Source organism: Nocardia sp. NPDC055321 (genome assembly GCF_053645575.1).
In genome coordinates this window covers 57,027-114,697 of the sequence record NZ_JBSHMS010000003.1, presented here as the reverse complement: position 1 = coordinate 114,697, position 57,671 = coordinate 57,027, and the positions used below count along the sequence as shown (strand labels likewise).

Genomic DNA, 57,671 nt, shown 5'->3' with positions numbered 1-57,671 from the left:
GATCAGCAGGTCCGCGTCCAGATGGTCCGCGCCGATCACCGCGGCCACGTGCCCGACCGGGTAGCCGTGCGCCCGCAGTTCGTCCGTGGTCCGGTAGTCGGCGTCGTCACCGACGTGCCAGCTCCCGGTTCCGGCACTGCTGACCCGGACCCGATCGCCGAGTCCCGCGCGCTCGAGGTGCGCGGCGAAGATCTTCTCGGCCATCGGCGACCGGCAGATATTGCCCGTGCAGATCATCGACACATGCAGCTCGCCCACGACAGCCATTGTGTCCGGTAGCCCTCGAGCCCGGCCACGTAGGGTGTTCGCTGTGCCGGAGACCAGCGGTGTGGACTATTCGAGATTGCGGCATCACGGCGATGCCGAGGTACACGCGGGCATGGTGGACTTCGCGGTCAACGTGCAGGGCAGCGCCCCGCCGGACTGGTTGCGGGCGCGGCTCGCGGCACGCCTGGGCGAACTCGGCAGGTACCCGGGCGCGGGGGAGGAACTCGCCGCGCGGCGCGTGGTGGCCGCCCGGCACGACCGCCGTCCCGAGGAGGTGCTGTTGCTCGCGGGCGCGGCCGAGGGGTTCGCGCTGCTGCCCCGGCTCGGCGCGCACACGGCCGCTGTCATCCACCCGTCCTTCACCGAACCCGAGCTCGCGCTGCGCGAGGCAGGCGTCCCCGTCGAGCGCGTGGTGCTCGAACCGCCGTACGACCTCGACCCCGCGCTGGTTCCGGAGTCCGCGGATCTCGTGGTGATCGGCAACCCCACCAATCCCACCTCGGTCCTGCACCCGGCCGGCGCCCTGCTGGCCCTGCGCCGCCCCGGCCGGATCGTGGTCGTCGACGAGGCCTTCGCGGACGCGATCCCCGGTGAACCCGAATCCCTCTCCGGTCTGCGCGCCCCCGACGTGCTGGTGCTGCGCAGCCTCACCAAGACCTGGGCGCTGGCCGGCCTGCGCTGCGGCTACCTGCTCGGCGATCCCGCCCTGCTGGCCCGGCTGAGTCACGGCCGCCCGCACTGGCCGCTGGGCACACTGCAGTTGGAGGCCATCGCCGCCACGAGCACCCCCGCCGCGGTCGCCGAGTCACAGCGCCGGGCCCACGCCATCGCCGCCGACCGCGCCGCCATGATCCCGCGCCTGCGCGCACTCGGCATCGAGGTGCACGAGCCCGCGACCGGGCCGTTCCTGCTCATTCGTGTCCCCGACGCCGAACTGCTGCGAAAGCAGCTCGCGGACAAGGGAATCGCGGTGCGCCGCGGTGATACCTTCCCTGGATTGGAAACGGGATTCCTGCGGCTGGCGGTGCGCCCCGCCGCGGAGGTCGACGCGCTCGTCGCGGCCGTCCAGCAGGTCGGACTGTGAGAGTGACTGTGGCGGAGGAGGTTCGGTTGTGGTGACGGTGCGATTGGCCGATGTCATGGCGGCGCTGGACGCGGCGTATCCGCCGCGCCTGGCCGAATCGTGGGATTCGGTCGGCCTGGTGAGCGGGGATCCCGCCGACGCGGTGTCGCGGGTGCTGTTCGCCGTGGACGCCACCGCGGCGGTGGTGGATCAGGCCATCGCCTGGGGCGCGCAGGCGCTGGTCGTGCATCACCCGCTGCTGCTGCGCGGGGTCGACACGGTCGCGGCCAGCACCCCGAAGGGCGCGCTGGTGCACCGGCTGATTCGCGCGGGCTGCGCGCTGTTCACCGCGCACACCAACGCCGACTCCGCCGACCCGGGCGTCTCCGACGCGCTGGCCGCGGCCGTCGGTGTTCGGGTGACAGGTCCCCTGGAACCCAAACCGGTTGCCGCCCTGGACAAGTGGTCGGTAGCCGTCCCGCGTACGCACACCGAGGCCGTCCTCGCCGCGCTGTTCGCCGCGGGCGCGGGCGCCACCGGCAACTACGGTGACAGCGCGTGGCGGGCCCCGGGTCTCGGCCAATTCCGTCCACTGGACGGCGCGAATCCCGCGCTGGGAGCCATCGGCGAGCTCGAGATCGTCGAGGAGGATCGCGTCGAGGTCGTGGCCCCGCCGGCCAAGCGGGCCGCGGTCCTGGCCGCGCTGCTCGCCGCGCACCCGTACGAGGAACCCGCGTACGACGTCACCGAACGCGCGAAGCTCCCCTCCACGCTGGGTATCGGCCGCGTCGGCGAGCTCGCGGCCCCGGAAACCCTGCGCGAGTTCACCGCTCGCGTGCGCGCCGGACTGCCCGCCACCACCTGGGGCGTGCGCGCGGCCGGCGATCCGGACCGCCTGATCCGCACGGTCGCCGTCTGCGGCGGCGCGGGCGACTCGTTCCTGAACACCGTCGCGAAACTGGGCGTCGACGCCTACGTCACCTCCGACCTGCGCCACCACCCCGCCGACGAACACCTGCGCGCGGGCGGTCTCGCCCTGATCGACGCCGCCCACTGGGCCACCGAGTTCCCCTGGTGCGCACAGGCGGAAGGCGTCGTGCGCGCGGCGCTGCCGGGCGTGGAGACCAAGGTCTCCGACATCCGCACGGACCCATGGAGTTTGGGCGCGGCGGACTGCTGAGGGCTCGTGCGCCGAGCGCGCTGCCAGGCAGCTTCCGGCGCGGCTGCAGCGCTCGTGCCGCGCTGTCGCCGTCCCCGGGCAGGTCGCCGACCGCCACCACGGCGGGCTGACCGAGACCAAATCGGTTGCCGCGCTCGTGGTGCGCAGCTGTCGCTGTCCCCGGACAGGGCGCCGACCGCCACCGGGGAGGGCGAGCCGAGACACAGTCGTCCGGAGGTCGGCGATCGAACCGACGCCGAATCCTTTACGGCTGAGCGACTTCGATCGTCGGCTCGTGCGCCACGGGGAAGTTCACCGAGTTCGCGATGAAGCACTTCTCGTGGGCGACCGAGTGCAGCGCGACGGCCTTGTCCACCATGCTCGCGTCCCGCACGGTGACCTTCGGCCGCAGGGTGACCTGCTGGAAACGCACGTCGTCCATCACCCCGACCGCGGTGTCGTGATAGCTCGTCACCACCACACCCGCCTCCGCGCACAGGTGCAGGAACCAGAGCATGTGGCAGTCCGAGAGCGAGGCGACCAGCAGCTGCTCCGGATTCCAGCGGTCGGTGTCGCCCCGGAACTTCGGATCCGACGTGGCGAGAATCGGTGGCCGTCCCGCCGTGAGCAGTTCGTGATTGCGCGAGTAGGAGCGGTAACCGGTGGTCTCCCCGGACCATGTCACCTCGACCTCGTAAACGTGACCCATGCCTCGAACACTAGTCGCGGTCCGGCCGGAAACCACCGCTGTTTTCGAGTCCGGTCGCCGGTAGCCGCGCGGGGAATGCCCAGGCCGCGCCAGCCATGGGCGGCAGTAGCCCCGACGGCGGCTAAGGTGGGAGTCTTGATCCGTCCATAGCGTCCAGGAGACCTTCCGCGTTGAATGCCGAACCTTCGATCCAGTCCAAGCTGCTCGACCTCGCCGCCGTCGACGCCGAACTGACCCGGATCGAGCATCGCCGCAAGGTGCTGCCCGAGGAGCAGGAGGTGCGCGGGCTCGAGGCCGAGCGCACCGCGCGCAAGGACGAGGCGGTCAAGGTCGAGATCCTCATCGACGACCTCGACCGTGACAACCGCAAGCTGGAAGGCGAGATCGACGCGGTCAGCAAGCGCGAGGACCGCGACCGCGGCCTGCTGACCTCGGGATCGGTCGGCGCCAAGCAGCTCTCGGAGCTGCAGCACGAACTCACCAGCCTCGAACGCCGCCGCAAGGTCCTCGAGGACGAGCTGATCGACGTGATGGAGCGCCGCGAGGCCGCCTCCGCCGCGCACGATCACGCCGGCGCGAACCTGGACAAGGCGCAGGACGATCTGGTCGACGCCGAGCGCCGGCGCGACGACGCCCTCGCCGACCTGAACGTCGCACAGCAGCGCTGCGAATCCGATCGCGCTGCCCTGACCGGCGTCTTCCCGGCCGAGCTGCTCGCGATCTACGACAAGCAGCGCCTGGCCAACGGCGTCGGCGCGGCACTGCTGCAGGCCCGCCGCTGCGGCGCCTGCCGCATCGAGCTGGACCGCGGCGAGATCTCCCGCATCGCCCAGACCGCACCCGACGTGGTTGTGCGCTGCCCCGAATGCAGCGCGATCATGGTGCGCACCAAGCACTCCGGGCTCTGATCGGCGTGGACAAGGTGATCGTCGAGGCCGACGGCGGGTCGCGCGGCAACCCCGGTCCGGCCGGATACGGCGCGGTGGTGTTCGACTCGAACCGCGGCGTGCTCGCCGAGCGCAGGGAGTACCTCGGGATCGCCACCAACAACGTGGCCGAATACCGCGGTCTCATAGCGGGTTTGGAGGCCGCCGCCGAGCTGGGCGCGCGCGAGGTGTCGGTGCGGATGGACTCCAAACTGGTGGTCGAGCAGATGTCCGGGCGCTGGCAGGTCAAGCACGCGGCCATGATCCCGCTCGCGGACCGGGCCCGGCGCCTGGTCGCCGGATTCGACCGGGTGAGCTTCACCTGGATTCCGCGCAAGGAGAACTCGCACGCCGACCGGCTGGCCAACGAGGCCATGGACGACGCGCACATCGTCGACGAGGTCCGTGAGGCACTGGGCGCCGGTGCCGCGAACATCGGTGCGGCGACACGATCGGTGCAGCTCGCCGCTCCCGCGTCCGCCGACGCGGCGTCGGCCGCCGACGACGCGCTCGGTTCCGCCGAATCGCGTGAGCCCGCTCGAAACCCCCGCGCCGCACAGGATCCGGCTCCCGGTTGGTCCGGCGCGGTCGGGCGGCCGACGCGGCTGCTGCTGCTCCGGCACGGGCAGACCGAACTCTCGGTCGAGCGCCGCTACTCCGGCCGCGGCAATCCGCCGCTCACCGCGCTGGGCCGCGAACAGGCCGCCAACGCCGCGACGATGCTGGGGCGCAAGGGCGATATCGCCGCGATCGTGTGCTCCCCGCTGGGCCGCGCCCGCGAGACCGCCGAGGCCGCCGGCGCTGCGCTCGGGCTGCCCGTGCGGGTGCTGGACGGTTTGATCGAAACCGATTTCGGCGCGTGGGAGGGGCTCACCTTCCTCGAAGCCCGCGACCAGGATCCGGAGCTGCACGGGCGCTGGCTGGGCGACCCGTCGATCCCGCCGCCCGGCGGCGAGAGCTTCGACGCGGTGCGCGAACGGATCGAGGGCGTGCGCCGCGATCTCGTCGCGCTGTACCCGGGCGCGAATGTGCTTGTGGTCAGCCATGTCACGCCGATCAAGACGCTGCTGCAGCTCGCGCTCGGCGTCGGGCCGTCGCTGCTGTACCGGCTGCACCTCGATCTGGCGTCGCTGTCGATCGCCGAGTTCTACCCCGACGGCGGCTCCTCGGTCCGCCTGGTGAACGACACCTCGTACCTGTAGCGGGATCCGCCTGCCCCGCACCGGGTTCGGGAACACGATGTCCCGGATCCGGGCGGCGGCGCGCACCCGCGCCGCCGGCCGGTTCGTCCGGGGATCAGGGCCGCAGCACGGCCGTCAGGAACTCGATCTGATCGTGCACGGCCTTCTCGAACCATTCGTCGAAGTAGATCTCGAAATGCCCGATCGGGTATTGCTTGACCACAGCGTGTTTGGCGCGTCCCGCCGCTTTGAGCGTTGGTCCCGCCGGGGCGACGCTGTCGTTGTCGCACACGGCGAAGAACACCGGCGCCTTGATGTCCTTGGTGCGCCGGGCGGGCGCGTCGAACAGGGTCGACAATCCCACTCTCGCGGGAACTTTCGGTCTGTACTGCGTGCTTTCCTCCGCCAGCCTGCCGAATCCCTCCGGCACGTCGGCGGCGCTCATGAGTGCCGCCGAATGCTTCTTTCCGGCCAGCCGCGCGGTGATGGGCCGGCGAATGATCGGGCCGATCAGCAAATCGGTCAGCGCCAAAGTGCCGGTGCGCGTGAGACTGATCGGTCCCTTCGCCATCGCCGACGACCAGCCGCTGGTGAACGGGCACTGCGCGACAACGGCCGCGATGTAATGGTCGTCCGGGGCGACCGACAATGCGTGCCCGCCGCCGAAGGAACTGCCCCACAGCGCGATCCGGGTGGCATCGATACCCCGCAGCGTGCGCGCGTAGGCAATTGCGGCGTGCCAGTCCGCACGCTGACGGCCGATATGAATCAGCTGGCGCGGTTCCCCTCCGCTGGCGCCGAAATGTCGATAATCGAACGCCAGCACCGCCATTCCCGCCGCCGCGAAACGTCGCGCATACCTATCCAATCCCATTTCCCGGTCCGCCCCCAGCCCGTGCCCCATCACCACGAGTGCACGCGGCCGCGGCGGCCCATCCGGCAGATACAGCCATCCCGCACACTGCTCACCACCAGAAGGGAACCCCACCTCGACACGCTCCATGGCGGTCTACGGTACCTTGGTGCCCGCGGACGAGTCGGTTGGGCGGCCGCGGCGATGGGAACGGGCACCTGTGTGCCGCCGCCCGTCGTCGAGGAAAGTCCGGACTCCACAGGGCAGGGCGGTTGTTAACGGCAACCCGGGGTGACCCGCGGGACAGTGCCACAGAAAACAAACCGCCGGCGGCTCAGGTCGCCGGTAAGGGTGAAACGGTGCGGTAAGAGCGCACCAGCGCGCCGGGTGACCGGTGCGGCTAGGTAAACCCCGCCCGGAGCAAGGTCGAAGGCCGCACTCGCGAGAGTGCGGCTGCGCAGGTGTTCGAGGGCTGCTCGCCCGAGCTTGCGGGTTGACTGCTCGAGGCACCCGGCAACGGTGTGTCCAGATGGATGGTCGCCACCCGATGTGAATCGGGGACAGGATCCGGCTTACAGACCGGCTCGTCCGCGCCCGGCCCGGAAGCTCATTTCCGGGCGCGGGCTAATTTCGCCGCGGCGTATTCGGCCGGGCTTTTCCCGTCGTTCCCGGTGGGGCGGTCGCGTTACACGCGCGAACACCGTGCACCGGTCCGAAACGGCGATTGATACCCGATTGCTCTGATGCCGCGCGCGCTCGGGGGAATTCCGGGCGCTAATCCGCGGCCCGTCGCGTACCGAAAGAATTTCGGGCGCACGCCGACCCGAGCGGCGTGAGGTACACCGCTCGCGCCGTTCCGTGCACAATCCGCCGCGTTCGGTAAGAATGGCGACGCATGACATGGCATGCGTCGGCGCGGCACGGCGTGTCGTAGAGATGATCGCCGCCGGACTGGCATTGAACGTGATCGACGTCATAAAGTGTTGCGCGTTGGAAAGTTCCGTCGCGGTGGTGTGACGGTTCCCCAGACTCCTGACAACAACGAACGCCGGAAAGCAGGTCTCGTCTATATGCGAATTGCTCGCAAACTGGCAGCTGGTGCGCTCCTCGCCGCTGCCGCTTCCGTCTCGGTTGTGCTCGGTGCCGGTTCCGCGTCGGCGCTGGCGATCACGCCGCTCCCGGGTGGAGTGCAGGTGGATCTCAGCCCGTCGGACACCGCGTGGGTCGCGAACTCCCACATCGGGCAGGCCATCGCGGGCCTGCCGCATCCCTCGGCCGCCTCGTTCGGCCAGTCGCTCGATTCGGCGGCCGCGCTGTCGTCGACCTACCCGGGCGGCCGGGTCGTGTTCACCGTCTACGGGCCGTTCGATCAGTTGAACGGCACCATGCTGGCCCTGCAGTAGGGTCCGCACTCCCCGGTGGAACTGCATCAAAGGATCGTGTCGGCGCCGGTTGACTTCGGCGCCGTCCGAACCGAATTCGGATTGGCCTCGGACTACCCGTCCGAGGCTGTTTCGGAGGCGCGCGAGGCGGTGGACGCGTTCGCCGGACACCGCCTCGATCGCACCGACATACCCCTCGTCACCATCGATCCCCCCGGCGCCATGGATCTCGATCAGGCCCTGTGTCTCGAGCGCACGGCGACGGGATTCCTGCTCCACTACGCCATCGCCGATGTGGCCGCGTTCATCGCGCCCGGCGGGCTGCTCGCGCTCGAGTCTCTCGCGCGAGGACAGACTTTCTATCTTCCCGACGGCACGGTGCCGCTGCATCCGCGCGTGCTGTCCGAGGGCAGCGCGAGCCTGCTGCCCGATCAGGTGCGGGCCGCCGCGCTGTGGACCATCGAACTCGACGAGCGCGCCGAACCGGTCCGCGCCACGGTCGCCCGCGCGCTGGTGCGCTCGCGCGCCCGGCTGGACTACGCCGGGGTGCAGGCCGACGCCGACGCGGGCCGCCTGCATCCCTCGATCGCGGCGCTGCCCGAATTCGGCAGGCTGCGTATCGAATCCGGGCTGGCTCGCGGCGCGATCTCGCTGCGGCTGCCGTCGCAGAGCATCGTTCGCGTCGATGTCGAGGGGAACGGCCGGACGGCGGCCGGTGCGGACGCCGATGGCGTGCTCGGCGCCGGGGGGAGTGGCACGGTCGCCGCGAACGATGGTGGCGTCGTGAGTGCCGTCACCGACGGCGTCGGTTCGGCGGACGCCGACGGCGTGGCCGACGCCGCGACCGTGGACCACTGGCAGCTGGTGATCGAGCCGCGCACCGACGCCGACGACTGGAACGAGCAGGTCTCGCTGCTGACCGGCATCTCGGCCGCGCGAATCATGCTGGCGGCCGGGGACTCCGACCATCTGGGCCTGCTGCGCACCATGCCGCCGCCCGCGCCCGCCACGGTGGAATCCATGCGCCGCACGGCCGCCGCCGTCGGCGTGGACTGGCCCGCCGGCGAGCCGGTGGGCCGCATGCTGGCCCGCCTGGACCCCAACACCCCCGCCGCGCTGGTCCTGATGTCCGAGGCGACGACGCTGCTGCGCGGCGCGTCCTACACGGTGCTCAACGGCCAGACCCCGGAATCGGTGCGGCACAGCGCGATAGGCGCGCCCTACGCGCACGTCACCGCCCCCCTGCGCCGCCTTTCGGATCGCTACGCGACCGAGATCTGCCTGTCCCGCTGCGCCGGAACCCCCGTGCCCCAGTGGGTCCGGGACGGCCTGACCGCCGCCGCCGAGTCGATGCGCCGCTCCGACGCCGTCGCGAACAAACTGGAACGGGCCTGCGTGGACCTGACCGAGTCCACCCTCCTGGCTCCCCGCCTGAACACCGACTTCGACGCCGTCGTCCTGCGCGAGTCGACCCCCACCCGCCCCGCCGAGATCTTCGTGGCCACCCCGCCCGTCCTGGCCAAGTGCCTGGGCTCCCCGCCCGAAGGCGAGACGGTCCCCGTCCGCCTGGTCGAGGCCGACCCCCAAACCCGGACGGTGACCTTCACCTACCCGGCCGCACCCCCGCCACCGTGACCGACGTGGGGTTCCCACAGTGGCTGCGTCCACCCCCGGAGGGCTTCACGGCGCGCGATCTCGCAGTTCCCTGGCACGGCATCCCCGTGCCACGGAACGCGGTTCGGTGATCAAAGGGGGCGTTTGCGGAGGAACTTCGTGGTGGCGGGGTAGCTCTTCAGGGCCTCGGCGGCCGCCGATTGTTCTGCGGCGCAGAGGCGTTTGTAGGCGGCGGAGTCGGCGGCCTCGGCGTGGGTGCGCAGGGTCTGGAGGGCCTCGATCGCGTCGCGGTGGTCGCCGAGGACGGTCTGCAACTGCTTGGCGTGCTTGGCGAGGTCGGCGGCCGGGGCGCCCAGCACGTCGGTGGCGGCGTCGGCGGAGTAGCGCAAACGCTTGGCGGCCTTGCGGATATCGTGCAGCAGCTCGATGCGCTCCGCCTCCGGCAACCGGGCCCCGGTCTTCGCCTCGGCCCGCACCAGCCGCCGCAGCCGCCGGAAGTCCCCCCGCAGCACCTCGGCGAAGACCTTGTCGGCCCGCTTCCGCCCCACCTTCCCCTTGATCGCCTTCTTACTGGTCAACACCCCGAGCTGTTCCAGCAGCCGCCGATACCGCCGCCCGTCGAACGCCGCGACCGCCTCCTGCAGCGCCGCCGCGTACCGGGCCCGCTCCTCGGCCACGAGCCGCGCCCCGAAATCCCCCCGAGCCCCGCCCTTTCGACGAACGCCTGCCTTCTCGCCGACACCCTCGGTCGAGCCGTTGTCCGCGCGCTTCGCTGCTTCGCGGTCGTGACCGGGCTCAGCGGCCTTGCGAGCGCCGCGGGCCTTCCCGCCCTCGGCGGTCGGCTTCCGAACCTCGCCACTGGGCTTCGAAACCTTGCTACCGATGGCTTTCGCGGTTCCGCCGTTCTCGCTCTTGCCCGAAGCCTCGGACTTCGAACCCTTGGACGTGATGTCGGCCCCGGCGGCCTTGATGTCGGTGTCCGGCTTCTCGGCTGCGCCGTTGGATCCGAGCTTGGAGGTCTTGCTTTCGGCTGTCGCGATCGACGGGATGTCGGTTGCGGGCTGCGGAGTTTCGGCCGGGGGCGGGGCTTTATCCGACTTCGCGGTGGGGGCCTTCGATTCAGAGGCTTTGCTCGCGGTGGTCTTCTTCGCGGGCGCTGGTTTCGCGGTGGGCTGCTCGGTCTTCGAGGCGCTTGCCTTCTTCTCGGTCGTCTTGCTCGCCGCCGTTTTGCTCGCGGCCTTCTTGGCGGCCTTCGCGGGGCCTGAGGTGGTCGCGGGGCGGTCGGTCGGGGTCTTTTCCTGGGCGGCGGCTTTGTCCGCGGTGACGCGGGCGGCGGTCGCTTTCGCGGTGGGGGACTTGCGCGGGGTGGTCTTCTTCGCCGGGGGCTCGTCGATGAAGAGGCCGGTGGCGGGGTTCTCGGGGACGGCGCGCAGGATCGTGGGCTTCCTCGGCGGGGTCTTCTTCGCGGGGGCGGGATCCGGTGTCGGGGCCGGAGCCTTCTTCGCGGTCTTGCGCGCGGGGCGTTCGGCGGCCTCGGCCGGCTTCGGGGTCGTGGGCTCGGCGGGAACCGGCTCGGGGGCGGCCTTTTTCGCGGTGACGCGGGCGGCGGTCGACTTCGCGGCGGATGACTTGCGGGCGGGAGCCTTCTTCGCGGCGGTGAACTTCGCCGGGGCCTTCTTCGCGGGCTTGTCGGGAGCCGGATCGGCGGTCACGGCGCGCAGGATCGTGGGCTCCTTGGGCGCGGCGTTCGAAACAGGCTCGTCGGCAACGGCTTTGAGCGCCGCGGATCGCGGTGACGGCGAAGTCGACTCGGTCTCGGTGGAGACGACCTTCAGCGGGGGACGCTTCGCGGCGGGCGTCTTCTTCGCGGGGGTCTTCTTCCCCGCCGGAGCATCCTTGACGGCCTTCAGCGCCGTCTTGCGGGCCGCGACCTTCTTGGCGGCAGGGTTTTCACGCGGCTTCTCGGGATCCGCCTGCTCGACGGCGAGCGCCGGGACGGGCTCGGGCGCAACAGGCTTCACGATCGCTTCGCGCCCCGGCCCGGCTTCCGGCGCACCGTCGGCCTTCTCCGCAGCGGTCGGCTGAGTATGCGCCGGCTGCTGATCCGCGCTAGCCGACGTGGTCTTCGCACCATCGGAAGGCTCGGCAGCAGGTTTCGAGCCGGCTGCAGATGCTGCGCTGGCAGCGGGTTTCGCGTCGGCAGCGGGTTTCGTGCCGGTGGTGCGCACAGCGGCCGTCTTCTTGCCGCCCTTCTTCTTCGAGGCGGGCTTGTCGGCCTTCTTCGAGTCCGGCTTCTTACCCTTCTCACCCGAGGCGCCCCCCGCCCCCGCATCCACCCCGAGCAACGTCCCGTTGGCCCCCAGCAGCTCCTCGAACCGATCCGCCCGCACCTCCGCGTCCCGGGCCACGCCCAGCAGCCCGGCCAGCCAGCGCAACTCGTCGCCGAGCTCCTCGACGCGCTTGCGGCGCAGCACGCCGCGATAGGACTTGAGCAGGCTGCGGAGGCGGCGGGTCGCCACCCGCATCTGGTGCACCGAATCGGGAATGTCCCGGCGGACATCGGGTTCGGTGGACCGCAGCCGGTCCACATCGGCGGTGAAAGCGTCGATCAGGGCGGGACCGGCTGAGGTGCTCATCTAGTTCCTGTACTTGTCCGTGGCTTCTACGAGGTGATGGGTGATGCCCGGCTCGGCGGCGGCGTGACCGGCGTCGGCGACCAGGTGCAGTTCCGAATTCGGCCACGCCCGATGCAGATCCCAGGCGCTCACCGCCGGGCACACGATGTCGTGGCGGCCCTGCACGATAACCCCGGGGATGTGTGCGATGCGGTCGATATCGCGCAAAAGCTGCCCCTCGTCGAGAAATCCACCGTTGACGAAGTAGTGGTTCTCGATGCCGGCGAAGGCCAGCGCGAACCGCGGATCGGCGGTCTCGGACACCCGATCCGGTTGGGGCAGTAGCGAACTCGTGGCACCCTCCCAGGTGGACCACGCGACGGCCGCGTCGGTGGCGAGCTGCTTGTCGGGGGAGTTCAGCAGGCGATGGTAAACCCGCACCAGATCACCGTCGCGCTCGGCGGCGGGCACCGGCGCCAGGAACTTCTCCCATTCATCGGGGTACACGTACCCCGCAGCGCCATTGTAGTACCAATCGATTTCCTTGCGGCGCAACAGGAAAATCCCGCGCAACACCAACTCGGTCACCCGCTCCGGGTGCGTCTGCGCGTACGCCAGCGCCAGCGTCGACCCCCACGATCCGCCGAACACCTGCCACCGCTCGACCCCGAGATGCGTTCGCAGCGCCTCGATGTCGCGCACCAGATGCCAGGTGGTGTTGGTCTCCAGGCTCGCACCGTCCGCGATGTGCGGTTCGGACCGCCCGCACCCGCGCTGATCGAACAGCACGATGCGATACGCCGCCGGGTCGAAGAACTGCCGATGGAACGGCGCGGTCCCGCCGCCCGGCCCGCCGTGCAGGAACACCACCGGTTTGCCGTCCGGATTCCCGCTGCACTCCCAGTACAGCCGCTGCCCGTCCCCGACCTCGAGCATGCCCCGCTCGTACGGTTCGATCGCCGGGTACAGGGTGCGCATCAGAACGCCAGCCCGGTGGCCAGGTTCGGGATCTCCAGCGCCTGGATGGCCTGATCGCGCACGTCGGAGCAGTTCGCCTTGGTGATGCGGTCGACCACGTCCTTGTCCCCGAGCACCTGCACGTTGATCCCGCCGTTGCGCAGCGCCCAATCGTGCACGGTCGCGTTGTAGGCGATCCCGCCCAGCGTCGGCCCCTGCACCCGCCAGTCCGACAGCTGCGGCCGCAGCAGATCGCACAGCTGCTTGGCGGCCTCGTCCGAGACGGTGACCTGCCCGCTGCCCTGTCCGCTGCCGGTCGAGGTCTGCGGCGCGGCCGAGGTGCTCGACGGCGCGGTCGTGCTGCTCTGCGGCGACGAGGACCCGGTGGGCGTGGTGCCGCCACCGCAGGCGGCGGTCACCGCGATGACAGCCCCGAGCCCGGCGAACAACGAAGCCCGCCGAGCCCGGCGAGCGCTGATCCAACGGCGATGCGACATGAATTCCCTTTGGTCGTTCCAGCTCATCGCCTCCCACTCTGCCACCAAAATCTGGCGAAAGACTATGAAGACCGAAGGCTGTAGCCGTGTGATAGCCGCAGGCTATAGAAGTCGAGCGCCCGGCAGAGGTACCGAGCGCTCGACATCCAAAACAACCACCCCGATCGATAGGTCGACACCTGATTTCGCACCGATCGGGGTAACTCCAGGGGTACGGGCCAACTAGCTCCGCACCCAACCGCAGGCGGCCGACGCAACGCAGGCCGCACCTAGGTCAGGCTTGAATTCCCGGAGAGGCGGCTCAGAAGCTGTGCTCGGGGCCGGGGAACACCCCGCGCCGCACCTCGTCCGCGTAAGTCGCTGCCGCGCTCCGCAATTCATCGCCGATATCGGCGAAGCGCTTCACGAACTTGGCGGTCTTGCCGCTGGTGTACCCGGCCATGTCCTGCCACACCAGCACTTGCGCGTCGCAGTCCACGCCCGCGCCGATGCCGACGGTGGGAATGGTGAGCTTGCGGGTGACCTGCCCGGCGATCTCGGCGGGCACCATCTCCATGACGACGGAGAACGCGCCGGCCTCCTGCACCGCGATGGCGTCGGCGACGAGCTGCTCGGCCCCGTCGCCGCGACCCTGCACCCGGAACCCGCCCAGGGTGTTGACGCTCTGCGGCGTGAACCCGATATGCGCCATGACCGGGATGCCGGCCGCGGTGATCTTGGCGATGCTGGCGGCCATACGCTCGCCGCCCTCGAGCTTGACGGCCTGCGCGCCGCCCTCCTTCATGAAGCGCACGGCCGTGGCCAGCGCCTGCTCCGGCGATGACTCGTAGCTGCCGAACGGCAGATCCGCCACCACCAGGGCGTTCGGCGCGCCGCGCACTACGCCGCGCACCAGCGGAATGAGTTCGTCGACGGAGATGGAGACCGTGGTGTCGTAGCCGTACACCACGTTGGCGGCCGAATCGCCCACCAGCAGGACCGGGATACCGGCCTCTTCGAACAGTCGAGCCGAGGAGTAGTCGTAGGCGGTGAGCATCGACCAGCGCTCGCCGTCGGCCTTCATCTGCTGCAGATGCTGCACCCGCGTCTTGCGCTTGGCGGGCTGTGCGGCAGGTGCGGCACCGTAAGCAGGGGTTTCCGCATCGGATACGGACATCATCGTCCCTTTCGTCGTGTCCTCGAGGCCCACACGGGGTCCCCGGGTTGTTCTGACGACCCTCAGTCTGCCATTCCCGCCGGTGACGACGGCAATGCGATTGCTCACACCGAACTCGGGCGAACAGGACACCCGGCTCGCACGGGCGGGCCGGCGAATCTTCGCCATGACTCGACAGCAGCGCCCGACCGCGCGAAAACGCCGGGGCGCGAGCCCCGCCGGAGCCGGGCGGCGACCGGCGATAGGGCACGATCGCACTATGGCGTTGATGCGAAGCGGCCGCGTGGTGCTGGTGACGGCGGCGTTGGTGATGACCGCGGCGGGGTGCGGATCGGTGGTGGACGGCAATCCGGTGGCCGAGGCCCCGGCGGGATTGGGGAAGTTCTACAGCCAAACCCTGGACTGGACGAGCTGCGCGAAGTTCGGGGAGGAGCTGCCGTCGGAGGCCGAGTGCACGCGGGTGCGGGTGCCCGTCGACTACGAGAACCCCGACGGCGACACCGCCGAGATCGCGCTCTCGCGGCTGCGGGCGACCGGCGACAAGATCGGCTCCCTGCTGTTCAACCCCGGCGGTCCGGGCGTGCCGGGCCTGTCGATGGTGAACATCGCCGACCGCACCCAGCTCGCCGAGCGCTTCGACCGCATCGGCTTCGATCCGCGCGGCATCGGCGCGTCGCTGCCCGCCATCGCGTGCCTGACCGCCGCCGAGAACGACGCCGAGCGCGCCGAACCCCCGCTGGACAACTCGCCCGCGGGCATCACCGCCGCCGAGGTCGAGAACAAGGACTACGCCGCCAAGTGCGTCGAGCGCACCGGCAAGGACTTCCTGGCCCACGTCGGCACCCGGGAAGTGGTGCAGGACATGGACGTCATCCGCGCCGCGCTGGGCGACGAGAAGCTCAGCTACGTCGGCTACTCCTACGGCACCCGCCTGGGCTACACCTACGCGGAGAAGTTCCCGGACAAGGTCCGCGCGCTGGTCCTGGACGGCGCGCTGGATCCGCAGCAGGACCCGGTCGAGGAATCGGTGCTGCAGGCCGCCAGCTTCCAGAAGGCGTTCGACGCCTACGCCGCGGACTGCGCGGCCAAGTCCGATTGCCCGCTCGGCCAGGATCCGGCCCAGGCCGTCGCCCGGTTCCGCGCGCTGGTGAACCCGCTGTGGGACAAGGCCGTTCCGACCGAGGATCCGCGCGGGCTGCACTACGGCGACGCCATCACCGGCGTGCAGCAGACGCTCTACTCCAACCGCTTCTGGCCCGCGCTCACCAAGGGCCTGCGCGAACTGGCGCAGGGGAGCGGCGACACGCTGCTGGCGCTGGCCGACATGTACGACGGCCGCCGCGACGACGGCACCTACGACAACAGCGCCGACGCCTTCAATTCGATTCGCTGCGTCGATGATCCGGCCATCACCGATCGCTCGATCGCGGCCAAGCAGGACTCGGAGTACCGCCGCGTCGCGCCGTTCCTCGACGACGGCCACGGCGGCGACGCGGCCCCGCTGGAGCTGTGCGCGAGCTGGCCGGTGCCCAATACCAGCACCCCGCACCGCATCTCGATTCCCGGCCTGCCCAAGACCGTCGTGATCTCCACCACCGAGGATCCGGCCACCCCGTACCAGGCCGGCGTGGACCTGGCCGAGCAGTTGAACGCGGCCCTGATCACCTTCAACGGCACCCGGCACACGGTGTCGCTGTCCGGGGTCGAGTGCGTGGACGATCCCGTCGTGGCGTACCTGGTGGACCTGAAGGAACCGGCCCAGCCGCTCACCTGCTGAGGGTTCGGGGGTTCGGCTCGGCGTGAGTTCGATCATCGGCTCGGGCGCGTGAGCGCCCAGGCCGGGTCGTCTCCCGTGTTTTCCCGTGCTCAGGGGCGAATTGCCCGGGTCGAAACACCCTTTGCGCGGATCTCTCAGCGCTATCCCGAAGTTGAGGCCCCGCACGTAACATGGATTTAACGCCGGGTGCTTACGCTCGCGGGCATGGACCGTCAGAAGGAATTCGTCCTCCGCACGCTCGAAGAACGGGATATCCGCTTCGTGCGCCTCTGGTTCACCGATGTGCTGGGCTATCTCAAGTCGGTGGCGATCGCGCCCGCCGAGCTCGAGGGCGCTTTCGAGGAGGGCATCGGTTTCGACGGTTCGGCCATCGAGGGCTTCGCTCGCGTCTCCGAGGCGGACATGGTCGCCCGGCCCGATCCGTCGACGTTCCAGATCCTGCCGTGGTCCACGTCCAAGGGGCATCAGCATTCGGCGCGCATGTTCTGCGACATCGCCATGCCGGACGGTTCGCCGTCCTGGGCCGATCCCCGGCACGTGCTGCGCCGCCAGCTGAACAAGGCCGCGGACCTCGGCTTCAGCTGCTACGTGCACCCGGAGATCGAGTTCTTCCTGCTCAAGCCCGGCCCGCACGACGGCACGGTCCCGACCCCGGTCGACCAGGGCGGGTTCTTCGACCAGGCCGTGCACGACGAGGCGCCGAACTTCCGCCGGCACGCCATCGACGCGCTGGAGTCGATGGGCATCTCGGTCGAGTTCAGCCATCACGAGGGCGCGCCCGGCCAGCAGGAGATCGACCTGCGGTACGCGGACGCGCTGTCCATGGCCGACAACGTCATGACCTTCCGCTACCTGATCAAGGAGGTGGCGATCGACGAGGGCGTGCGAGCCACCTTCATGCCCAAGCCTTTCGCCGAGCACCCGGGTTCGGCCATGCACACCCACATGAGCCTGTTCGAGGGCGAGCAGAACGCCTTCCATGATCCCGACGACCCGAACAACCTCTCGGGCACCGCGCGCGCGTTCATCGCGGGCATTCTCGAGCACGCGCACGAGATCAGCGCTGTCACCAACCAGTGGGTGAACTCCTACAAGCGCCTGATCCACGGTGGCGAGGCCCCGACGGCCGCTTCGTGGGGCCGCTCGAACCGGTCCGCGCTGGTGCGCGTGCCCATGTACACCCCGAACAAGGCGTCGTCGCGGCGCGTCGAGGTGCGCAGCCCCGATTCGGCCTGCAACCCGTACCTGGCCTTCGCGGTGATCCTCGCGGCCGGTCTGCGCGGCATCGAGAAGGGCTACACCCTGCCGCCCGAGGCCGAGGACGACGTGTGGTCGCTGACCTCCGCCGAGCGGCGCGCGATGGGCTTCCGCGAGCTGCCCGCGAGCCTGGACGAGGCGCTCAAGAACATGGAGAAGTCCGAGCTGGTCGCGGAGACCCTCGGCGAGCACGTGTTCGACTTCTTCCTGCGCAACAAGCGCCGCGAGTGGGCCGGCTACCGCAACCAGGTGACGCCCTACGAGCTGAAGGAATACCTCGGCCTGTAAAGGTTCGGTGAACCCTGCTCGGCCCGTGCCTTCCGGCACGGGCCGAGTTTGTTCGGGGGCCTGTGGCGGCAGGGTCGGGTACGCCGGGGCCCGGGAGTGCTTGTGCGGTGAGCGACCGCTCGGCAGCCCGGTCTCGGGCCGGTGCGGCGGACGGATGAGCGGTGTCGCGCCTGCCGGATGCGCGTCCGGTGCGGTCGTGTCGCGCCCCGCGAGGCATCGTTCCGCAACCTTCGATGCGAGACACGCGGGCGAATCGCCGTTGTTGTCCGATATCGGAGGGTTCCGCCGACGACCGTCCGGGATGTGACATGTAATTTGATGGCATGGTCCGGCCCCCGACTGTCCGTTCGGCTGTTCCCGGTGTGGGACGACTCGGTTTACTCGAGCCGTCGGCCGCCGATTCGTTGCGAGAATTGGCGTGGGACAACGTCGAGAGCGTCCCGCTGCTGTGGGCGCTCTCGCGCTCACCCGACGCCGATCTGGCGCTCACGACGCTCATGCGGCTGCGCGAGCAGCTCGGAAGCGATTGGGCCGCGCTGGATTCGACCCTGCGCTCGGATACCTCGCTGCGCGGGCGGCTGTTCGCGCTGATCGGTTCCTCCACCGCCTTCGGCGACCACCTGGTGGCCGACCCGCAGGCGTGGCGTCTGCTGTTGCGCCGGGAGCTGCCGACCGCGGCCGAAGTGCTGACCGAGATTCTCGAGGTCGTGCGGGCGGTTCCGGAGGAGGGCGAGCACGCCGGGCCGATGCTGTTCCGCGCGGGCATCGCCGGCCCGGAGGCTGTTGCCCTGCTGCGCAAGCGGTATCGCGATCAGCTCATGCTGCTGGCCGCCATCGATCTGGCGGCGACCGTCGAGAACGAGCCGGTGCTGCCCTACCAGCAGGTGGGCCGCCATCTCACCGATCTCGCCGACGCGGCACTGACCGCCGCGCTGTCGGTGGCCGTGGCCCGGGTGTGCCCGGATCGGCCGGTACCGGGCCGGCTCGCCGTCATCGCCATGGGCAAATGCGGTGCGCGGGAACTGAACTACGTCTCGGACGTGGACGTCATCTTCGTCGCCGAGCCCGCGGACACCACCGCGACCCGGCTGGCGGCCGAGACCATGAGCGTGGGCGGGGCGGCGTTCTTCGAGGTCGACGCGGCGCTGCGGCCCGAGGGCAAGGCGGGCGCGCTGGTGCGCACGCTGGAATCGCATGTGGCGTACTACAAGCGCTGGGCGCGCACCTGGGAGTTCCAGGCGCTGCTCAAGATGCGGCCCGCCACCGGCGATCTCACCCTCGGCGACGAGTATCGCGCCGCGCTCATGCCCATGGTGTGGGCGGCCTCCGAACGCCCCGACTTCGTGGCGGACGTGCAGGCCATGCGGCGGCGGGTGGAGGACCTGGTGCCCGCGGACCTGCGCGAGCGCGAACTCAAACTCGGCCACGGCAGTCTGCGTGACGTCGAATTCGCGGTGCAGCTGCTGCAATTGGTGCACGGCAAGGCCGACGAGACCCTGCACACCCAGGGCACCGTGGAGTCGCTGACCGCCCTGGCCGCGCGCGGCTACGTGGGCCGCGACGACGCCGCCAACCTCACCGCCTCCTACGAATTCCTGCGCCTGCTCGAACATCGGCTGCAGTTGCAGAAGCTCAAGCGCACGCACACCCTGCCCGCGCCCGAGGACGAGGAGGGCATGCGCTGGCTCGCCCGCGCCGCCCATATCCGTCCCGACGGCAGGCAGGACGCGGTGGGCGTGCTCACCAGCGAGATTCGGCGCAACGCGGTGCGGGTGCGGCGGCTGCACGCCAAGCTCTTCTACCGGCCGCTGCTGGAATCGGTTGCGCGCCTGGACGCGGACTCGCTGCGGCTGAGCCCACAGGCGGCGGTGCGTCAGCTCGCGGCGCTGGGTTACGGCGCGCCGGAGAACGCGCTCGGGCATCTCAAGGCGCTCACCAACGAGGTCGGGCGCAAGGGGCGCATCCAGGCGCTGCTGTTGCCGACGCTGCTCGAATGGCTCGGGGAGACACCGAATCCCGACGCCGGACTGCTCGCCTACCGGCGGGTGTCCGAGGGGCTCGACAACGAGATCTGGTTCCTGCGCGAACTCCGTGACGAGGGCGCCGTCGCCCAGCGGTTGATGATCGTGCTCGGCTCGTCGGCCTATCTGCCCGATCTGCTCATCAACGCGCCCGAGACCATCCGCATGTACGCGGACGGCCCGAGCGGCCCGCTGCTGCTGGCCCCGGACACCGCCGATGTCGCGCGCGGAATCCTCTCCGGGGCAAAGCGTTACGACGATCCCCGGCGCGCGGTCGCCACCGCGCGGTCGCTGCGCAGGCACGAGCTGGCGCGGGTGGCCTCGGCCGACGTGCTCGGCATGCTCGATGTGCCGCAGGTGTGCAAGGCGCTGTCCTCGGTCTGGATCGCCACCCTCGAGGCCGCGCTGCAGGCGGTGATCCGGCGCAGCGAGGTCGAGCTGGGCGGGCCCGCGCCCGCGGATTTCGCCGTCATCGGCATGGGCCGACTCGGCGGGATGGAACTGGGCTACGGCTCGGACGCCGATGTGCTGTTCGTCTGCGATCCCCGGCCCGGAGCGGACGAGACGGTCGCGGTGAAGTGGGCCATCGGCGTCGCCGAGCAGGTGCAGAAGCTGCTGGGCGCGCCGAGCACCGATCCGCCGCTGCAGGTGGACGCGGGGCTGCGGCCCGAAGGCAAGAACGGCGCGCTGGTGCGCACCCTGGCGGCGTACTCCGCGTACTACTCCCAGTGGGCGCAGCCCTGGGAGGTGCAGGCGCTGCTGCGGGCCCGCCAGGTCGCCGGCGATCCCGGGCTGGGCGTGCGGTTCCTGCACACCGTCGACCCGGTGCGCTACCCCGCGAGCGGCATGTCCCCCGAGGGTGTGCGCGAGATCCGCCGCATCAAGGCCCGGGTCGACTCCGAACGCCTTCCGCGCGGCGCGAATCCGGCCACCCACACCAAACTGGGCCGCGGCGGCCTGGCCGACATCGAATGGACGGTGCAGCTGCTGCAGCTGCAGCACGCCCACGAGGTGCCCGCCCTGCACAACACCTCCACCCTGCAGTCGCTGGACGCGATCGAGGCCGCCGGCCTGGTCGAGGCCGAGGACGTGGAGCTGCTGCGCGAGTCCTGGATCACCGCGACGAAGGCCCGCAACGCCCTGGTCCTGGTGCGCGGCAAGCCCGCCGACCAGCTCCCCGGCCCCGGCGACCTGCTGTCCGCCGTGGCCCGGGTCGCCGGCTGGCCGAACGACGACGGCAGCGAGTTCCTGGACAACTACATGCGCGTGACCAGGCGCGCGAAGACGGTGGTGGAGAGGGTTTTCGGCGGGGAGTAGAGGTCGGGGACCGGGCCGCGTCGTCGAGATACAGGTCGCGTGAGCGTGCTCTGCGGGTCGGCGATCCGCCGGGTCACTCCGGCGCGGGTGCGCACATGCGGGCCAAGTGGTCGATCAGTGCCTTCGGCGGGCAGGGGCGGATGTGCAGGTGTGTGGCGGTCAGATGGTAGAGGTAGCGGCCGTCCTCGGCCGTGTCGAGCCAGCCGAGGTGATTGCCGGGTGGGGCGGCCGGTGGATTTCGAGCCGTTCGACGAGATGTGATGTGGCCCTGACCGGTTCGAGGGAGGAGTAATAGATCTCGGACGTGGTCTTCGGAGTACAGGACCCGTGGGCGGGCGAGCGGCAGGGGACGGGGCGCGAGGGCATCGAGTTCGATCGAGTAGGGACCGGACAGGTGGCTGCCTGCGGGGACGGTGGCCAGGAGCGCGGCTAAGGACGTCGGTACCTGGGCGGGGGTGATGGATTCGATGGTGATTCGGCCGCCATCCGGGTCGGAACCGTTGGTGGGGTGCTGGACCATCGTGACCGCTTGCGGGCCGGAGAGGGCCGCGTGGGCGCGGAGCGGGTGGTGGACCGTGGTCAGGGCCAGGGTGATTCGGGGGTGGGTGGCGGTGCGGAGGGCGGCGGTCAGGGCGGGGTCCGAGGCCAGGGGGAAGCGGGTGGTTAGGGCTTCGGTTCGGTGGTGGTGGTCGGAACGCCAGCGGGTGGCGGTGCGGATGTGGAGGGGGAAGGGGTAGCGGTCGTGGCGGGTTTCGCGCCAGATGTGGGCGAACTCTTCGGGGGTGAAGGTCCAACTCACGGCCGGGTGTCCGGGTCGTCGGCGAGACCGGATCGGGCCGAGGGGATTTCGGAGCCGAGTACCGGTGGGACATGTGGGGGCGGGGAGCCGAGGAGTTCGGCTTCGCGACTTCTGATCAGCCAGGTGGGGGCTTTGTGGTCGGCGTCGGTGTCGGAGGCGCCGCGGGCTCCGGGTGGGTACATGCCGGGCAGGAAACCCATGCCGGGGTGAACGGACCGGGCGGCGGGGCTGGAAGAGATTGCGGGAGAAGGGAGCCCGCTGTTCGGTGGAGCCGGGTAGCTGCGGCCCGGGCCGCCGGACGGTGGTGATCCGGTGCCGGGGGAGACTGGCGTCGTCCCGGGGACCGGCAGCGACGGTCGGTGGAGGGACCCGGGTGAGGTGGGAGAGCCCGGCGCCGTGGGAAGACCCGGTGTCGCTGGCGAGCCGGGAACGGGGTCCCGGCCGGGGCTGGATCGCTCCGCGCGTTCGGGGCTCCCATCGGTGCCGGACACGAACGCGGCGCGGGTCTGCCCGTCGGCTGGTTGCCCGGCAGCTTCGTTGCCCGTGGTCTCCGCGCCGGAAATCGCAGCTACCGAATCGAATTCGTCTTCGACGGGGCTACCGGATACGAACTCCGCACCGTCGATCGTGCTGTCGGTGCCCGGCAGGGCTCGTTCTCCCGGCATTGCCGGGTTCGGCGAGACCCGAGACGCCCTCATTCGGTCGAGAGACTCGCCCCCGCCGAACAATTGGTTCCCGGCCCCGCCTCCGGCCCAGGCCCCACCTCCCGCAGCGCTCCCGGCTCCTTCGCCCCCGCTGCCCGCCCCCGGCGCGTATACCGGCCCGAAGGCCGGAACCCCCGATCCCGCAGGCGGATACGTCGTCACGTAGTTCGCTTCCAGCGCCGCGAGCGCCTCCCGGTACAGCTCTTCCCTGCGGGCTTGCAGCTCGTGCGCGTCCTCGGGCGCGGCCCCGATCAGCATGGCCACGTGCGGCGCGGTCGCACCCACCGTGTCCTCCGGCGGTGGCGGCACGCTCCGCCGCACCGCCTCGGCGCCGGCGGCCGCCGCGACGATGCGGTGCCCGGCACTGTGCGCGACGCCCACCACGTCCATTGCCTCCAGCACGAATTCGCGTACCGCCGCCGTCGCGGCGTCCGCGATCCGGCCCGCCATCTCCTCCGCGAGCGCGGCCTCGGTGGTCGCGCCCACCGCGAACACCGCCCCGGACAATCCATCCGCGATCCCGGTCCACTCGTCGGCCAGCCCCCGCATGGCTCCCGGATCCATGGCCTGCACGGCCGCGTAGATCTCCGCGTGCGAGAACCCCGGGAAGTGCTCGAGCCGGCGAATGTAGTCCGGATCGACATCCCCGTGCCGGACCCGCCCCTGCTCCCGCTCGGCCCCGGCCTGCGCCCGTCGCGCCCGTTCTCGCCACGCCTCGGCCTCCACCGCGCCCTCCCCACCGAGTCCATTCCCCAACCGGGACGTCCGTTCACGAGATTGGACGCACTGCACCCCGACCGGGTTCCCCCACCCGCTCCGACCCGCTTACTCCTGCTCGAAAGGTGTTCCGATGCGCAGGCGATTGCCGTCCGGATCGGTGAGCTCCACCTCGCGCGCCCAGGGCATGGTCTCCACCGGCACACCGAACTCCGCGGCCACCGCGTCGATATCGCGTACGCGGAGATGGACCAGGGTGTCGGGGCGGGCGTCGCCTTCGTGCTCGGAGAGGAAGAGTTTGACCGGCCCCCGGGCGATTTCGACGAAGGCGGGGAAGCCTGGTTCGAATCGGTGAACCCACTGCTCGGTGAAATTCAGGCGTTCGTACCAGCGCACCGCCGCGGCGGCGTCGGCAACTCGTAGGACCGGGATGACTTCCTCGTGCATGAGCGAATCCTTGCATGCGAGGCCCGATCTCCGGGTTCGTCGGGGGAGGGCGTCGGTTGTGCGTGACGGGATACTGCGGCCCGATGCGCCACCGCCGGGAACGCCGCTCCCGGGCACCGACGCCCGCCGGGCGAAATCTGCGGGTGCCGCGCGTCCCCGCGCCCGCGTCGCGGCGCTTCACGCGCAGGTCAGCGCCCGGGGCGGTGCAGTAGGGTTGGCGGCGATCAGGTGGAGGTGTTGCGGTGGGTCGGGTACTGGCACAGGGTCAGGTATTCGCTGGATATCGAATCGAGCGATTGATCGGGGCGGGCGGTATGGGCGAGGTCTACCTCGCGCACGACCGGGATCTACCCCGCATGATCGCGCTCAAGGTGCTTGGACCGTCCGTGTCCGATGACGCCGACGTGCGATCGCGCTTCCTGCGCGAGGCCGATACGGTGGCGCGCCTGTCGCACCCCAACATCGTCGCGGTCTTCGCGCGCGGCGAGGAGGGCGGGCAGCTGTGGATGGCCATGCAGTACGTCGACGGCACCGACCTGGCCGCCGTGCTCGCCGCCGGCCCGGTACCGCCCGAACGCGCGGTGCGGATCGTCACCGAGGTCGCCAAGGCCCTGGACCGCGCGCACGCGACCGGTGTGCTGCACCGAGATGTCAAGCCCGCCAACATCCTGCTGTCCGGCGGCGCGAGCGAAGAGGTCTTCCTGGCCGACTTCGGCATCGCGAAGGTGCTCGATCACGTCGGTGAGGCGACCCGCACCGGACAGCTCTACGCCAGCCTGCGCTACGCCGCCCCGGAGCAATTCGAAACTCGCACCGCCGTTTCCGCCCGGACCGACGTGTACGCCCTCGGCGGCACCCTGTACCACCTGCTCACCGGCGCCGCGCCGTACGCGGGCGACAGTCCGGGGCAGCTGCTGCACGGTCACCTGAATCTGTCTGTCCCACAGCCGAGTGCGCGGCGCCCGGAGCTGCCCGCCGGCTTCGACACCGTCGTGACCGCCGCCCTGGCCAAGGAACCCGAGGAGCGCTTCGCCACCTGCGGCGAACTCGCCGCCGCCGCGCGGCAGGCCCTGGCCGGGTTGCCCATCGAGGGCGTGCCGCGGACCGCGCAGCGGCCCGCCGCCGAACCGGCCCTGGAGGGCGCCGGGGCGGTGACGACGGTATTGCCCAGGGTCGGAGCGGAATTGGTCGCGGCGCACTCGTTCTCGGGCGGCGGCAGCCACTGGCCCGCCGACGCGCCGACCGAGCGCGCCGACGCTCGCGGCCCGGAGGAGCCCCCGGCCGCGCCCCCGCCACCCGCCCGCCGACGCGGCGTGCTCACCTGGATCGCCATGGTGCTGGGCTGGCTCGCACTGATCGTCGGCGTGGGCGGCATCGGCCTGCACTACGCGTCGTGGCGCTCGCAGTACCTGGTGCTGGCCGCCTCGTTCGCGTCCTTCTTCATGCTGGGCTCGGTGCTGGCGCTGGCACTGTTCCTGCTGGTCAGGCAATGGCGCAGCGCCGCAGGCGCTTTCGCCGCCGTCGCCATGGCGCTGTGGACCCAGCTCCCGATGCTCGTGCCCGACGGCGCCGCGCCCCCGGGTATCGACGTCACGGTCATGCAGTCGAACATCCTGTTCGGCCATGCCGACGCCGGCGCCATCGTGCAGGCGGTCCGCGAGAACAAGGTGGAGGTGCTCACCCTCGTCGAGCTCACCGACGAGGCCCTGGCACGCCTGCGCACGGCGGGCCTGGAAGCCGAATTGCCCTACTACCACGTGGAACCGGCCCCCGGCGGCCTCGGCTCCGGGGTCTACAGCAAATACCCGCTGCAGGATTCCAGCAAGCTTCCGAACCTGTCCCACAACAGCATTCGCGCCACCATGATTCACCCCGACCGCGGTCCGATCACCGTGTTCCAGTTCCATCCCGTGCCGCCGAACCTGAACTACCCGGTGTGGCAGAGCGATATGCGCGAGGTGCGCGACGTGCTGGACCAGCAGCCCGGCCGGGTCATCGTGGGCGGCGACTTCAACGCCACCTACGACCACTCCGCCTTCCGGGATCTGTTGCGCGGCAGGTACGCCGACTCCGCCGAACTCCTCGGTGTCGGCGTGCTGCCGACGTGGCCGGACAATCAGGCGTGGGGTCGCCTCCCGCTCATCGGCATCGACCGGGTGCTGGTCGCGGGCGGGCACGCCACCGAGGTGCGCTCGATCAGCATTCCCGACACCGATCATCGCGCCGTCATCGCGAAGCTGCGCCTCTGAATTCCGCGCGGTCGCCGAGTTCCGTGCCGCGCGGTGAGATTTCGCTCTCGAGTATTGCGAGACTCGGCCTTCGAGCGCCCCGCGCGGCGGATACTCGTAGACGGGGAGGCGGCTGAACCTTCGCCGTCACGAGAGCCGGGCCGCGGGTGGCCCGGGGCTTTCCTCGGGAGGCGAGATGCGGGTCACGCGATGCCGGGCGGGTCTGGCCGCCGTCCTACTGCTGGCGGGGCTGGCGCTCACCGGCTGTGAATCGGTGCGAGTGCCGGGGACACAACGGGTTTCGGAACGGGTCGACAATCCCTTCGAGCTGGACGGTTCGGCCTCGACCACGGGACCGAGCGGTGAACGCCCGGGCGTGCCGGACGCGACGCTCACCGCCGCGAACGGGGACGGCGGCGCGGTCGATCGGCTGGCGCTCAACGCGCTGGCCGACCTCCAGGAGTACTGGGAGCGCGAGTACGGCCGGACGATGCCGGGTGCGTTCACCCCGGTGAGCAGCTTCCTGTCCTGGGACTCCACCGCGGCGCGCGCCCAATCCCCACAGTTCTGCCGCACCAGCACCTTTCGGTCGATCAACGCCGCGTTCTGCGGCCTCGACTCCTCCATCGGCTGGGATCGCGGCGTCCTGCTGCCGGAACTGATCCGCAAGTTCGGCCCGATGTCGGTGGTGATGGTGCTGGCCCACGAGTACGGTCACTCGATCCAGGCCCAGGCCGGGCTCAACGGCATGCTCACCCCGACGGTGGTGCGCGAACAGCAGGCCGACTGTTTCGCCGGTGTCTTCATACGCCGTGTGGCGGAGGGGGATTCGCGGCACTTCACCATCAACACCACCGACGGCCTGAACGATGTGCTCGGCGCGACCATCGCGGTGCGCGATCAGGAACCCGGCGCGTCCGGGGTCGACGAGCACGGCACCGCGTTCGAGCGCGTGACCGCGGTGCAGATCGGTTACACCGAAGGCGCGCAGGCGTGTACGCGGATCTCACGGGAGGAACTGGCACAGCGGCGCGGCACCCTGCCCATCAGTTTCGAGCCGGGCGAACAGGAAACCCAGCTCGCGGTGAACCGGAACTCGCTCGATCTGCTCACCGAAGCCCTGGCCCAGGTGTACCCGCTGCGTACGGCCCCGGTGTACGACTACGCCGGAGTGAGCAGGCGCTGCTCGAATGTCACGGCCACGGAACCCGTTTCGTTCTGTCCCGCCACCAACACGATCGGCGCGGACGTGCCGGAACTGGCCAAACGCGCCCGCGGCCAGGGCGAGGGCGAGCTGCTGCCCTCGACCGTCGCGGGCGACTACAACGCCTTCGTGGTGTTCATCTCCCGGTACACCCTTGCCGTGCAACGGGAACGCGACCTCGACATCACGGGCGCGGAGACCGCGGGCCTGCGCGCGGCCTGCCTGTCCGGCGCGTTCACGACCAGCCTGAGCCGCCCGGGCCGGACGCTACAGCTGGCCGCCGACGATCTCGACGAGGCGGTCTCCGGACTCCTCGCCGACGGCCTGGCCGCCTCCGATGTCAACGGCGAGGTCGTGGCGAGCGGGTTCGTGCGGCTGGAGGCGTTCCGCACCGGCGTCCTGGACGGCGACGCGGCCTGCCTCAGCACGTACCGGTAGGAGCGGGACCACCGCCAGGGCCTACCGCCGCTTCGCGTGCCGCGTGCCGCGTGCCGTGTGCCGCACGACCGCTGCGCGGCGTGGCCACCCGCCCGCAGCCGTTCATCGTGCAGAACGGCGTTGTAGCGCACCGCGCACCGCTCACCCGGGCAGGTGCGCTTCCAGCCACTGCACGGTATCGGTGAGCACCTTGTCCTGCTCCGGCTCGTTGAAGATCTCGTGGTACAGCCCGTCGTAGCGCAGCACGGTCTTGTCCGCCGCGCCCGCGCCCTGCTCGACCAGGTCCGCGCCGACGGGGGAGACCAGGCCGTCGGCCAGGCCCTGCTGCACGAGCACCGGCACGGTCAGCCGATCCAGATGCGCCTGCACGAACTGCCCGGCCCTGAGCATTTCGGTCGCGGTGCGCGCGGGCACGTTGCCGTGGAACACCAGCGGGTCGGTGTCGTAGGCGCGCACCACCTCCGGGTCGCGGCTCACGAGCTTCGAATCCAGTTGCACCACGGGCAGATTCGGGGCCAGCTTGGAGATCACCGGCGCCAGCAGCTTCTGCACGGCGTTGCCCGCGTCCACCACGATCGCCGGTGCGGACAGCACGATGCCGTCGACCTCGATCGGCGCACGGGTGGCCCAGTAGGCCACGGTGAGCCCGCCCATGCTGTGCCCGATGACGAATCGCGGCAGCCCGGGATGCTTGTCCGTGGCCAGGCGCAGCAGCACGCCGACATTGTCCGCGGCGCCGTCGAGCGATTCGATGTTCGCCTTGCCGCCGGCCGAGCGCCCGTGCCCGATGTGATCGAGCGCGTACACCGCGAAGCCGGCCTCGTTCAGTCGCGCGGCCACGTGGGCGTACCGCCCCGAGTGCTCGGCGTACCCGTGCACGATCACCGCCACCGCGCGCGGGTCGCCGTCGGGCAGCCACGCCTGCCAGTACACGCGCCCGCCCGTGCCCTGCAGCTCGCCGGTCTCGTTCCGGGTCATCCTCGTCCCTCTCGGTTCGGTGGTCGCCGCCGCCGGCGCGCATATCGGACCGTTTCGCCCGCTTTGTCACGCCCCAGCCGAGCCATTCTCGCGCACTCGCCCCCGAACCACCGCCCAACCGCACCATAGGGTGCGCCGGAACCGCCCGTCAGTCCGCAGACTCGGCGAGGCGGTCGATCAGCAGGCGGTTGAAGGTGATGATCCGGGCGTAGTTCTCGCGGGAGATGCGTTCGTCGGTCCCGTGGATGCGTTCCAGGTCCGCGGCGGTCAGGGTGATCGGGGCGAAATTGCAGCGGGTTCCGGCGAGATCGTCGTAGTGGCGGGAGTCGGTCGCGCCGGGGACCAGGCCGACGGTGACGGCGATGCCGGGCACCGTCGCCCGCGCCACGTCGGCGATCAGGTCGAAGGCGGGGCCGGCGGCGGGGGCGGCCGAGGGCTCGGAGGTGGCGCCGGCCAGTTCGACGACGACCTCGGGATCGTCGATCACCTTGCGGCAGTGCGCGAGGACGTCGGCCACCGAATCCCCGGGCAGGATACGGAAATTCACGAACGCCTCGGCCTGCTGCGGCAGCACGTTGGGTTTCACGCCGCCGCGGATGACGGTCGGCGCGGTCGTGGTGCGCACCAGCGCCTCGGATTGCGGCCGAGCGGCCATGATGCGGGTCACCGCGGGTGCGAGGAACCGCGCCAGAGAGAGCAGGCTGCGCCGGGGTTCGGCCATGAACTCGCGCAGCCGCGTGAGCATGTCCAGGGTCACCGGGGTCAGCCGCAGCGGGAACTGGTTGTCCTGCACCCGCGCCACCGCCCGGGCCAGCTGCCCGACCGCGGTCTGCCGCCCCGGCATGGAGGAGTGCCCGCCGGTCGCCGAGACCGACAGCCGGACCGTGGCATAGCCCTTCTCGCCCACCATGATCGTGGCCACGGGCGTGTCGACCCCGTCGGCCATCCCGGTGGTGATCACCCCGCCCTCGTCGAGCAGCAGGTCCGCGCGTACGCCCGCGTCGCGCAGGTGCGCGGCCATCCGCACCGCGCCCTGATCGCCGAACACCTCCTCGTCGTGCCCGAACGCCAGATACACCGTGTCCCTGGGCTGTACACCGGCCGCGAGCGCGGATTCCACCGCCTCCAGGAGCGCCAGCACCCGGCTCTTGTCGTCGATGGCCCCGCGCCCCCAGATGAATTCCGCGTCCACCGCTCCAGCGAACGGCGGATGCGTCCAGCGATCCACATCGTCCACCGGTACGACGTCCATGTGCGCCAGCAGGATCGCCGACGTGCGCCCGGTGCCGGCGCTGCCCGCCCAGCGGTACAGCCGGCTGTGCCCGAACAGCTCGAGTTCCAGCCGCTCGTGCACCAGCGGGAAGGACTCCTCCAGATGTGTTGCGAGCCGGTCGAACTGGCTGTAGTCGGTCTCGGCGGCGTCCTCGCGCGACACCGTCACGCAGCGCAGCGCGACGGCGAGGCGTTCGGCGGTGGCGTCGTCCACGGTCGTGGCGCCGGGTGCGGTCTGAGTCATCGATCACCTGTCCGGGGTGGGAAGTCGGCCCTCACCTGAGTATCGGCGATCAGGGCCGGTGCCAGTGTGACCGCCTTCTCCGCGCGCCACTTGGGAATGCCCTCGGCCATGGTGCCGGGCAGATCGGCCGTGCGGACTCCGCCGATCAGCGGCAGGCGCAGTTGCGCCGAGGTCACCGTCACCCGGGACAGCGTAGGGGTGTGGGTCCACATGTCGTCCACCACGTTGGTGATCCGCACCCCGATCCGATGCCCGGCGGCCAGCGGCCAGTCCTGCGCGAGCATCCGGACCTGCGCGGTGGGGGTGACCGGCGCGATGCCGCGGGTGATGACCGTGGCCCGCCCGTCGGGCGCGACGTCGTACAGCTCGAGCGCGACCGTCGCCCCGCTCGGCCCGTCCACGGTCAGGGTCGCCGCGGCCGCGCCCGCGAGGTGCTCGTCGTGTTCCAGCGGCTGGGTGACGGTCCAGATCTCGCGATCGGGCCCGGTCACGAACCCGCGATCGAGGTAGCTGCCGGTCTTCAGATCAACGGTCACCGTTCGATTGTCGGCCGGGGGCCACGCGGTCTCGGACCGCCAGCCGCCGTCGAACTGCCCCACGGTGATTCGCGGTCCGGGGACCGTCACGTCCTTCCCCGCGACGTGTCTGTCGAAGAAGGCGAGCAGTTCCTCGGTGAAGGTCGGGCGCCCGCACTTGGTGGCGCAGTCACGGTGTCCCCACTGCCCGAACCAGGCCCTGTGCTCACCGGGCCCGAGCGCGTTCCAGACCTCGAAGACCCGATCGGCGCGGGTGTTGTAGTCCAGGAATCCCTGTCCGAGGAACAGCGGAATGGTGTTGCCCCGCAGGCGTTCCACCATGTCGCGCTCGCGCCAGAACTCGGTGGTGCCGTCGTGGTTCATGATGCCGTCGAGGTAGCCCTGGTAGCACGCCGGATCGATGGTGACCGCGTTGGTTCGGTATTCGGCAGAGTCCTCCCAGTGCGCGGGCGTGGTCGCGATCAGCAGATGTTCTATCCCCGCGAGATCGCCGGGCCGGATGCCGGTTTCGGTGATCGGCTTGCCCGAGAACTTCCACGCCTGCCCCTGCATGTACAGGTACGAGTACGGGTCGACCACCGGTGCGAAGGAGGCCACCGCGGCCAGTCCCGCCGGCTTCTCGACCAGGCCCATGAAACCGGTCCAGCCCTCGTAGGAAATTCCGTGCAGCCCCACCTTGCCCGTCGACCACGGCTGCCCCGCGGCCCATTCCACCGCGGTCTTCACATCTTGACGCTCGCCCGGCCCGCCGTAGTCCGGGCAGCCGTTCGATCCGCCGAAGCCGCGCATGTCCACGATCACGTAGGTGTATCCGGCGTCGAGGAACGTCTCGACCTGAAGGTTCTCGACCGACGGCCCGCCCTCGGGGCGCGGCAGGGTCAGGTAGGCCAGGTGCGCGCGGTACGGGCTGACGGTCATGATGACCGGCGTCTTCACATCGTCGGCGATGCCGGCGGGGCGCAGCACGTCCACGTGCAGGCGCGTCCCGTCCGGGGTGGTGATGTACTCCTGCCGCCACTGGTAGCCGGTCTCCGCCGCCGCCTGCCCGGGCGCGACCAGTGCCCCCAGCACCAGCAACAGTCCGACCAGGGCGCGCCACAACACCATCCGCATGATCACCATCTGACCCTGCCGGTTCGCGCCGCGCTCGACCAGCCCCCGGAATCCGGGGGCTCGCCGAGTGATCGGGCCGGTCCGGGTTACACCGGCCGCAGGTTGATCATCTTGCGCAGCCGGGCGCGGTCGCGCTCGACGCGGCGGGCCTCGTACGCGATGGGGAAGTAGCGGACGCGTTCGGGCAGGTGCGGAATGGTGCGGCCGATGACCCAGCCCAGCGCCCGCAGCTTGCGCTCATCGCTCTCGGTCCAGGTCAGCCCCAGCTTGGCGCGGACGTTCTCCGGTGTGGTGCCGACGGTGAAGAAGTACTGCATCTTGCCCAGCGGGGTGGCCGCGACGTTCCACAGCGGGTGCAGGACGGCCGGGACCTGCTTCGGCGGGGCGAGGGTCCGGATGACCCGCAGGTAGTCGTAGGCGACGTTGGTGGCCTCGAGGTGGTTCTCGACCTGGTCGTAGAACCACGGCTCCCATTCGGCGTAGGTCGCGGGAATCTCCTTGGGCGCCACCGAGAAATTGCGCATGAGCTGCACGACCTCCTGGTAGTACGACTCCTTCTCGGCCGTGGTGAGCTTGTTGTCGGAGAAGTACTTGTTGCCCTCGACGAAGGCGTGCACGGCCGTGTGCAGGACCCACGCCCACGGTCCCGAGGCCAGCGCCTGGTGCTTGCGGCCCCGGGCGTCGGTCGAATTCAGGGTGGCGTGCATCGAGCGGAGTCGCTCGGCCTCGGCGAGGGCCTCCTCCCCGCCGTAGATCCACATCATGACCGAGGCGACGCTGCGGGCGGCCCGGCCCAGGGCATCGGTGCGGAAACTGGAGTGCTCGTCGACGACCGCGGCGATACTGGGTTCCATGGTCTGCAGCAGGAACGCGGACCCGGCGGTGAGCGAGAAGGTGATCAGTCCGGTGTCCTCCCACATGCGGGTTCCGGGTGTGAAGACCTTGCGCTCGGGGCGGCCGGCTCCGGACGCGTGATCGATCGGCGCTACGGCGGCGGTCATGGTGATCTCCTTTGATCACGGTCCTGGTGGAGCGCCACACTCCGACAGGATGAGATGATTGTGGTCGAATCTTCTCATCATCTCGGGGCGCTGGCAACCGTCACATCGGAGTCGCCGTCGATGCCCAAGTGCGCCAACATTTTCCGGTGACGCGATTGATTCGTCGGCGTATGATCGGCGGCGATGAACAGAACGAGCGCGATGTGACAACCGAATGGGACGCGTTCGCGCAGGCGCTGGCACGATGTCTGTCGCAATTACCGTCCCGGGCCACGCTCGTCATCGCGGCCACCGGAAATCGCTACGTGCAATTCCAGCAGTTCGACATCAAACTCTCCGCCGAACTCACCGGCAATTACTATCTCGCGGAACCGATTCCGGAAGCCGCCGCGCAGAAACTCCGTGACCTGGGCTGGTCCGCGCCCGTTCTGCGCCGGGAGGTCGAGAATTGGCGGCGCTCGCTGCTGTGGCCGATCTCCCGCGTGCGCCTGGAGGAACTGGCCCGGTCGGTCGTGATCGGCCTGCGGGACGCGCTCGGTATCGAATCGCCCGATCAGTTGCGGGCAACCGGCTGGACCGAGGCCTCCGACGATCTGGATCTGAGCGCCTTCGATTCCATCGTGCCCCGGAGCCTCGGCTGAGCCTGGTGACCGGGGGTTTTCGCTCCGAGTAGGGAAAGACCGAGCCGCGCGGCGCTGATCGCCGCGCGGTTGCCGACGCCTGCCCCGGGACTCCCGGTCAACTCGCGAGCAAGTTTCGACTTGACAGTTTCTGTCATAAAGGGACATTCTTTCACTGCGCGGCTCGTCGTGAACAGTGCACGACTCCCCGGCCGCGCGACGAACGACAGGAGTGCCGATGTCCCTGCGGGAACGGCAACGACGGCAGGTTCGAGCCGACATACAGCGCGCGGCCTTCGAACTGTTCGCCCGGCGGGGTTTCGACGAGGTGACCACCGAACAGATCGCCGCCGCCGCCGGAATCTCACCGAGTACCTATTTCCGGCACGTTCGCAGCAAGGAGGACCTGCTGCTGGACCCGGTCCGCGAGGGCGGCGCGGGTATCGCCGCGCTGCTCGAGGACAGGCCGAGCAGCGAGTCCGCCGACGTGGCGCTGGCCCGGGCGATCGAGATCCGATCCACCACCCTGGCCGCCGCCGAGCTCGAACAGTGGCGCGCCGCCTTCGCCACCGCGCCCCACCTGCTGGACCGGGTCGCGCTGATCCCGCCGGAACACCGCACCCGGCTGGTCGAGCTGGTCGCGCGGCGCATGTCGCGCGATCCCGTCCTGGACAGCAACCCCGGGCTCCTGGTGCACCTCATGCTGGCGGCCGCCGAATACGGCTACCTGCAGTGGTTGCGCGCCACCGGAACTCGCGAAGCCTCGCTCCTGGTGTGCGTCGAGGGCGCCCTCGCGGCGGTCCTCGACGAGCGCTGGCGCGCCTGATCCACCTCTCTTTCTCTCCACCTTTCGAAAACCCTGGGGGTTCACCAGTCATGCAGCACAACGATGCGGACGCCTACGACGTGATCGTCGTCGGCTCCGGCGCGGCCGGAATGGCGGCCGCGCTGGCCGCCGCGCACCACGGTCTGTCCACCCTCGTGGTCGAAAAGGCCAGGCACTGGGGCGGTTCCACCGCGCGCTCGGGCGGCGGCGTCTGGATTCCGGGCAACTCCGCGCTGCTCCGGGACGCGCCGGCCGACAACCTCGAGGACGCGCGCACCTACCTGCACGCCATCGTGGGGGACAAGGTCGACCCCGCGCGGATCGACACCTACATCGATCGCGGGCCGGAGGTCTTCGACTTCCTGGTGGAGCACGCCGGACTCCGAATGCAGTGGGTCCCGGGCTATTCCGACTACTACCCGGAGGCTCCGGGCGGCCGGGCGCACGGGCGCTCGGTCGAGCCGACGCCGTACAACGGCCGCAAGCTCGGCGCGGAACTGGCCAACCTGGAGCCGGACTACATTCCCGGACCCCGGAACTTCGTCGCGACCCAGGCCGACTTCCGGCAGATGCATCTGGGTCTGCGCAATCCGCGCGCGCCGTTCCGCGGCCTGCGGATCGCCGCGCGCTGGCTCAAAGGCCATGTGCTGCGCCAGCATCTGCTCGCGCGCGGGCAGGCGTTCAGCGCCATGCTGCGGGCGGGACTGCAGCGCGCCGAGGTGCCGCTGTGGCTGGACACCCCGCTCGTGGAGCTGCGTACCACCGACGATCGGGTCAGCGGCGTCGTCGTCCTGCGCGACGGTGTGGAGGTCGAACTCACCGCGCGCCGCGGGGTCATCCTGGCCGCGGGCGGATTCGAGCACAACGAGACCATGCGCAAGCAGTTCCAGCGGCAGCCCATCGGCGTCGAATGGACCGTGGGGGCCGCGGCCAACACCGGGGACGGCATCCGGGCGGGCCAGGCGCTGGGCGCCGCTGTCGAATTCATGGACGACGCGTGGTGGGGGCCGTCCATCCCGCTGCCGAGCCGGCCCTGGTTCTGCCTGGCCGAGCGCAACCTGCCCGGCAGCATCATCGTCAACGAGCGCGGCGAGCGGTTCATGAACGAATCGCTGCCCTATGTCGAGGCGACCCATCGGATGTACGGCGGGGAGAACGGACAGGGCGAGGGCATCGCCGAGAACCTGCCCGCCTGGCTGGTTTTCGATCAGCGGTACCGCAACCGATACCTGTTCGCGGGGCTCGCGCCGCGGCAGCCGCTGCCCGGCCGATGGTTCAAGGAGGGTGCGGTCAAACGCGCGGCGACTCTCGAGGAGCTGGCCGAGCAGATCGGGGTGCCCGCGGATCGGCTGCGCGCCACCGTCACCCGGTTCAACGGGTTCGCCGCGGACGGTAAGGACGCGGACTTCGGCCGCGGGGACAGCGCCTACGACCGGTACTACGGGGACCCTCGGCACACCCCGAACCCGAATCTCGGTGCGCTGGAACAGGGCCCGTTCTACGCGGCGCGGATGGTGCCCGGCGATCTCGGGACCAAGGGCGGCCTGGTCACCGACGTCGACGGCCGGGTGCAGCGGGCCGACGGCTCGGTCATCGACGGCCTGTGGGCGGCGGGCAACGCCAGCTCTCCGGTGATGGGCCACACCTACGCCGGGCCCGGCGCGACCATCGGCCCCGCGCTGGTGTTCGGCTACCTGGCGGCCCTCGATGCCGCCGGGGTCTCGAAGCGGCACTGACACAGGCGAATCGGGCCCTCGCGCGCCGCGACGCGCGAGGGCCCTTCGGCCGGGATTCGGGTCAGGACACCAGGTTCTTCCGCAGTTTCACGATGGTCCAGGCGTCGAGCCCGAGGCCCTCGGTGAGGAAGTCGCCGAAATCGCCGAACCGCTCCTCGATCTGTGCCACCGCGATGTCGAGGTACTCGGTCCGCACCTCCTGCAGCGGGATCAGCAGGTCCGGGTTCTGCATGATGCCGCCCTGCTTCAGCTGCGCCCGCAGTGCGGCGTCGGCCGCGGCCCGATACTGGTTCGACAGCAGATAGTCCTGCCGCGCCACCGATTCCGGCACGCCGACCGCGCGCAGCACCACGTAGGACAGCCAGCCGGTGCGATCCTTGCCCGCGGTGCAGTGGAACAGGGTGGCGGTTCCGGTGGTGGACAGATCCTTCACGGTCTGGCCGAACTTCGCCAGCGAATCGGGGTCGAAGAAGCTGCGGTACATGTCCCGCATGATCGTCTCGGCCTTACCGTCGCCCAGCAGCGCCTGCTGCTGCACCGGATCCCGGGACGAAATGGCCTGGTACATCTTGGCGAACATGCCGTTGTCCTGGATGGGCCGCGCCACCAGCGGAACCCCGTTCGGCAGCCGGTCCGCGCCCATGGCCTGTACCTCGCTGGGCACCCGCAGGTCGATCACGGTCTGCAACCGCAGCGTGCCCAGCTTCTGCACGTCGGCGTCGGTCAGTTTGGCGAGCGCGTCGGCGCGGATGATCTTGCCCGCCTTGACCTTCGCGCCGTCGTAGGTGCGGTAGCCGCCCAGATCCCGGACGTTCGCCGCGCCCTGTAGGTCGATGCGCGCCGGACCCCCTGCGGCCGGCGCGCCGGCGGCCGTGCCGCCCACCCAGACCAGGGCCATGCCGACGGCGACGAACAACGCGAATATCATTGTGCCGAGCGATTTTCTCGCTCGTGAATCAGAAAAATATCTCACCCGCGAGACAGTATGAGCGGCTTACCAGCTCGCGTCCGATACCGGGTAAAGGCTTCGCTCAGCGGGACTCGGCGATCACTCATCGAGATTGACTCTGGCGCCGGGAAAATCGCGCAATGTTTCGAAAAACACTATGGCTCAGCATATTCCGAACAGGAATAGAATATACCGGAGCCTGCGATTCACGCCCGGCGCCGCGGCCGAGTTTCTCAGGTGCAGGCCGGCGAGGTGGCCCCGGTGTTTGTCAGCATCTGGCAGGCCCACGCCAGCTGTAGTTTCCAGCGGCCGTTCTCCGCGACGAAGGGGATGATGGCGTCGCCCTCGACGGGCTTGCCGTTCAGGGACAGCTTCGCGGTGGCCTCCATGATGCCGTTGCCCGCGTACCGCACCCCGGTCACGGTGATCTGCACGCCGTTGCTCACCCCGGCCTGGGCCATCTTGGTGACGAGTTCGGGATCGACATCCGAACCCTGAACCACGTCCACGGCCTGTGCCCGCGGCGAATTCGGGTCCAGCGCCAGCGTCAGGCCGACATTGAGATCGGCGACGCCGGGCAGCGGGATGGGCGGCTGGTCGGTGACCGGCGCGGCACTGGACCGGCTGACCGGCGCGGTGGAGTCACCGGAGTCCCCGCACGCGGACAGCGTGCCGGTCACCGCGCACAGAACCGCCGCGGCGACCAGGGCGCGGACTCGAAAAGACCTGCGAAGAAACATGATTTCCCTCTGCTTCATTCGATGCTCACCGCATCGATGATATTGAGCCGGGCGGCCCGCACGGCGGGTGGAATCGAGCCGAGCAGGCTCAATCCCACGGCCCCGGCCGCGAAGGCGAGCGCCAGCGGGCTCGGCCGGTAGGACACCTCGAGATTCATGATGTTCGGGGTGAGGGCGTCGAAGAAGTACTGACTCGCCAGGCCGAACCCCAGCCCGAGCACCCCGCCGACCACGCCGATCCCGGCGGCCTCGGCGAGCACCATGCGCAGGGTGCGGCGGCGGCTCGCGCCCATGGCGCGCAGCACCCCGATCTCGCGGCGGCGTTCGAGCACCGACAGCGTCAGCGTGTTCAGCAGGGCCACCGCGGCGATCAGGACGATGATCATCCACACCGCGTTCGCCACCGCCATGCCCTGTTTGGCCGAACTCTCCACGTTCGCCAGCGACGTCGCTCCGGAGAAGACCTGGATGCCCGGTGGCGACAGCTCCGCGACGGCTGCCAAGAGCTGCGCACCGTCGGTTCCGGGTGTGCCCTCGATCTGCAGAATGGTCGATCCGGGCCGGTCGAACCACTCCCGCATCTGGTCCAGGCCCATGCCGACGGTGCCGGTCATCGCCGAGAAGTAGGACACGACACCCACCACGCGGGTGCGCTGGGGCCCGCGCGGGGTCTGAACGGACAGTTCGTCACCGACGCCGACATCGAGATCGCGCGCCATGTCCCGGGATACGACGACGCCGCGCCCCGCGACGACGTCCGCCCGCCGGGCCTCGTCGAGCCCCTCGTACAGCGGATTGACCACACCGGCGGCGAGTCCGTACAGCATCACCTTCTCGTCGCCGATGGTCGCGTAGGCGACCTGGCCCTCGGTGACGCTCGCGACCCCGGGTGCGGCCGCGACTCGCGTCGCCAGGTCCGCGGGCAGCGTCGGCCCGGTGGGGAACTCGTCGGGCGGATGCGAACTCACCCACACATCGACCGTGCCGGTCGAACCCAGGGAACCGCGGATCGCGCCGAGTAGATCATTGTTCGCGCCGGTGATGGTCACCGTCACGGCGACGGCCATGAACACCGTCATCAGGGTGGCCCATACGCGGCGCGGCGCACGCTCGAGCGAGGTCGCGGCGAGCTCACCCGCCCGGCCGAAGCGGCGCGCGACCCACGAGGTGGCCGTGACGAGGGATCCGGTGAACGCGAAACACAGCATGAGGCCGGCCCCGAAGAACAGGCACAGCGCTATTCCCGACCAGACGAACGCGTCCAGGTGCAGGCGCACCAGGATGATCGCGACGGTCACATTGATGATCGCCGCCATCGCCGCGAACAGGCGCAGCAGCAACGGAACCCGGTCCGCGACGCCGGCTCCGACCGGAGCCAGCGCCTCGACCGGTGACACCTTGTACACCTGGTACGCCGCGACGCCCGAGGCCACCATGGACGTCCCGGCGGCGGCTGCGACGGCGATCGGAATCGCGTAGAGCGGAAGCGAATACGTCATGCGCGCCTCGATCGACTGCATGAGCGCCATCGGCAGGGTGTCGATCGCGGCGCGGCCGAGCAGTACGCCCAGTGCCGATCCGGCCGCACCGCCGATCGCGCCGATCACCGCGGCTTCCACGAGCAGGTCGGTGACGATGGTCGAACGCCGGCCGCCCACCGCCCGCAGCATCGAGATGACCGGTCGCCGTTGGACGATTGCCATGCTCATGGCGGTGTAGATGAGGAAGGCCGCCACGATGAACGCCAGGGCGGCGCCCATCAGGGTCATATAGCGCAGCATGCGCAGCGCTCCGCCGGTCTGTACCGCCCGCACGCTCGGTTCCGCGACCAGCGCTCGATCCGCGACCGCGGCCTCGACGGCCGCCCGCAGCTCGGCCGAATCCGCCTGGGGCGTAGGAACTATCAGTACCGAGTCGAGCTGGCCGCTCCGATTGGTGATCCGCTGTGCGACGGTCAGCGAGGTCAGCACGTAGTGACCGGCGTTGAGCTGCTCCAGTTTCGGGCCGGACAGCACCGCCGCGACGGTGACCTCGCCGGCGCCGATCCGGAAGCGCTCGCCCGCCGCCACGCCGACGCCGGGGCCGACCAGCGCGCCGTTGGCGGTGGTCATCAGCGTGCCCAGGTGACGTTCCACCGCCTCCTGCAGGTCACTTTCCAGGGCCGCCGAGCTGGGATCGGCGCCGAGCAACAGCATGGGTCCCGCCGCGCTCGGCACCTTGGTGCGCAGCATCGGCACCGCGTGCGCCACACCGGGTACCGCGGCGACATCCGCGCGGATCGCGGCGGGCAGGCCGGAATCGGTGACGCCGGAAATCTCCAGCGTCGCCTTGCCCGCCAGGCTGTCGATCAGCTGGTTCACCGATCCCGACAGTGACCCGAAGATGCCGAACACCGCGACCAGGAAGGCCGCCGAGACCGCCATCACCGTCGTCGAGGCGATCGTCCGCCCGCGATGGACGGCGAACTCGCGCACGCTGAACAGTCGCCAGCGGTCCATGAGCGCCGTCACGGGCGCTCCGCCGATGTCGTAACCGGTTCCCGCCCGGTTGTTTCGGTCGCGCCGCTCTCGTCACGCACTATTCGGCCGTCACCGAGGGTGAGGACACGGTCGGTGGTGCTCGCGGCCTCCGCGTTGTGTGTGACCATGACCACAGCGTGATCGCCGCGTGCGATGTCGGCGAGCAGCGCCATGATGGCCGCGCCGGTCTTCGAGTCGAGGTTGCCGGTGGGCTCGTCGGCCAGGATCAGCGGTGGATCCATGACCAGGGCCCGGGCCAGCGCAACGCGCTGCATCTGTCCGCCGGACAGCTCCGCGGGCCGGTGCTCGGCGCGGTTGCCGATGCCGACCAGTTCCAGCAGCTCCAGTGCCCGGGCTTTGGTCGCTCGTAATCCCGTACCGTCCAGTAGTTTCGGGACCGCTACATTCTCCCACGCGGACAACGTCGGCAGCAGATTGAAGAACTGGAAGACGAATCCGACATGGTGCCGCCGGAATTCGGACTGCTCGTCGTCGTCGAAGGCACCGATCTCATTGCCCTGGAATCGAATCGAACCCGACGATGGCACATCGAGCGCGCCGAGCACATGCAGCAGCGTGCTCTTGCCCGCTCCCGACGGCCCGACCACCGAGACGAACTGTCCCGCCGAGATCTCCAGGCTCACGCCGTCCAGCGCCCGGACGGTCTCGCCGCCGATGCGATACTCCCGCACCACATTCGCCAGTTCGAGCATCGGCGCCGTAGCCGCCATCAGGCGTCCACCTCCGACAGGGTTGCCAGCTTGCTCATCGAATTGGTCAGCTGGGAATGCGCGTCCCGTTCGATCACCTGCTCGAGCTGAGCGTTGAGCATCGAGCCGGTGAAATTGCCGGCGATGGTCAGCTGGGAACCGCCCGGGCGTCGCTCGATGCCGAAGGTGAATTCGCAGACCAGCCCGATCTCGCTGCGCCCGGACAGGGTCAGCTGCATCGGCGGTTTGAAGGCGGTGATGGTCAGCTCGAGCTTGTGCGACATACCCAGCATGCGAATGTTCTGCACCAGTGTGGAATTCACGGCCATCCGCTCGGGCGGCTGCTCGAGGAAGCCGTCGTGCATCAGGAACCAATCCTGCCACGTCGAGGTGTTCGCGATGATCGAATACAGCTGCATCGGACTGGCTTCCAGCGCTCTCGAGACCTCGAATTCGGCCATTACCCCTCCTGAAGAGACGCGCTCAGCAAACCTGTCGCGAACCTACTCGCCCGTACGTGAACGGACGCACGCACGTGGCACCCGGGCCGTGTCGGCCACAGTGTGGCAGGGAGCTTCTCACTATCGCAACGCGGTTTGCAAGTGATTCCGAGTAGCGTGTACTTCAAATTAGCTGAGGTCCTGTTGCAGGCCTCCATGGGATGCGGTACCTTCCTGCTCGTCGGCGCAATAGCCATCTGGCAGAGTCGCTTTGGGTCGCCGCAGGGGCGCTGGAAACTCATCAATTCTGAATCCCGTTCTTTAACCCGGACGGGACATCTCTACCCGCATGGGGGCAGTCGTGACTGATCACGTTCTCGTTGACGATCCGATCGCGGTCGTCGGTATGGCTTGCCGCTTTCCCGGTGGCATCGATTCGCCGGAGGCGCTGTGGCGCTTCCTGATCGATGGCCAGCATGCATCCAGCAAGTTTCCATCCGACCGATCGATGACCGAGCTCGCCGATATGGCATCGCCCGAGGTGGCCGCCGCGATGGCGCCGATGGGCGGGTTCATCGACGAGCCCGGCGAGTTCGATCCCGAGTTCTTCGGCATCAGCCCCCGCGAGGCCAAGGCAATGGATCCGCAACAGCGGATGGTGCTCGAAACCAGCTGGCAGGCACTGGAATCCGCCGGAATCGACCCGACGACGTTGCAGGACAGCGACACCGGGGTCTACATCGGCGCCATGGGCGGCGACTACGCCTACCTGATCCCGGGCCAGAAGGACCTGGATCCCGGCTACGTCGCCATGGGCGTGAGCCAGAGCGTGCTCTCGGGCCGGGTCTCCTACATCCTGGGTCTGCAGGGCCCGACGATGAGCATCGACACCGCCTGTTCGTCGTCGCTGGTGGCCATGCACCTGGCCGGGCAGGCCCTGAACGCCGGCGAGTGCTCGCTGGCCCTGGTCGGCGGCGTCTCGATCATGTCGACGCTGACCGGCTTCTTCGCCCTCGGCCAGCACGGCGCGATCTCCAAAGCCGGTCGCAGCAAGCCCTATTCGGCCGACGCCGACGGATTCTGCATGTCCGAGGGCGTGGCCGTGCTCATCCTGGAGCGGCTCTCGGACGCCCGGCGCCTGGGCCACGAGGTGCTCGCCATTCAGCGCGGCGCGGCCGTGAACCAGGACGGGGCGACCAAGGGGCTGACCGTACCCAGCGCCGCCGCGCAGGGCAAGCTCATCCGGGCCGCCCTGGCCGCGGCCGATCTCACGCCCACCGACATCGACGTGGTGGAGGGGCACGGAACCGGAACGCCCGTGGGCGATCCCATCGAACTCGAAGCGCTGTTCGACACCTACGGGCGCGATCATTCGGCCACCGAGCCGTTGCTGCTGGGGTCGATCAAGGGCAACTTCGGCCACACCCAGGCCGCCGCGGGCATCGCCGGCGTGATCAAGATGATCCAGGCCATGCGGCACGGGGTGGTGCCGCCGACGGTGAACGTCAGCGAACCGACCACGGCCGTCGACTGGTCCGCCGGGACGGTCGATCTCGTCACCGCGAGCGTGCCGTGGCCCGAACGCCAGGGCCCGCGCCGGGCGGGCGTCTCGTCCTTCGGCATCAGCGGCACCAACGCCCACGTGATCCTCGAGCAGGCGCCCCCGGCCCAGCCGATCGCACCGGTCGAGCCCGGACAGCAAGTGCCGCTTGCCATCTGGCCGATCTCCGGCAAGACCCCCGAGGCGCTGGCCGAACAGGCCGCCCAGCTCGCCGAGCACGTCAAGGCGAACCCGGAGTTCACCTCCCGCGAAGTGGGTCACGCGCTCGCCACCACCCGCGCCACCTTCGATCACCGCGCCGTGGTGCTCGGCGGCAACCGTGTCGATCTGCTGGCGGGGCTGGCGGCGGTCGCCGACAGCGCGCCGGTCGGGCCCATCCGCGGCCAGGCCGCCGAGCGCCAGGTCGTCTTCGTCTTCCCCGGCCAGGGCGCGCAGTACGCCGGCATGGCGGCGCAGCTCATGGCCGAATCCCCGGTCTTCGCCGGGCTCATCGCCGAGTGCGAGGCCGCGCTCTCGGAATTCGTGGACTGGTCGCTGACCGACGTGCTGAACGAGGCGCCGGGCGCGCCGTCGATCGAACGCGTCGACGTGGTACAGCCCGCGCTGTTCGCGACGATGGTTTCCCTTGCGGGACTGTGGCGTTCGCTGGGCATCGAGCCGGACGCGGTCCTCGGGCACTCGCAGGGCGAGGTCGCCGCCGCGTACGTGGCGGGCGCGCTGTCGCTGGCCGACGCCGCGCGCATCGTGACCCTGCGCAGCAAGCCGCTGCGCGAGCTGGCCGGTACCGGCGGCATGGCCTCGATCAACGCCCCGGTCGCCCGGGTGCGCGAGCTGCTGGCCGGTATCGATGACATCTACGTCGCCGCCGTCAATTCCCCGTCCACCACGGTGGTCGCGGGCGGGGCGGACAGCGTCGCCGAGGTACTCGCGCGCTGTGAGCGAGATGCCGTACGGGCCAGGCAGGTTCCGGTCGACTACGCCGCGCACACCTGCCACGTCGACGTGCTGCGCGAGCAACTCGAGGCCGCCGTCGCCCCGGTCACCGCGCGCGCGAGCGACATCGTCTTCTTCTCGACCGTGACCGGCGACGTGCTGGACACCGCGGCGCTCGGCCCGGACTACTGGTTCGGCAACCTGCGCGAGGCGGTGAACTTCGAAGGCGGTTTCCAATCCGCGTTCGAATCCGGCTACAACGCCTTCATCGAGATGAGCGTGAATCCGGTCCTGACCGCCGCGATGCACGAATCACTCGGTGGTTTCGCCGAATCCTGCCTCATCACCGGATCGCTCAAGCGGGAGGACGCCGGCATCCGGCGGCTGCTGACCTCGGTGTCCGAGGCGCACGTGCAGGGTGTCTCGCCGAACTGGCAGGCCATCTACCCCGCCGGCTCCGCGCGCTCGATTCCTTTGCCCACCTACGCTTTCCAACGACAGAAGTACTGGCTGGCCAGTGTGTCGGGCACCGGCGGCGGCAAGCCGAGCGGGCTCGGCCTGGCCGAGGCCGGGCACCCGCTGCTCGGCGCGGTCGTGGAACTGCCCGGCGCCGACCGCTTCCAGTTCAGCACCCGGATCGCGCTGGCCACCCACGCCTGGATCGCCGACCACGCCCTGCACGGCAACGTGCTGCTGCCCGGCGCGCTGCTGCTGGAACTGGCGTTGCACGCCGGCGACCGGCTCGGCGCGCCGCAGGTCGAGAAGCTGACCATGTACACCCCGGTCACGCTGCCCGCCGACGGCGCCATCCACCTGCAGGTCGTGGTGGGTGAACTCGTCAAACCCGGGCGGCGGTCGGTGGCCATCTACTCCCGGCCCGAGGACAAGGACGGCGCGCCCGGCCAGAGCCAGTGGAGCCTGCACGCGGACGGGCATCTGACCGCGGTGAAGCGCACCGAGGACGCCGATACCCAGGGCCTCGAGCTCTGGCCGCCGGTCGGCGCGGTCCAGGCCATGGAGCCCGGTCCCGCCTACGAGACCCTGGCCGCGCTCGGCTACCAGTACGGCCCGGTCTTCCAGGGCATGAAGGCGGTCTGGCGGCGCGGAGACGACATCTTCGCCGAGGTCGCGCTGCCGGACGCGGTGGCCGACGCGGACAAGTACGGCCTGCATCCGGCGCTGCTGGACGCGGCCATGCAGACCGGTTCCGCCGCGGCGGCGCTGATTCCGTCCGAAGCGGGCGCGATCCGGCTCCCGTTCGCCTGGGAGCGTGTGGAACTGCGCGCGGTGGGCGCGAAAGCGCTGCGCGTGAAGCTGACGCCCGCGGGCACCGACCGGCTGCGCTGGGTGCTGGGCGACAGCACCGGCCGCATCGTCGCGGCGGGCACGCTGCAGGTGCGCACCATCTCGACCACCAAGCTCGCCACCCGCGGTCTGTCCGGGCGTCAGGACTCGCTGTTCGGCGTGGACTGGCTGAGCGTTCCGGTGCAGCGGGCGCGGTACTCCGGCCGTCCGGGGGAGTGGGCCATCGTCGGGAAGCAGCCGCTGGGCGTGCACGGCGATCCGGCGCCGTCGACCTATCCGGACCTCGAAACCTTCTACGTCGCAATGGATGCCGAGGGCGTCGAACCCCCGAAGGTGGTGGTGCTGTCCCGGGTTGCGGCCTCGGCGGGCACCGAGCCCGGTGCGCACCCGAGCGAGGCCGTGCGCGCGGAACTCGCCGACATGCTCGGCACGATCCAAACCTGGCTGGCCGACGAGCGTTTCGCCGAGACCAAGCTCGTCGTGCTGAGCCGCGGCGTGCAGGCGGTCGCGGCGGCGGAGGATGTCACCGATCTGGCCGGGGCCACGGTCTGGGCGCTGGTGCGCAGCGCGCAGTCCGAGCACCAGGACCGGATCCTGCAACTCGATCTCGACGAGGCCGGCATCGGCCTGGATCAGCTCGCCACCGCGCTGCAGACCGACGAACCCGAGCTCGCGCTGCGGCGCGGCGAATTCTTCGGCAGGCGAATCCGTTCCGGTCTGGACGCCGCCGCCACCGCGGGCGCCCGGCTGTCCGGGCCGTGGCGGCTCGACATCCCGGCCTCGGGGAATCTCGAGGACGTGGCGCTGGCCGAGGTCGCCGACGGCGACACCGGCGCGGACCTCGCGCCCGGCACGGTCCTGGTCGAACAGCGGGCCGCGGGACTCTCGTTCCCCGTCGCGCTGACCGGTGTCGCCGCTGGCACCGGCACCCCGGCCCGGCTCGTGCACGAGGCCGCGGGCATCGTGCGCGCCGTCGGCGCGGGCGTGACCGGATTCGCCACGGGTGACCGGGTATTCGGCCTGTTCGACGAGATCGCCGCGATCGCGGCCGCCGATCACCGGCTGCTCGCCCCGGTGCCCCCGGCCTGGTCGTTCGCGCAGGCGGCCGCCGCGCCGGTGGCGTACCTGACCGCCCTGCACGGACTGCGCGATGTCGCCGCGGCCCGGTCCGGGGAACGCGTGCTGGTGCACGCCGCGACCGGCGGGGTCGGCACGGCCGCGGTCAACGTGGCCGAGCACCTCGGTCTCGAGGTGTTCGCCACGGCGAGCAAGCCCAAGTGGGATGTGCTGCGGGGCATGGGTTTCGCCGAGGATCACCTTGCCGACTCCCGGTCCGGCGCGTTCGCGGAACGGTTCACGAGCGAACGCGGCGTGGACATCGTGCTGAACCTGCTGCCCGACGCCTTCACTCTGGACTCGCTCGGCCTGCTCTCGGGCACGGGACGTTTCGTGGAGATCGCCCGCGACGCGGTGCACGACCCGGCGGCGATCCGCGCCGAGCACGGGGTGTCCTACGCGTCCTTCGAACTCGGGGCACTGGACCCGAACGTGGTGAGCGGCCTGCTGTCCGAGCTGTCCGCGCTGTTCACCTCCGGTGCGCTGGCGCCGTTGCCGCTGACCCGATTCGACGTGCGGCACGCCGCCGCGGCCCTGCGGCACCTCGGTGAGGCACGGCACGTGGGCAAGGTGGTACTCACCTGGCCGACGGCCTTCGATCCGGAGAGCACCGTCCTGATCACCGGTGGTACGGGCAAGATCGGCGGCATCATCGCCCGGCACCTGGTCACCGCGTACGGCGCCAGGAACCTGCTGCTCACCAGCCGCAGCGGCGCCACCGCCGGCGGCGTCGACGAGCTGATCGCCGAACTGGGCGCGGCCGGGGCCCGGGTGAGCGTGGCGGCCTGCGACGCGGGTGACCGCGACGCGCTGGCCGCGGTGATCGCCGGTGTGCCCGCCGCGCATCCGATCGGCGCGGTCGTGCACCTCGCGGCCACCCTCGCCGACGCGACCTTCGCCGCGCTCACCACCGATCACCTGGACGCGGTGCTACCCGCCAAGGCCAACGGCGCGTGGTACCTGCACGAGCTGACCCAGCACCTGGATCTGTCGATGTTCGTCCTGTTCTCTTCGGCGGCAGGCACTTTCGGCGCACCCGGCCAGGCCAACTACGGCGCGGCCAACGTGTTCCTGGACAGCCTGGCCCGGCATCGCTACCACCGGGGGCTGCCCGCCACCGCGATGGCGTGGGGCTGGTGGGCCGAGGACACCTCCAACACCGGCGGCATGGACGAGAAGGACCGCGCCCGCCTCGGCCGCATGGGCATCACGCCGATTCCGACCGGGGAGGCGCTGGGCCTGTTCGACTCCGCGCTGCGGACCGGAGCGCCGTACGTGCTGCCCATCGGCATGGATCTGTCGCTGCTGCGGGTGGCCCAGTCGGTGGCCGAACTGCCGCCGTTCTTCCGGGCGCTGCTGCACGCCCGCCCGCGCGCCACCCAGCAGCTCGGGGATCCGACGCAGCTGGCCAAGCGGCTGGCCGGGCTCAGTCCGGCCGAACAGCACGAGACGGTCGTCGAGCTGCTGAAGACGCCGATCTCGATGGTGCTGGGGTACTCCTCGCCCGATGCGGTGCAACCGGATCGGGAGTTCACCGAGATGGGCATCGACTCGCTCAGCTCGATCGAACTCGGCACCCACCTGCGGGCCATGACGGGCGTCAAGCTCGCCAACTCGGTGATCTTCCAGTACCCCACGGTCAGCCTGCTGGCCCGCCACGTGCTGGACCAGATCACCCCGCAGGACGCCGAGCTCGCCGACCCGATCATCGCCGAGGTCGAGATGCTGCTCGAGCGCCTGTCCGCCATCCACGACGGCGGACCGGTGCCCGCGGAGCTGATGGCCCGGCTGAGCGGATCGATGGGCAGGCTCGGCGCAGCGGTGGGAGCGGCAGAGGGGTCCGCGTGAGCGGCGACGGATTCCGCGTGAGCGGCGTGGAACCCGGCGTGCTGGCGGTCAGTGATCTGCACGTGAGCCACCTCGGCAATCGCGAGGTGGTCGAGCGGATCCGGCCGCACTCGCCGGGGGACTGGCTGATCGTGGCCGGTGACGTGGCGGAGAAGACCGATGCCGTCCGCTGGGCGCTCTCGACCCTGCGCGAGCGGTTCGACAAGGTGATCTGGGTGCCCGGAAACCACGAATTGTGGACCACCGCTCTCGATCCCGGGCATCTGCGCGGTGAGGGCAAGTACCGCCGCCTGGTCGAGGTCTGCCGCGAGCTGGATGTGGTGACACCGGAGGATCCCTATCCGGTGTGGGAGGGCGCGGGCGGGCCGGCGGTGCTGGCCCCGCTGTTCCTGCTCTACGACTACTCCTTCCTGCCGCGCGGAATCGACACCAAGGCAGCGGGTCTGGCGCTCGCCGAAGCCAGGGGCACCCTGGCCACCGACGAGCACCTGCTCGCGCACGACCCCTACGACTCGCGGGAGCAGTGGTGCGCCGAGCGTGTGCGCTACACCCGCGAGCGGCTGGACGGCGTGGACCCGGCGGTGCCGCTGGTGCTGATCAATCACTTTCCGCTGGTGCGGAATCCGACGGATCGACTGTTCCGGTCGGAGTTCGCGATGTGGTGCGGCACCGATCTCACCGCGGACTGGCATCGCCGGTACAACGTGGCCTGTGTGGTCTACGGGCACCTGCATCTGCGCCGCACCGACCACTACGACGGGGTGCGGTTCGAGGAGGTCTCCATCGGCTATCCGCGCGAATGGCGCCGGCGCGGGCTGCCCGATCCGCTGCTGTGCCGAATCCTGCCCGCACCCACCACCTCCGCGCGCACCGAATCGATCGGGCGACGGACCGTGGATCGCGCACTGCGATTGGCGGTTTCGCTCGCTCGCCACGCACCCGGCGACAAAGGACGGCTATCACGATGAACTCGACGACGGACCCCCGGGGAGCCCTGGAGCTCGAACTCGGGGCGCGGCTTCCCGCTCTCTCGGCGCTGTCCCAGCAGCAGTGTGCGGACCTGTTGGCGCTGCTGCGCACCGCGCCGATCCGCGACCGCAGGCTGGCCCGCCAGGAGTTGGCCGCCAAGAACGCCGCCCGGCCCCGCCCCGTGCGCGCGCTGCTGGGCTCGGTCCTGCTCGGGCGGCGCGCATGAGCGACCGCGCGAATCGGATCCAGGTCGGCAAGCTGGCCGAGGCCCTGCACGTGGAGCCCGAACGCCTCGACTATCTCGAACAGTTGGACGCACAGGACCTTTCGGATCTGCGCGACCGGGTGGTGGCTCACCTGCACGATCGCTACGCCGTCGAATACGGGCGGCTGACACGGATCGGCAGGCTCGCCCCGCTGCGGGTGGCCGTGCCCCTGGCCACCGGGGTGTTGCCGCCGCGGCTGCTCGGGCGCTCGCTCAGCGCGCAGCTGCTGGACAACCGGACCGAGCGATCCATAGCGTTGCTCGCCGGAATCGACGCGGTGGCGGTCGCGGACGCCGCGCCCTTCATGAACCCGAAAGTCATGGGCGAGGTCGCCGAACGAGCCGATCCGGAACTACTCGGCGCGGTGATGGACGAGCTGATGGCCCGCAAGGACTTCGCGACCGCCGACCTGTTCGCGGACTATGCCGCCGCGATGTTCATGACGCCCGAATCGAGCGTCGACACCGCGGTGGTAGCACCCCCGCGCCCCCGGGCCCGCCGGATCGCCACGCGCGGGCGGGCCCTGTCCCTTCGTGTCCGAGAGTTCGTCAGGAGACGATCATGACCGACAATGGCAGTCTGCTCGAGGTAGCGGTCATCGGCGCCGGATTCTCCGGAATCTGCGCCGGGATAAAGCTCCGCCAGGCCGGGATCACGAACTTTGTAATCATCGAACAGGCCGATGATCTCGGCGGGGTGTGGCACTGGAACACATATCCCGATGTCGCCGTGGATATTCCGATCTGGGGATACAGCTTTTCCTTCGAACGGAATCCGAACTGGGAGCGCTCGTACGCCCGGGGACACGAGATCAAGGCCTATGCCGATCGGTGCGTCGATCGGTACGGCGTGCGACCGCACCTGCGGCTCAACACCGAGGTATTGGCGGCCACCTGGGACGACACCGAGCATCACTGGCGACTGGACACCACTCAGGGGCCGATCCACGCCCGGTTCCTCATCAGCGCGTACGGCGGGCTCGGCCGGCCGAAATACCCGAACATCGAGGGACTCGACAGGTTCGACGGCCGGGTGATCCACAGTGCGCGCTGGGATCACACGCACGACATGACCGGTACACGGGTCGGCGTCATCGGTACCGGATCCTCGGCGGTGCAGGTCATTCCGGCGATGGCGCAGATCGCCGAGCGGGTGCGGGTCTTCCAGCGCACGCCGATCTGGGTACTGCCCAAGCCCGACTTCCCGCTGCCGAGGTTGCTGCGCTTCGGTTTCCGGATGCTGCCGTTCACCCTGTTCCTCCCGCGCTGGATCGCGATGTTCTGGCTCGAGGTGCTGTACAACGCCGTCTTCCGCTTCAAGTTCCCGGCGGCGGTGACCCTGCTGGAGTTGATAAGCAAACTGGCACTGCGGATCTGGGTGCCCGACCCCGAGATCCGGGCCAAGCTCAGCCCGAACTACCGGTTCGGCTGCAAGTTCATGTCGATGTCGAACACCTATCACAAGGCGTTCGCGCGCGACAATGTCGATCTCGTGACCGCCGACATCGCCGAAATCACCGCGACCGGTCTGCGTACCGTCGACGGCGTGCACCACGAGTTCGACACCCTCATTCTGGCAACGGGTTTCGAAACGCTCGATGAGACCAACCAGCCGCCCTTCAAGACCACCGGCCGGGACGGACGCGATATGCGAGCGCTCGTCTCTTCCGACCGCAAGGGCTATTACGAGGGCATGACCCTGCCGTACCTGCCGAACAACTTCGCCGTTCCCGGCTTCTACGCCATGACCGGAGCCTTCTTCGTCACCGTCGAGAGCAGCATCGACCACGCCGTTCGCTGCATTCAGGAGGCCGGTCGCCGGGGCGCGACCGCCGTGGAGATCAAACCCGGCCCGTACCGCGCGTTCGTGGCGAGAATGATCGAACGTCAGCGGTCGACGCTGTTCTTCCGATCGCACTGCGAGCGCACCTACAGCTGGTACTTCGACGAGAACGGCGACGTACCGGTGTTCCGGCCCACCAGCACCGTCGAGGCAGCGTGGCGGACCAGGCATTTCCCTCTCGACCATTACTCCTTCACCACCGTCGGGGAAACCGCGGACTCGTGACCGGAGCGCCCCTGCGTGAGGTCTCGGAATTCCGGCGGGTGACCGCGCCGACCGCCCGGTGGCGAACCGGGCGCCCACCGATCGAGCACTACGGATGCACCACGAGAAAAGCGACAGACCGGGAGTCTTCGCGGGACGGGAGCCCCTCATGACCGAGCCGTCGATACGCGATGTCTCCGACACCGCCCGCTGGGTGGCGGCGTACCGGGCGATCGAATCCGAACGCCCCGACGCCCTGTACCGGGATCGGCTCGCCGCCAGGCTGGCCGGGCCCGAAGGCGTCACGATGACGGCCACCGGGCCGAGCATGTGGCCCACGGTGGTCCGGACCAAGCTCATCGACGATCTGATCCTGGATTCGATCGCCGCCGGCTGCGATCGGGTCGTGAACCTGGCCGCGGGTCTGGACACGCGGCCGTTCCGGCTCGAGCTGCCCGCCGAATTGAACTGGTACGAGGCGGATCTGCCCGATCTGCTGGGCTACAAGGAGTCGGTGCTCGCGTCGGAGACGCCGAACTGCCGGCGCGTCACCCGCGCGCTGGACGTGACCGACACCGCGGCGCTGACCGCGTTCCTGGACGAGGCGACCGAGGGCGCGCAAAACACCCTGGTGCTCACCGAGGGCCTGCTGCCGTACCTGCCGCCGGCCGAGGTGGCCACCCTGCGTGACGCGCTGCGCCGCCCCGACATCCGCTGGTGGGCCATGGATCACTGGTCGCCGGGCATGCTGCGCATGGTCAATCTGACGCTCGGGCGCAAACTCGCTTCCGCCCGCTGGCAATTCGCCGCGCCGCTGGACTTCTTCCGGGGGTGGACGGTCGACTCGGCGGCGTCGGTGTTCCGGGCCGCTGCGTTGGCCAAGCGATCGCAGCCGGTACTGCGCGGCTCGGCGTGGACCCCGGAACACGCGATCGGGCCGCTGGAGAAGTCGCTGCTGTGGTGCGGCGCGGTGCGTTTCACGCACTCGGGTGCGCGCGCGGAACGGTGAATCGAAGGGGCGGAGACATCCGATGAACACACACTCGAGCGAACCCGTTGCCATCGTCGGCATGTCGGGCCGGTTTCCCGGCGCCGCGGACATCGACGCGCTGTGGGAGCTGCTGAACGCGGGCGGCACGGCCATCGTGCCGGTGCCGCCGCAACGGTGGGACGCCCACGCGCCCCTGGATCGTGACAAACGGATCCAGGCCGTCGGCGGGTTCCTCGAGGGCGTGGACCTGTTCGACGCGGCGTTCTTCGGAATATCCCCGCGCGAGGCCGCGGACATCGATCCGCAGCAGCGGCTGATGCTCGAAATGACTTGGCGGGCACTGGAGGACGGGCGGGTGCCGACGGGCTCGCTGCGCGGGAGCCGGACCGGGGTCTACATCGGGGCCTCCTGGCACGACTATCAGATCCTGCGCAAGGAACTCGGTCTGGGCGCGAGTCAGCACAGTGCGGTGGGCACGGCGCTGGACATCATCGCGGCGCGGGTGTCGTACTTCCTCGGACTGACCGGGCCGAGCCTGACCGTGGAGACCGGGTGCTCCTCCGCGCTGGTCGGACTCGACCTTGCGGTCCGGGCGATCCGATCCGGCGACATCGACTCGGCGGTGGTCGGCGGCGTGAATCTGATTCTGGCGCCCGATGTTTCGATAGGTCTCACCCACTTCGGCGGCCTGTCCGAGCGCGGCAGGTGCGCGGCGTTCGGCGCGGACGCGGACGGCTTCGTGCGCGGTGAGGGCGTGGTGGCGCTCTACCTGAAACCCCTGTCCGCGGCGCTGCGCGACGGCGACCGGGTGCGGGCCGTCATCGAGCACACCGTGGTGAACAACGACGGCGGCGGCCGCAGCCTGGTCACACCCAGCCTCGACGGCCAGCGCGACCTGCTCCGCCGCGCCTACCCGCCCGGAACCCTGGACCCCGGCAGACTCGCCTACCTGGAAGCGCACGGAACCGGTACGCGCCGTGGCGATCCCATCGAGGCGCGGGCGCTGGGCGAGATACTCGGCGCGAGCCGCGATCCGGCGGCCCCCCTCCCGATCGGCTCGATCAAGACGAACATAGGCCACCTCGAAGCCGCAGCCGGCATAGCGGGCCTGGTCAAAGCCGTCCTGTGCCTGGAACACGGCCGCATCCCACCCACCCTGCACGCCGATCCCCCCAACCCGGAGATCCCCTTCGACACCCTGAACCTGCGAATTGTTCAGGAACACACCGCGTTCGAGACCGGCCCCGATGCCCTGGTCGGCGTGAACTCCTTCGGCTGGGGCGGCACGAACGCCCACGTCGTCCTCCGCGGCGCGGATGTACCCCTGACGCCGGTTGCGGCCGTGCCGGATTCGGTCGCAACGGTCGGCACCGAGCCGGGGACCGGAGGATTCGTGGCGGTGTCGGGGCACTCGGCCGAGGCGCTGCGGCAGCGCTGCCGGGACATCGCGGACCTGGTGGACTCCGCGCCCGAGCGGCTGGACGAGGTCCGGGCCGCGCTCGTGCGGCGGGGGCCGGACCTGGCGCTGCGGGTGGCCGTGCTCGGCACGGACGCGGGGGAGGTCGCGGGGGCGCTGCGTGGATACGCGGACGATCCGGGGGGCGAGACGGCCGGGGTGGTGAGCGGGCGGGCCCGCGAGGGCGGGCGTACGGCGTTCGTGTTTCCGGGGCAGGGGAGTCAGTGGCACGGGCTGGGAGCCGCGCTGTACGGGCGGGATCCGGCGTTCACCGGCGCCGTCGACGCGTGCGCGACCGCGTTGCGGCCGTACGTGGACTGGGACCCCGTCGCGGTCGTGTCGGGCGCGGCGGGACCGGGGTGGCTCGACCGGGTCGACCAGGTGCAGCCGGTGCTGTGGGTGCTCTCGCTCGGGATCGCGGTCATGTGGCGGCGGGCGGGCATCGTGCCCGACGTGGTGGTCGGGCACAGTCAGGGTGAGATCGCGGCGGCCACCGTCGCGGGGCTGCTCGACATCGACGACGCGGCGCTGATCGTCGCCCGGCGCAGCGCGCTGCTGCGCTCGGTCGCCGGTACCGGGCGGATGCTGGCCGTGGAACTGCCGGTCGATGAGATTCCCGGAGCCATCGCGGGTTTCGAGGACGACGTGGCGCTGGCGGTGCACAACGGGCCGACCTCGTGCGTGCTGTCGGGCGACGCCGACGCCATCGAGGCGCTGGCCGAGATACTCGGCGCGGACGGCGTGTTCTGCCGGATGGTCACCGTCGACTACGCCTCGCACAGCCCGGGGATGGCGGCACTGCGCCCGCCGCTGCTGGCCGAACTCGGCGGCGTGACGCCCCGGCCCGGTGCGATCGAGATGATGTCCACGGTCCTGGTCCGGCCCGTCGCGGCGCGGGACCTCGGTGGCGACTACTGGGTCGAGAACCTCTGCGAGCCGGTGCTTTTCGCCGACGCCATGACCGCGGTGTTCGAGGCGGGCGTCACCCATGTGATCGAAATCAGCCCGCACCCGGTGCTGCTGCCCGCCGTGGAACAGCTCGCCGCCGAGCGCGCCGTGCCGCCCGTCGCGCTGCCGTCGTGCCACCGCGATCGCGACCCGGTCGCGGAGATGACGCGCAGCCGCGCCCGCGCCTTCGTCGCCGGACTGCGACCCGGCGCGGGTACGACGGTCGGATCCGGCATCACCCTGCCGCCGTATCCCCTCGCGGGGCAGTCGCATTGGTTCGCCGAGGGAGCCTCGGCGGCCACGCCGGCGACCGACCCGCTACGAGTTCCGTTGTATCCCAGCGTCATCGACGCCACCGCGTGGCAGGCCACGGTCACCCTCGACCGCAACGCCCTGCCGTGGCTGGCCGATCACCGCGTCGGGGAAGCGGTGGTGACCCCCGGCGCGATGCTGGCCGCCCTCGCGATCGCGACGACGGGCACCCACCTCGGCACCCGCCCGGTGGCACTGTCGGGGGTGCGATTCATCGAGAAGCTCGTGCTCGGGACCGCCCCGGCCCGCGCAGAAGTAACTCTGCGCCAAGACTTCTCGGCCGGCGTTAGCTTCGAGATCGCCTCATTGACCGTCGACACCGGCGGCTGGACCGTGCACGCGCGCGGCCGCGCCCTGCACACCCTCGACCGGCCCACCTCGCCCCGCCCCTACCCCGCGGCCGATCCCGAACCCACGGAGATCATCGACCCCGCCGACTTCTACGCCGCCTGCGCCCGCCGCGGCCTCGACTACGGCCCCGATTTCCGAGGCGTGCGCTCACTGCGCCGCCTGCGAACGGACGAGGAACAGGTGGCGCTGGCCGAGATAGCCCTGAGCGATCGCGCCCGAGCCCAATCCCATCCCGGCGAACTGCACCCCGTCCTGCTGGACTGCGCCATGCAGACCGCCCTGACGCTGTTCGACGGCGAGACCACCGTGCTCCCCGCCGGCATAGCCGAATTGGTGCTTGACGCCGAACCGTCCGGCTTCATCGATGCCGCCCGCGTGCTCGCGATCCGCCGCTCGGACACCACCGCCGACATCCACCTCTACGCCCCGAACCACGAGCCCCTGGCCCGCCTGCTCGGCCTGGAACTCGTCGAGATCGCCCCCGATCCCACGCAGACCCGCCCCTACGACCGCGAGTTCACCCTGACCCTGCGCCCCACCCCCCGCCCTGCCCCCGACACCCCCGCCGAGGTGTTCGCGGTCACCGGTTCCGCGCCGCAGGCCGCCGTCCTGTCCGCCGCCCTGCGCCGCACGGGCGCACGGATCGTCTCCGCCCCGACCACCGCCGGTACGGCCCCGGTAGGGGCGGAGACCCGCCATGTCTCAGAGCCGGTCGGCGCGGTCGGCGGTGATCTGGGCGTCCCAGGTCGCGCTGCCGCGGAAGCGGCCACCGAACCTGGAATCACCGTCGCCGGGGTAGCTCCCGGCACGGGTGCAACTGCGGCTGTTGCTGTAGCTGCCACTGCGTCTGTCGCTGAAACCTATTCTGCCGGTGCGGATTCAGGCGGCATTGCGGGCAGCACCGCGTCCGGGCCCGCTGCCGCCACGGCCACGGAGAATCCCGGCACGGCCGTCGTGGTGGCCCGTGCCGCCACCGACGTACCCGCTGCCGCCAGTGCCGCCATGGCGGACGGGGCCCTCGCGTCGGCGGGCACCGTCGTCTACCTGGCCCCCGCCGAACAGCAGGGCCTGTCCGCGCAGCGGCGGGGACTGGCGGACCTCGCCGACCTCGTACGCGCCTGTGTCCGAACGACATCCACGCCGCCGCGCCTGGTCGTGGTGACCACCGGGGCCCAGGCCGCCGACGCGGGCGACCGACCGGACCCGGGCGGCGCACTCTACTGGGGATTCGTGCGCGTGCTCCGCCGCGAACACCCCGAACTGTCCGCCGAGCTCATCGACCTGGCCCCCGAGCGCGACCTGGAACCGCGGTTCGACGACTGCGCCGCCGAACTCCTCGCGCGCACCGGCGCCGACCAGGTCGTGCTGCGCCCCGACCAGCGCTTCGTCGCACACCTCGAGCGGGGCGAGCGCCCCGAACCGGCCGTGGCCGCGCGCCCGTGGCGCACGCCCGCCCAACCGTTCCGGCTCGCCCGGACCGCGGGCGGATTCTGGGACGGCCTGCGCTACCGGCCGCTGGACGTGCGGCAACCCGGGGCGGGGGAGGTGCTGATCGAAATCGACGCCGCGGCACTGAATTTCATCGACGCCATGAAGGCCGCGGGCACCTACCCCGACGATTCCGCCGCACCGGACCTGCTCGGGCTCGAATGCGCCGGCGTCATCCGCGCGGTCGGACCCGAGGTCACCGGCCGTGCCGTGGGAGATCGCGTGGTGGGCTGCGGATTCGGCGCGATCGCCTCGCACCTCACCGTGCGCGCCGACCACACGCGGCCGATCCCCGCCGGGATGGCCACCGAGATCGCCGCCGCCCAGCCGATGGTCACCACCACCGCCTGGTACGCCCTGGTCACCCTGGCCCGGCTCGCACCGGGCGAGACCGTGCTCATCCACTCCGGCACCGGCGGATTGGGGCTGGCCGCCATCGGCGTCGCCCGCGGCATCGGGGCCCGGATCATCGCCACCGCGGGCACCCCCGAACGCCGCGCGTACCTGCGCCGCGAACTCGGCCTCGAGCACGTCTTCGACTCCCGCGACCTGAGCTGGGCGGACCGGGTCCGCGAGGTGACCGGCCCGCACGGGGTGGACGTGCTGCTCAACTCCCTCACCGGCGCCGCCATCGACCTGGGCATGGCGCTGCTCGCCGAGGACGGCCGCTTCATCGAGGTCGGCAAGAAGGACATCTACGCCGGCCGTCGTATCGGCCTGCACGCCTTCGCGAAGGGAATCACCTTCGCCGCGGTCGATCTCACGGGATTGATGGCGCGGCGACCCGAACGCTTCGCCGCGGTCTTCGGCGCGGCCTGGGA

The 57,671-nt window shown here is 70.3% G+C and carries 40 protein-coding genes and 1 other RNA gene (2 of these 41 cut by a window edge); 22 read left to right on the top strand and 19 right to left on the bottom strand.

Features of this window, described 5'->3' with window-relative positions:
• Positions 1 to 267 carry the 5' portion of a low molecular weight protein-tyrosine-phosphatase gene (locus ACWIGI_RS05375; RefSeq protein WP_454201122.1) on the bottom strand. It extends 219 nt beyond the left edge of the window, so only the first 267 of its 486 coding nucleotides appear in the window; the start codon lies at positions 265 to 267; its stop codon lies beyond the left edge, outside the window.
• Between the two features lie 43 nt (positions 268 to 310).
• On the opposite strand from ACWIGI_RS05375, the gene cobC reads away from it, so the two are divergent.
• Positions 311 to 1,351, top strand: coding sequence for an Rv2231c family pyridoxal phosphate-dependent protein CobC (gene cobC, locus ACWIGI_RS05370; protein ID WP_454201121.1), 1,041 nt, complete (start codon positions 311 to 313; stop codon positions 1,349 to 1,351).
• Between the two features lie 55 nt (positions 1,352 to 1,406).
• A complete protein-coding gene (locus ACWIGI_RS05365) occupies positions 1,407 to 2,510 on the top strand; it encodes a Nif3-like dinuclear metal center hexameric protein (protein WP_454201441.1) in 1,104 nt (367 codons plus the stop codon).
• 244 nt (positions 2,511 to 2,754) lie between these two features.
• Here the strand turns inward: ACWIGI_RS05365 and ACWIGI_RS05360 are convergent, their stop codons facing one another.
• A complete protein-coding gene (locus ACWIGI_RS05360) occupies positions 2,755 to 3,198 on the bottom strand; it encodes an OsmC family protein (RefSeq protein WP_454201120.1) in 444 nt (147 codons plus the stop codon).
• Positions 3,199 to 3,368: 170 nt separating this feature from the next.
• Between ACWIGI_RS05360 and ACWIGI_RS05355 the strand changes: the two genes are divergently transcribed.
• Both ACWIGI_RS05355 and ACWIGI_RS05350 read left to right on the top strand, forming a co-directional pair.
• Positions 3,369 to 4,106 (top strand): zinc ribbon domain-containing protein, encoded by a 738-nt coding sequence (locus tag ACWIGI_RS05355; RefSeq protein WP_454201119.1) that lies wholly within the window; start codon positions 3,369 to 3,371, stop codon positions 4,104 to 4,106.
• Positions 4,064 to 5,326: a bifunctional RNase H/acid phosphatase gene (locus ACWIGI_RS05350; RefSeq protein WP_454201118.1), complete on the top strand. Its 1,263-nt coding sequence runs from the start codon at positions 4,064 to 4,066 to the stop codon at positions 5,324 to 5,326. Before ACWIGI_RS05355 ends, ACWIGI_RS05350 begins: the two co-directional genes overlap by 43 nt.
• 94 nt (positions 5,327 to 5,420) lie before the next feature.
• Here ACWIGI_RS05350 and ACWIGI_RS05345 read toward each other — a convergent pair whose 3' ends face one another.
• Positions 5,421 to 6,308: an alpha/beta hydrolase gene (locus tag ACWIGI_RS05345; RefSeq protein ID WP_454201117.1), complete on the bottom strand. Its 888-nt coding sequence runs from the start codon at positions 6,306 to 6,308 to the stop codon at positions 5,421 to 5,423.
• Positions 6,309 to 6,338: 30 nt separating this feature from the next.
• Between ACWIGI_RS05345 and rnpB the strand changes: the two genes are divergently transcribed.
• From rnpB to ACWIGI_RS05330, 3 genes are all read left to right on the top strand, one after another.
• An RNA gene (gene rnpB, locus ACWIGI_RS05340) (RNase P RNA component class A) lies at positions 6,339 to 6,749 on the top strand.
• A gap of 602 nt (positions 6,750 to 7,351) precedes the next feature.
• Positions 7,352 to 7,561: a hypothetical protein gene (locus tag ACWIGI_RS05335; RefSeq protein WP_454201116.1), complete on the top strand. Its 210-nt coding sequence runs from the start codon at positions 7,352 to 7,354 to the stop codon at positions 7,559 to 7,561.
• 15 nt (positions 7,562 to 7,576) lie between these two features.
• A complete protein-coding gene (locus ACWIGI_RS05330; protein WP_454201115.1) occupies positions 7,577 to 9,175 on the top strand; it encodes an RNB domain-containing ribonuclease in 1,599 nt (532 codons plus the stop codon).
• A 110-nt stretch (positions 9,176 to 9,285) separates the two neighbouring features.
• On the opposite strand, the gene ACWIGI_RS05325 is transcribed toward ACWIGI_RS05330, so the two are convergent.
• The 4 genes from ACWIGI_RS05325 to panB form a co-directional block, all read right to left on the bottom strand.
• Entirely contained in the window at positions 9,286 to 11,790 is a 2,505-nt protein-coding gene (locus ACWIGI_RS05325) for a CHAD domain-containing protein (RefSeq protein ID WP_454201114.1), read from the bottom strand.
• Complete coding sequence (gene pip, locus ACWIGI_RS05320) at positions 11,791 to 12,747, bottom strand: prolyl aminopeptidase (protein ID WP_454201113.1); 957 nt, start codon at positions 12,745 to 12,747, stop codon at positions 11,791 to 11,793.
• Positions 12,747 to 13,250, bottom strand: coding sequence for a hypothetical protein (locus ACWIGI_RS05315; protein WP_454201112.1), 504 nt, complete (start codon positions 13,248 to 13,250; stop codon positions 12,747 to 12,749). Before ACWIGI_RS05315 ends, pip begins: the two co-directional genes overlap by 1 nt.
• Positions 13,251 to 13,524: 274 nt before the next feature.
• Positions 13,525 to 14,379, bottom strand: coding sequence for a 3-methyl-2-oxobutanoate hydroxymethyltransferase (gene panB, locus ACWIGI_RS05310; RefSeq protein ID WP_454201111.1), 855 nt, complete (start codon positions 14,377 to 14,379; stop codon positions 13,525 to 13,527).
• A gap of 268 nt (positions 14,380 to 14,647) precedes the next feature.
• Between panB and ACWIGI_RS05305 the strand changes: the two genes are divergently transcribed.
• From ACWIGI_RS05305 to ACWIGI_RS05295, 3 genes are all read left to right on the top strand, one after another.
• Complete coding sequence (locus ACWIGI_RS05305; RefSeq protein WP_454201440.1) at positions 14,648 to 16,156, top strand: alpha/beta hydrolase; 1,509 nt, start codon at positions 14,648 to 14,650, stop codon at positions 16,154 to 16,156.
• 204 nt (positions 16,157 to 16,360) lie between these two features.
• Positions 16,361 to 17,701 (top strand): glutamine synthetase family protein, encoded by a 1,341-nt coding sequence (locus tag ACWIGI_RS05300; RefSeq protein ID WP_454201110.1) that lies wholly within the window; start codon positions 16,361 to 16,363, stop codon positions 17,699 to 17,701.
• 323 nt (positions 17,702 to 18,024) lie between these two features.
• On the top strand, positions 18,025 to 21,039 hold the full coding sequence (locus ACWIGI_RS05295) for a bifunctional [glutamine synthetase] adenylyltransferase/[glutamine synthetase]-adenylyl-L-tyrosine phosphorylase (protein ID WP_454201109.1): 3,015 nt from the start codon (positions 18,025 to 18,027) through the stop codon (positions 21,037 to 21,039).
• A gap of 73 nt (positions 21,040 to 21,112) precedes the next feature.
• On the opposite strand, the gene ACWIGI_RS05290 is transcribed toward ACWIGI_RS05295, so the two are convergent.
• From ACWIGI_RS05290 to ACWIGI_RS05280, 3 genes are all read right to left on the bottom strand, one after another.
• Entirely contained in the window at positions 21,113 to 21,838 is a 726-nt protein-coding gene (locus tag ACWIGI_RS05290) for an ESX secretion-associated protein EspG (RefSeq protein ID WP_454201108.1), read from the bottom strand.
• On the bottom strand, positions 21,835 to 23,298 hold the full coding sequence (locus ACWIGI_RS05285) for a hypothetical protein (RefSeq protein ID WP_454201107.1): 1,464 nt from the start codon (positions 23,296 to 23,298) through the stop codon (positions 21,835 to 21,837). Before ACWIGI_RS05285 ends, ACWIGI_RS05290 begins: the two co-directional genes overlap by 4 nt.
• Before the next feature lie 69 nt (positions 23,299 to 23,367).
• Positions 23,368 to 23,706, bottom strand: coding sequence for a glyoxalase superfamily protein (locus ACWIGI_RS05280; RefSeq protein WP_454201106.1), 339 nt, complete (start codon positions 23,704 to 23,706; stop codon positions 23,368 to 23,370).
• A 242-nt stretch (positions 23,707 to 23,948) separates the two neighbouring features.
• Here ACWIGI_RS05280 and ACWIGI_RS05275 point away from each other — a divergent pair, with 242 nt between their 5' ends.
• Together ACWIGI_RS05275 and ACWIGI_RS05270 are read left to right on the top strand one after the other, a co-directional pair.
• Complete coding sequence (locus ACWIGI_RS05275; protein WP_454201105.1) at positions 23,949 to 25,955, top strand: protein kinase domain-containing protein; 2,007 nt, start codon at positions 23,949 to 23,951, stop codon at positions 25,953 to 25,955.
• Positions 25,956 to 26,130: 175 nt separating this feature from the next.
• Positions 26,131 to 27,576 carry a metallopeptidase gene (locus ACWIGI_RS05270; protein ID WP_454201104.1) on the top strand — a complete coding sequence of 482 codons (1,446 nt, stop codon included), beginning with the start codon at positions 26,131 to 26,133 and terminating at the stop codon, positions 27,574 to 27,576.
• A 141-nt stretch (positions 27,577 to 27,717) separates the two neighbouring features.
• Here ACWIGI_RS05270 and ACWIGI_RS05265 read toward each other — a convergent pair whose 3' ends face one another.
• The 4 genes from ACWIGI_RS05265 to ACWIGI_RS05250 form a co-directional block, all read right to left on the bottom strand.
• Positions 27,718 to 28,554, bottom strand: coding sequence for an alpha/beta hydrolase (locus ACWIGI_RS05265; protein WP_454201103.1), 837 nt, complete (start codon positions 28,552 to 28,554; stop codon positions 27,718 to 27,720).
• Between the two features lie 148 nt (positions 28,555 to 28,702).
• Complete coding sequence (locus tag ACWIGI_RS05260; RefSeq protein WP_454201102.1) at positions 28,703 to 30,070, bottom strand: M20/M25/M40 family metallo-hydrolase; 1,368 nt, start codon at positions 30,068 to 30,070, stop codon at positions 28,703 to 28,705.
• The gene (locus ACWIGI_RS05255; protein ID WP_454201101.1) at positions 30,067 to 31,719 is read right to left on the bottom strand and encodes a CocE/NonD family hydrolase; all 1,653 of its coding nucleotides are present in this window, start codon (positions 31,717 to 31,719) and stop codon (positions 30,067 to 30,069) included. Before ACWIGI_RS05255 ends, ACWIGI_RS05260 begins: the two co-directional genes overlap by 4 nt.
• An 86-nt stretch (positions 31,720 to 31,805) precedes the next feature.
• A complete protein-coding gene (locus ACWIGI_RS05250) occupies positions 31,806 to 32,720 on the bottom strand; it encodes an oxygenase MpaB family protein (RefSeq protein ID WP_454201100.1) in 915 nt (304 codons plus the stop codon).
• A 203-nt stretch (positions 32,721 to 32,923) separates the two neighbouring features.
• Here ACWIGI_RS05250 and ACWIGI_RS05245 point away from each other — a divergent pair, with 203 nt between their 5' ends.
• The 3 genes from ACWIGI_RS05245 to kstD all read left to right on the top strand — a co-directional run bounded on the left by ACWIGI_RS05245 (position 32,924) and on the right by kstD (position 35,902).
• Positions 32,924 to 33,361, top strand: a complete 438-nt coding sequence (locus tag ACWIGI_RS05245; protein ID WP_454201099.1) for a TY-Chap domain-containing protein — start codon at positions 32,924 to 32,926, stop codon at positions 33,359 to 33,361.
• 217 nt (positions 33,362 to 33,578) lie between these two features.
• Positions 33,579 to 34,166 (top strand): TetR/AcrR family transcriptional regulator, encoded by a 588-nt coding sequence (locus tag ACWIGI_RS05240; RefSeq protein ID WP_454201098.1) that lies wholly within the window; start codon positions 33,579 to 33,581, stop codon positions 34,164 to 34,166.
• 50 nt (positions 34,167 to 34,216) lie between these two features.
• On the top strand, positions 34,217 to 35,902 hold the full coding sequence (kstD, locus tag ACWIGI_RS05235) for a 3-oxosteroid 1-dehydrogenase (protein ID WP_454201097.1): 1,686 nt from the start codon (positions 34,217 to 34,219) through the stop codon (positions 35,900 to 35,902).
• Positions 35,903 to 35,963: 61 nt separating this feature from the next.
• On the opposite strand, the gene ACWIGI_RS05230 is transcribed toward kstD, so the two are convergent.
• The 5 genes from ACWIGI_RS05230 to ACWIGI_RS05210 all read right to left on the bottom strand — a co-directional run bounded on the left by ACWIGI_RS05230 (position 35,964) and on the right by ACWIGI_RS05210 (position 41,281).
• Entirely contained in the window at positions 35,964 to 36,830 is an 867-nt protein-coding gene (locus tag ACWIGI_RS05230) for a tyrosine-protein phosphatase (protein ID WP_454201096.1), read from the bottom strand.
• A gap of 254 nt (positions 36,831 to 37,084) precedes the next feature.
• Positions 37,085 to 37,609: a hypothetical protein gene (locus ACWIGI_RS05225; RefSeq protein WP_454201095.1), complete on the bottom strand. Its 525-nt coding sequence runs from the start codon at positions 37,607 to 37,609 to the stop codon at positions 37,085 to 37,087.
• Positions 37,606 to 40,089 (bottom strand): ABC transporter permease, encoded by a 2,484-nt coding sequence (locus ACWIGI_RS05220; protein ID WP_454201439.1) that lies wholly within the window; start codon positions 40,087 to 40,089, stop codon positions 37,606 to 37,608. Before ACWIGI_RS05220 ends, ACWIGI_RS05225 begins: the two co-directional genes overlap by 4 nt.
• A gap of 8 nt (positions 40,090 to 40,097) precedes the next feature.
• Positions 40,098 to 40,841 carry an ABC transporter ATP-binding protein gene (locus ACWIGI_RS05215; RefSeq protein WP_454201094.1) on the bottom strand — a complete coding sequence of 248 codons (744 nt, stop codon included), beginning with the start codon at positions 40,839 to 40,841 and terminating at the stop codon, positions 40,098 to 40,100.
• Positions 40,841 to 41,281, bottom strand: a complete 441-nt coding sequence (locus ACWIGI_RS05210) for a type II toxin-antitoxin system Rv0910 family toxin (RefSeq protein WP_454201093.1) — start codon at positions 41,279 to 41,281, stop codon at positions 40,841 to 40,843. The genes ACWIGI_RS05215 and ACWIGI_RS05210 overlap by 1 nt, the downstream gene beginning before the upstream one ends.
• 340 nt (positions 41,282 to 41,621) lie before the next feature.
• Here ACWIGI_RS05210 and ACWIGI_RS05205 point away from each other — a divergent pair, with 340 nt between their 5' ends.
• From ACWIGI_RS05205 to ACWIGI_RS05175, 7 genes are all read left to right on the top strand, one after another.
• Positions 41,622 to 48,023, top strand: a complete 6,402-nt coding sequence (locus tag ACWIGI_RS05205) for a type I polyketide synthase (RefSeq protein ID WP_454201092.1) — start codon at positions 41,622 to 41,624, stop codon at positions 48,021 to 48,023.
• On the top strand, positions 48,020 to 48,991 hold the full coding sequence (locus tag ACWIGI_RS05200; RefSeq protein ID WP_454201091.1) for a metallophosphoesterase family protein: 972 nt from the start codon (positions 48,020 to 48,022) through the stop codon (positions 48,989 to 48,991). The genes ACWIGI_RS05205 and ACWIGI_RS05200 overlap by 4 nt, the downstream gene beginning before the upstream one ends.
• On the top strand, positions 48,988 to 49,218 hold the full coding sequence (locus ACWIGI_RS05195; RefSeq protein ID WP_454201090.1) for a hypothetical protein: 231 nt from the start codon (positions 48,988 to 48,990) through the stop codon (positions 49,216 to 49,218). The genes ACWIGI_RS05200 and ACWIGI_RS05195 overlap by 4 nt, the downstream gene beginning before the upstream one ends.
• On the top strand, positions 49,215 to 49,823 hold the full coding sequence (locus tag ACWIGI_RS05190) for a hypothetical protein (protein WP_454201089.1): 609 nt from the start codon (positions 49,215 to 49,217) through the stop codon (positions 49,821 to 49,823). The genes ACWIGI_RS05195 and ACWIGI_RS05190 overlap by 4 nt, the downstream gene beginning before the upstream one ends.
• Entirely contained in the window at positions 49,820 to 51,325 is a 1,506-nt protein-coding gene (locus ACWIGI_RS05185) for a flavin-containing monooxygenase (RefSeq protein WP_454201088.1), read from the top strand. The genes ACWIGI_RS05190 and ACWIGI_RS05185 overlap by 4 nt, the downstream gene beginning before the upstream one ends.
• 148 nt (positions 51,326 to 51,473) lie before the next feature.
• On the top strand, positions 51,474 to 52,313 hold the full coding sequence (locus ACWIGI_RS05180; RefSeq protein ID WP_454201087.1) for a class I SAM-dependent methyltransferase: 840 nt from the start codon (positions 51,474 to 51,476) through the stop codon (positions 52,311 to 52,313).
• 22 nt (positions 52,314 to 52,335) lie between these two features.
• Positions 52,336 to 57,671 carry the 5' portion of a type I polyketide synthase gene (locus ACWIGI_RS05175; RefSeq protein WP_454201086.1) on the top strand. Its footprint extends 1,243 nt past the window's final position, so the window shows 5,336 of its 6,579 coding nt (coding positions 1–5,336); its start codon is at positions 52,336 to 52,338; its stop codon lies off the right edge, out of view.

What these genes read in the sequence shown, in the direction of transcription:
- ACWIGI_RS05365 (WP_454201441.1), top strand. Translation starts at nt 1,407, where the DNA reads ATGGCGGCGCTGGACGCGGCGTATCCGCCGCGCCTGGCCGAATCGTGG.
- ACWIGI_RS05360 (WP_454201120.1), bottom strand. Translation starts at nt 3,198, where the DNA reads ATGGGTCACGTTTACGAGGTCGAGGTGACATGGTCCGGGGAGACCACC.
- ACWIGI_RS05350 (WP_454201118.1), top strand. Translation starts at nt 4,064, where the DNA reads ATGCAGCGCGATCATGGTGCGCACCAAGCACTCCGGGCTCTGATCGGC.
- ACWIGI_RS05345 (WP_454201117.1), bottom strand. Translation starts at nt 6,308, where the DNA reads ATGGAGCGTGTCGAGGTGGGGTTCCCTTCTGGTGGTGAGCAGTGTGCG.
- ACWIGI_RS05325 (WP_454201114.1), bottom strand. Translation starts at nt 11,790, where the DNA reads ATGAGCACCTCAGCCGGTCCCGCCCTGATCGACGCTTTCACCGCCGAT.
- pip (WP_454201113.1), bottom strand. Translation starts at nt 12,747, where the DNA reads ATGCGCACCCTGTACCCGGCGATCGAACCGTACGAGCGGGGCATGCTC.
- ACWIGI_RS05315 (WP_454201112.1), bottom strand. Translation starts at nt 13,250, where the DNA reads ATGAGCTGGAACGACCAAAGGGAATTCATGTCGCATCGCCGTTGGATC.
- panB (WP_454201111.1), bottom strand. Translation starts at nt 14,379, where the DNA reads ATGTCCGTATCCGATGCGGAAACCCCTGCTTACGGTGCCGCACCTGCC.
- ACWIGI_RS05305 (WP_454201440.1), top strand. Translation starts at nt 14,648, where the DNA reads ATGCGAAGCGGCCGCGTGGTGCTGGTGACGGCGGCGTTGGTGATGACC.
- ACWIGI_RS05300 (WP_454201110.1), top strand. Translation starts at nt 16,361, where the DNA reads ATGGACCGTCAGAAGGAATTCGTCCTCCGCACGCTCGAAGAACGGGAT.
- ACWIGI_RS05295 (WP_454201109.1), top strand. Translation starts at nt 18,025, where the DNA reads ATGGTCCGGCCCCCGACTGTCCGTTCGGCTGTTCCCGGTGTGGGACGA.
- ACWIGI_RS05280 (WP_454201106.1), bottom strand. Translation starts at nt 23,706, where the DNA reads ATGCACGAGGAAGTCATCCCGGTCCTACGAGTTGCCGACGCCGCCGCG.
- ACWIGI_RS05270 (WP_454201104.1), top strand. Translation starts at nt 26,131, where the DNA reads ATGCGGGTCACGCGATGCCGGGCGGGTCTGGCCGCCGTCCTACTGCTG.
- ACWIGI_RS05265 (WP_454201103.1), bottom strand. Translation starts at nt 28,554, where the DNA reads ATGACCCGGAACGAGACCGGCGAGCTGCAGGGCACGGGCGGGCGCGTG.
- ACWIGI_RS05260 (WP_454201102.1), bottom strand. Translation starts at nt 30,070, where the DNA reads ATGACTCAGACCGCACCCGGCGCCACGACCGTGGACGACGCCACCGCC.
- ACWIGI_RS05255 (WP_454201101.1), bottom strand. Translation starts at nt 31,719, where the DNA reads ATGCGGATGGTGTTGTGGCGCGCCCTGGTCGGACTGTTGCTGGTGCTG.
- ACWIGI_RS05250 (WP_454201100.1), bottom strand. Translation starts at nt 32,720, where the DNA reads ATGACCGCCGCCGTAGCGCCGATCGATCACGCGTCCGGAGCCGGCCGC.
- ACWIGI_RS05240 (WP_454201098.1), top strand. Translation starts at nt 33,579, where the DNA reads ATGTCCCTGCGGGAACGGCAACGACGGCAGGTTCGAGCCGACATACAG.
- kstD (WP_454201097.1), top strand. Translation starts at nt 34,217, where the DNA reads ATGCAGCACAACGATGCGGACGCCTACGACGTGATCGTCGTCGGCTCC.
- ACWIGI_RS05230 (WP_454201096.1), bottom strand. Translation starts at nt 36,830, where the DNA reads ATGATATTCGCGTTGTTCGTCGCCGTCGGCATGGCCCTGGTCTGGGTG.
- ACWIGI_RS05225 (WP_454201095.1), bottom strand. Translation starts at nt 37,609, where the DNA reads ATGAAGCAGAGGGAAATCATGTTTCTTCGCAGGTCTTTTCGAGTCCGC.
- ACWIGI_RS05220 (WP_454201439.1), bottom strand. Translation starts at nt 40,089, where the DNA reads ATGGACCGCTGGCGACTGTTCAGCGTGCGCGAGTTCGCCGTCCATCGC.
- ACWIGI_RS05215 (WP_454201094.1), bottom strand. Translation starts at nt 40,841, where the DNA reads ATGGCGGCTACGGCGCCGATGCTCGAACTGGCGAATGTGGTGCGGGAG.
- ACWIGI_RS05210 (WP_454201093.1), bottom strand. Translation starts at nt 41,281, where the DNA reads ATGGCCGAATTCGAGGTCTCGAGAGCGCTGGAAGCCAGTCCGATGCAG.
- ACWIGI_RS05195 (WP_454201090.1), top strand. Translation starts at nt 48,988, where the DNA reads ATGAACTCGACGACGGACCCCCGGGGAGCCCTGGAGCTCGAACTCGGG.
- ACWIGI_RS05190 (WP_454201089.1), top strand. Translation starts at nt 49,215, where the DNA reads ATGAGCGACCGCGCGAATCGGATCCAGGTCGGCAAGCTGGCCGAGGCC.
- ACWIGI_RS05185 (WP_454201088.1), top strand. Translation starts at nt 49,820, where the DNA reads ATGACCGACAATGGCAGTCTGCTCGAGGTAGCGGTCATCGGCGCCGGA.
- ACWIGI_RS05180 (WP_454201087.1), top strand. Translation starts at nt 51,474, where the DNA reads ATGACCGAGCCGTCGATACGCGATGTCTCCGACACCGCCCGCTGGGTG.